Source organism: Stenotrophomonas sp. LST15-1-1.1, from assembly GCF_040815575.1.
Lineage (GTDB): Bacteria > Pseudomonadota > Gammaproteobacteria > Xanthomonadales > Xanthomonadaceae > Stenotrophomonas > Stenotrophomonas lactitubi_B.
This window is the reverse complement of record NZ_JBFPNJ010000001.1, coordinates 1,353,507-1,410,127: the sequence shown is the minus strand read 5'-3', so window position 1 is coordinate 1,410,127 and position 56,621 is coordinate 1,353,507. Positions and strand designations below refer to the sequence as shown.

The window sequence follows — 56,621 nt, the reverse complement described above, 5'->3', positions numbered from 1 at the left end:
GGCAGGCGCAGCGTGGTCGGCATCAGATCCAGCGCCTGCAGGGGCATGGGCAGCAGTGCCAGCAACAGGGGCAGCAGCCGGTGCATCAGTAGTAGGTGGTGGGCGGTTCGGATGTCGCACGCCCTTGCTCGTCCTGCGCTGGCGGGGCCAGCTCACGGACTTGTGGCGGCAGGTATGGGGCGTCGCTGTGCTGCCGCGGCACCGGGCAACGCGGTCCGCCTTCCGTACCGGCGCAGCCTTCAACCACGGTCAGGCGGATCTGCAGCGGCGCGGGTGCCGGATCGGCCCACGCTGTCGTGCTGGCGATGGACATCGCTGTGATCAGTACTGCGCGAACCACCTGCCATCCACCCTGTTGTCGATCTGATGCGCGGTATCGGCCGACATGGGCGATTCTGTAGTGCGGGGCGTCCTTCAGTAGGTGATCGTCACCTGTACCAGGTCGTTGTAGGTGCCGGCCGGCGGTTGGCCACTCACCGGCGGTACCCGGCCGTAGATGGTCAACGGTTGCGCGCTGCCGGTGCCGACGCCGCTGAAGGTGTCCACGTTGAGCGTATTGCCCCAGCGCTGGCTGCGCGCAGCATCCCGGTACAGCTCATAGGCCAGGTAGTAGTTGTTGCTGCCGATGGTGGTGCGCATGCGCCGGGTGCTGCTCAGGGCAGGGTTGTTCTGGCCGTTGTCGAGGCTGACCTGGAACGCGGTGCGCTTGAGGCAGGTCAGGGTGAGGGTCGCGGTCTGGTCGATATTGGCGGGAATGCCTCCGGTGACGTTGCCGAAATTCATGGTGGTGGTGAGGTAGCTGCCGCATTGCGGCAGCACGGTGGCAGTGGCATTGAAGCTGAAGGCACTGCTGGCGGTGTTGGTGCCGGTAGCACCGCCATTGCAGGTGGCCGGTACGGTGGCGTTCCCCAGCAGCACCTCGTTCCAGGCCCAGGTCAGCACCACGTTGGCGCCGCTGAAGGTGCTGCTGTAACTGCCCGATGCCAGCACCTGGTTGGCCGGGATCTGCGCGAACAACTGCACGCTCTGCGCGCCGCTGCCGCCGGTCAGCAGGGGCACGTTGTAGGTCATGGTCAGCTCCTGCGCCGGCGGTACGCCGCGCGGGGTCAGGCCGGTCACCTGGCTGTAGTTGGAAGTGTTGTAGAGCTGGAAGTTGAGTGTGTCGCCGCTGCCGTTGACCATCGTTCGCCACGGCGTGGTGGTGCTGCCGCCAGTGCCGCTGCCGATGCCCACGCAGACGCGCACGCCGGTGGTGGCGAGCAGGCTCAGTGCGGCGGTGGTGCAGGTCACGGTGATGTTCAGGGTGCCCGAGGTCGGGCCGGCGGCGCCGCTGTTGACGTTGCCGAACGGCAGCAGGACGTCTGCGGTTGCCGTGCATACGGCAGCGGCGCGGGCCGGCGTGCTGGGTAGCAGGCATGCAAGCAGCAGCAGGCCAAGCAGCAGCAGGCGCAGGCTCATGGCGCCACCTCCGGCACGCATTGCAGCGGGGCCGGGCGCGGCCGTGCTCCCGTAGCGACCACCTGTGGCGACGCCGGTACCCGCGCACGGCACTGCCCCCTGCTGGTGGTGATGTACAGCACGGTGCCAGCGGCCACGTCTTCCAGATACAGCAGTCCGTCGTAACCGACCGAGGCCTGGCGGCCATCCGCCAGCTGCACCTCGCTGCCCGCTTCCAGCGGCTGCCCCGCCATGTCCTGCACGGTGAGGGTCAGCGAAGGCCGTGAGCGCAGGTTGAAGGTCAGCCCGGTGCCGGCACGCTGGCGTGGTGTTACCCAGTCCTCGATGCGATCAGCGCGCATGTCCGCCGGCAGGTCCAGGGTATCGATGGAGACGCGGTTGCGCTGCCAGGACAGCAGCGGGCTGATCAGCAGCAGGCCACGATCGTCGGTGACACCGATCAGGCGGTTCTCAAGCCGCACCGGTACACCGCCCACGCCATTGGTGCTGACCACAGCGAACGCATCGGCGACTTCGCGGGCGGCGAAGGTGTGCCCGGCCATCCACACCAGGCTGCCGCTGGCGCTGCCATAGGCGTAGTTGAGGCCGGACTGGCGCGAGGCACCCAAGGCATAGCGGCCGACATCGTTGAGGATGCCGACTTCGGCCAGGCCGCCGCTGCCGCCGTCGCCATGGCGGACCTGTGCGCGCCAACCGATACCGCCGGCACTGCCGTCGCCCGGTACCGGCTGGGTGACATCGGCGACCCAGCTCTGGCTGTCGCCGTTGCGCTGGCTGGACAGGCTGGCCTGGCGGTTGTTGCCCAGGCTTGCGGTCAGCGACAGGTAGACACTGCGGTCATCGCTGTTGTCCAGGTTCTGGTTGACCGACAGGTAGGCCGACCAGCGCTGGCTCCAGCTGCGTGACCAGAACAGGCTGGCATAGCGGTTGTCCTCGCCATCGGGATAGCGCAGGCGCAGGTAGCTGGCGCTCAGGGTGCCCAGGCGCAGCAGGTCCAGGCCGACCGTGGCCTGCTCGCTGATGCTCGGCGGCAGGTTGGCCTGCAGCGCGCCCAGGTCGCGGTAGTCGCCGTGGCTGCGCACACTGCGCAGATTGACGTTGAAACGACGGTTGTTCCAGCTGTATCCCAGCGCCCACTGGCCGCCTTGCAGGCCTTGGTAGCGGCTGTGGGCATAGGCGGCATTGAACACGCCCGCACCGCCCAGCAGCCACCAGCCGCCCGCGCCGGCCTGTGCCAGGCCGCCGCCGCCTTCGGCGTGTGCTTCGCCGGTGAACGTGTCGCTGACGCCGCCGCGCCAGCTGGCGCTTGCCACGGTACGGTCGTCGTAGGCGAAGGAGCGCTCGCCGAACTGCTCGCGGAGCTGGCCGACGCCGAGCGACCAGTCCGACAGGCCCTTGGCCAGCAGCTGCTGGGTGCCGTAGAAGCTGAAATCCAGGGTCTGCATGCGGCCGAAGGCGTCGGTGACCACGACCTGCGCGCTGCCGTTGCCGCTGATGCCCGGTTGCGCGGCCAGCTGGAATGGTCCGACCGGCACCTGGCCGCTGTACTGGCGCAGGCCATCGACATACAGCTCGACCGTGGATGGCACCACCGCCTGGCCGAGGAAGGCCGGCGTCGGGGTAAGCACACGGTACGGCTGCAATCCGTAATTGCGGCCGATCTGCAGGCCGCCCAGGCGTACCGGGCGGCTCCAGTCGACGAAGCCGCTGTAGAAGTCGCCCACCTCCAGAGTCAGCGCCCTGTCCGGGAAATCCAGGGTCCAGCGCGTGTCCAGGCGTACGCTGTCGCTGCGCCAGTGGCGGTCTCCGGTCTGGTAGCGACGGCTGACCGCGGTGTTCTCGAAGGTGCCGGCACCCACGCCGAACACCCGCAGTTCAGAGCTCAGGGTCAGATTGCCGAGGCGGTCGACGCGGCTGCCATACAGGTCGTAATTGAGCAGGACGCCGGGCGAGGCGCTGCTGCGCGGCGCGCGCGCCTGCGGGCGGCTGAGCACGGTCGTGGGGAGGGTCAACTGGTCCAGTGGCACGTCCAGCGCGAGGGTTTGCAGGTGGGCGTCATAACGCACCACCGCGCCGCTGATCTGGTCCAGATACACGGGAGCATCGCCACTGGCATTGAAACCGAGCTGGCGCAGGATCTCGGGGCTGGCCTGCAGGCGGCCGCGATTGTCGGTGAAGGGCAGCAGGCCGCGTGGCGTGCTGTTAAGGGTCACGTCCAGGTACAGCGTCTGGTTGGCCGTGAGTGGGGTCGGTGGCGGCAGCAGGGCATCGGCGGAGACCCCGGAGACATCGGCTGCATGGGCCGCCGGGGACAGGGCCGCACCGAGCGCTGCGCTCATCAGCGCCTCAGCGAGCCGGTGGTGGCGGCAGCGACGTCTGTTCCGACTCGCCATTGAGCTTGGCCGTGATCTGGTCGTTGTCGCGGTCGATCGCCGTGCGCTCCAGCGGCCAGCGCATGACCTGGCCGGGCAGCACGTAGCCCAGCAGGCCGGGATGGACGATGCGCGGCCGTTCCGGGCTGCCCAGGGCAAGGTCGGCGATCTGCGCGTAGCTGTCGCCCGTGTTGCCTATTTCCACGCCATTGCGGCCGTCCTCCAGCCGCACCAGGCGGGCATGCAGCCGCGGTGCGAGCCGGCTGCCGGCGCCGGGTTGCACGAACACCGGGATGGAATAGCGCAGTACGAACTGCATGCCTTCGGTGCGCGTGGCCAGATCGGGCACCTCATCGACGATCAGCCGGTAGTACTGCTGCGCAGCCGGTGCGTCGGCAACGGCGCGCATGACCCGCACCAGCTGCTGCTGGCCCGCTGCCAGTTCCTGCATTGGTGGCGTAGCCAGCAGATCTTCGGTGGGCAGCAGCTGTTCCTTCCCGTCCTGCTGTATCCAACGGAACACCCGCACCTGCAGCTTCACCGGCGAGGTGCCGCTGTTGGTCAGCCACAGTTCGCCAGCGCGCTGGCGCGCCTCCAGCTGCAGGCTGGTGGGGGCGACCTGCAGGCTGGTCGCCGAGACCTCGTTGACCCCAAGCAGGCTGAAGAAGACGAGCAGCGCCACGCCGGTGGCGCGCCACGGGCGGGATCCGGCCATGCAGGCGTGCTCCATCAATAGGTGATCGTGGCGGTAACGGTATCCAGGTAGTTGCCGGTAGCAGCGTTGGCCGTGCTCAGGTTGAGGATCTGGCCGTAGACGATGTAGGGCACCGCCAGCCCGGTGCCGATGCCGGCCTGGGTGTTGGTGCCGGTGGTGGCGCCCCAGACCAGGGTATGTGCGGCATCCTGGTAGAGCTGGTAGCCCACGTAGTTGTTCGCGGTCACTGCGGCGTTGGTGTTCTTCATCCGCCGCGTGGTGACGTCATTGGCCGTGCCGGCATTGGCACCTGCATTCAGCGAGATGGTGTACGGGGTCAGCGCCGAACACTGCGCGGTCACGGTGCCCTGGCCCAGGGTGGGGGTGGCGGTGGTGGAGGCGGCGGTACCGAAGTCGACGTTGGTGGCCGCAGCGGCAGTGATGGTGCAGGCCTTGGTGACCACCAGGGTGACGTTGAACGTGGTGGTGTCGGCGGCGGCCGCCGGGCCGGCCAGCAGCAGGGCCAGGGCCCAGGCCAAAGGGGAACGAGCTGCGGATCGCATGGACAACCTCCCTGACCCGAAGGTCCGTTGAACAGGGCGAAAACGGCACGTTCGGCGCCGTTTTGACGACAGTGGGGCCAGCGTAGGCACCGCAAGTGTCTGTATTGCGTGAGAATCAGGGATTCGAAAGGGTGTGGGTCATCACGCTTTCACATTCCTTGCCGGATCCGTGCATGGCCCGGATCGCCAGTTGGGTGGCGTTCGTTCAGATTGCGGCTGGATCGGCGATAATGGGTGCCATGAGCGTGAATATCAAAACCCCGCAGGAAATCGAGATGATGCGCATCGCCGGCCGCCTGGCCAGCGAAGTGCTCGACATCGTCACCCCCCACGTCAAGCCCGGTGTCACGACCGAGGAACTGGACCGCATCTGCCACGACCACATCGTGAACGTGCAGGGCGCCATTCCGGCCAACGTCGGCTACCGCGGCTTCCCCAAGACCGTCTGCACCTCGGTCAACAATGTCATCTGCCACGGCATTCCCAGCGAAGGGAAGGTCCTCAAGGATGGCGACATCATCAATATCGACGTCACCGTCATCAAGGACGGCTGGCATGGCGACACCAGCCGCATGTATTTCGTCGGCACCCCGTCGGTGATGGCCAAGCGCCTGGTCGACGCCACCTACGAAGCCATGTGGCGCGGCATCCGCGCGGTGCGTCCGGGCGCAACCCTGGGCGATGTCGGCCATGCGATCCAGAGCTATGCCGAAGGCGAGCGTTTCAGCGTGGTGCGCGAGTATTGCGGCCACGGCATCGGCAAGGTCTACCACGATGAACCGCAGGTGGTGCATTACGGTCGCCCGGGCCAGGGCCTGGTGCTGCAGCCGGGCATGACCTTCACCATCGAGCCGATGATCAACGAGGGCACCCGCTACAACAAGGTGCTGCCCGATGGCTGGACCGTGGTGACCAAGGACCGCAAGCTGTCGGCGCAGTGGGAGCACATGATCGCGGTCACCGAGACCGGCGTGGACGTGCTGACCCTGTCGCCGGGCGAGTCGCAGGTCTCCTGAGGATGCTGCCGGCGAGTTCGCTGCTGGACACGCCGGCCGCGTCGCTCAACGACCCGGACTGGGCTGCTGCCGCGCGCGATGCGCTGCAGCAGGCCGATACGCGCCTGTACCGCCGCTTCGACCAGGGCGACAACATCGAGCGCCTGCTGGCGTTGCGCGCGCGCGCGGCCGATCACCTGATCCGCCATGCATGGCAGCGCTGCCTGCCGGCCGACAGTGGCCTGTCGCTGTTCGCCGTGGGTGGCTATGGGCGTGGTGAGCTGTTTCCGCGCTCGGACATCGACCTGCTGGTGTTCGGTGATCCGCAGGCGCAGCTGGCCCACGAGGAGGCGCTCGCGCGCCTGTTCGCGCTGCTGTGGGATTGCGGCCTGGCGGTCAGCCATGCGGTGCGTTCGGCCGCTCAATGCAGCGAGGCCGCGGCCGACCAGACCGTGCTGACGGCGTTGATCGAAGCGCGCCCGCTGATGGCCGATGAGGCAGCACGGCGCGCGCTGCGTGCGGCGGTGGATGACCGCGAACTGTGGCCACCGCGTGCGTTTTTCCTGGCCAAGCTCGAGGAACTTCGCAACCGTCACCAGCGCTTCGGTGACACTGCCGACAACCTGGAGCCGGACCTGAAGGATGGCCCCGGTGGCCTGCGCGATCTCAACACGCTGGGCTGGATGGCGCTGCGTGCGTTTGGTGTGCGCGATCTGGAAGCGTTGGTCGGCCTGGGCCACCTGGGCGCAGACGAGGCCGCTGCGCTGAAGCGCGAACGCGCGGTGCTGGCACGACTTCGCTTCGGCCTGCATCTGGTGGCGCGACGCCCGGAAGAGCGCCTTCGCTTCGATTACCAGAAAACCCTGGCCGCGCGCCTGGGCTTTGAAGACGACGCCGAAAGCCTGGGCGTCGAGAAGATGATGCAGGGCTTCTACCGCGCCGCTTCAGTGGTGCGGCGGATCAGCGATCGCCTGCTGCAGCGGTTCGAGGAACAGTTCGATGGCGAGGCACAGCCCGAGCCGCTGACCGTGGGGTTCGCCCTGCGCCGTGGCTATCTGGCGGCCAACGATGCCGACTGGCCGAACGCGGACATCGGCCAGGTCTTCGCGCTGTTCGCCAGCTGGGCGAACAATCCGCAGATCCGTGGCCTGCATTCTTTGACCGCGCGCGCGCTGGCCGAATCGCTGCCGCTGCTGCCTGCCTATGACCAGGCGGACCCGGACGCGCGCGAACAGTTCATGGCCCTGCTGCGTGGCCAGCGCCCGGTCGATACGCTATCGCGCATGGCGCGGCTGGGCGTGCTGGGGCAGTGGATTCCCGCGTTCGCCCAGGTCAGCGGGCGCATGCAGTTCGACCTGTTCCATGTCTACACCGTCGATCAGCACACGCTGATGGTCCTGCGCAACATGGGGCTGTTCGCCAGCAGTCGCGCCGACGAACGTTTCTCGATCGCCCACGAAGTCTGGCCGCGCCTGCGCAAGCCTGAACTGCTGCTGCTGGCCGGCCTGTTCCACGACATCGCCAAGGGCCGTGGCGGCGATCATTCCGAACTGGGCGCGGTCGATGCACGGGCGTTCTGCCACGCGCAGGGGCTGAGTGGTTCGGATACCGAACTGGTTGCCTGGCTGGTCGAACAGCACCTGCGGATGTCGGTGACCGCGCAGAAGCAGGACATCGCCGATGCGGACGTGATCCATCGTTTCGCGACCCTGGTCGGCAGCCGCGACCGCCTGGATTACCTCTACCTGCTGACCTGCGCCGACATCGCCGGCACCAGCCCGAAGCTGTGGAACGCGTGGAAGGACCGGCTGCTGGCCGATCTGTACTTCGCGACCCGGCGCGCGCTGCGCGAAGGCCTGGAGCATCCGGTGCCGGCTGCCGAGCGCGTGGCCGAAGCACGCGACAGTGTGCGTGGGCTGGTGCGCGAGCAGGGCTACGACGATGCCACCATCGACCGCCAGTTCGCGGTGATGCCCGACGAAGGCTTCATCCGCCTGCGCCCGGAACAGCTGGCCTGGCAGGCCGCTGCGCTGGTGCCGATCAAGCAGGGCCAGACGCTGGTGAAGGTTCGCCGGATCAGCGTCGACGACCCGGCATTGGAAGTGTTCGTGCACTCGCCGGACCGTGATGGCCTGTTCGCCGCGATCGTGATGACGTTGGACCGCAAGGGCTACGGTATCCACCGCGCCCGCGTGCTGGATGGTCCGGCCAACACGATTTTCGATAACTTTGAAGTGAGCCCGGCCGATACGTTTGCCGATGGCAGCAGCGCTAACCTGGAGGCTGCCCTGCGCGAGGCGCTCAGTGGCGACCTGACGCGGCTGCGCCCCTCGCGCCGGGTGGTGCCACGCCAGCTGCGCCACTTCCGTTTCGCCCCGCGCATCGAGTTCCGCGATGAACCCGGCGCAACCCGTTTCGCCCTGGTGGCACCCGACCGCCCCGGCCTGCTGGCCGACGTGGCGTTCGTGCTGCGCAACCAGGGACTGCGCGTGCAGGACGCGCGCATTGCCACATTCGGCGAACGCGCCGAAGACACCTTCGTGATCAGTGACGAACACGACCTCCCCCTGACTGAATCCGCCCGGCAGCAGCTGCATGACGCAATGCTGGCCTGCCTGGACCCCGATCGAAACGCCGGAGACCCCGCCTGATGGCCACCAAGCCTGCAAAGAAGACTGCCGCGACCGCCAAGAGCGCAGCAGCCAGAAAGACCACTGCCGCTGAGCCGGTTGCGAAGAAGACTGCCGCGCCGAAGAAGGCTGCGGTGAAGAAGGCCCCGGCGAAGAAGGCCCCGGCCAAGACCGCCGAAGCCGCGCGCGCCGAGAACATTGCACGCAAGTCGCTGCGCAAGCCGGCCGGCCCGGGCGTGGAAGAACTGAAGTTCGGCATCGAAAGCGCCTTCGAGCGCCGCGCCACGCTGACCCTGCACGAACTGGAAGGCTCGACCCGGCCGCTGGTCAACCGCGTGATCGACGGCCTGGAAAGCGGCGAATTCCGCGTCGCCGAGCCGGACGGCCATGGTGGCTGGAAGGTCAACGAATGGCTGAAGAAGGCGGTGCTGCTGTATTTCCGCGTCAACGACATGGCCGTGGTCGATGCACGCCCGGCACCGTTCTGGGACAAGGTCGAATCGCGCTTTGCCGGCTATGACGAGGCGAAGTTCCGCCGTGGCGGCGTGCGCGTTGTGCCGGGTGCGATCGCCCGTCGCGGCACGTATTTCGGCAAGGACGTGGTGCTGATGCCGAGCTTCACCAACATCGGTGCGTACGTCGGCGAAGGCACCATGGTCGATACCTGGGCCACCGTCGGTTCCTGCGCGCAGATCGGCCAGCATTGCCACCTGTCCGGTGGTGCCGGCATCGGCGGCGTGCTCGAGCCGCTGCAGGCCAGCCCGACCATCATCGAAGACCATTGCTTCATCGGTGCGCGTTCGGAAGTGGTGGAAGGCGTGGTCGTCGGCCATCACAGCGTGATCGGCATGGGCGTGTTCCTCAGCCAGAGCACCCGCATCTACAACCGCGCCACCGGCGAAATCAGTTACGGCTACATCCCGCCGTACAGCGTGGTGGTGTCCGGCTCGCTGCCGAGCAAGGACGGTACCCACTCGCTGTACTGCGCGGTGATCGTCAAGCAGGTCGATGCGCGCACCCGCAGCAAGACCAGCGTCAACGACCTGCTGCGCGGCCTGGCCGACTGACGGAGCCGCACGCATGAGCACCACCGTCTACGGTCTGAAGAACTGCGATACCTGCAAGAAGGCGAGCAAGTGGCTGGACCGCTTCGGCGTGCCGTACACCTTCGTCGACTACCGCGACCACAAACCCAGCCCGGAAACGCTGCTGGAATGGGCCGCCCAGCTGGGTGGCCTGGCGGCGATGGTCAACCGGTCCTCCACCACCTGGCGGCAGCTGCCGGACAACCGCAAGGCCGCCGATTCGGAGGCGGAGTGGAAGCTGCTGCTGCGCGAGTACCCGCAGCTGATCAAGCGTCCGCTGGTGGTGACCGCCGACGGCAAGGTCAGCCAGGGTTTCAGCGATAACGGCTTCAAGGCGCGCTTCGGCGTGGGCGGCGCGTGAGCCCCGTCCTCGACCTGGCCTGCGATCTGATTGCACGGCCGTCGGTTACCCCGGACGATGCCGGTTGCCAGGCGCTGATCGGTGAACGGCTGCAGGCAGCCGGTTTCACCTGTGAGCACCTGCGGCTGGGCGAGGTCGACAACCTGTGGGCCACCCACGGCAGCGGCGCACCAGTGCTGGTCCTGCTGGGCCACACAGACGTGGTGCCGCCGGGCCCGCGGGAGGCATGGCAGAGCGATCCGTTCGCACCGCAGATCCGCGATGGCGTGCTGTACGGTCGCGGCACCGCGGACATGAAGGGCAGCGTGGCCGCGTTCGTGATCGCTGCCGAACAGTTCGTCGCGGCCCATCCGCAGCACACCGGCACGCTGGCGGTGCTGTTGACCAGTGACGAAGAAGGCGATGCCATCGACGGCGTGCGCCATGTCGCGCGGCTGTTCGCCGAGCGCGGCCAGCGCATCGACTGGTGCATCACCGGCGAGCCGTCGTCCACCGCCACGCTGGGTGACCTGCTGCGCGTGGGACGACGTGGCAGCCTGTCGGCCAAGCTGCGCGTGCAGGGCGTGCAGGGCCACGTGGCCTATCCGGACAAGGCGCGCAATCCGATCCATCTTGCCGCGCCGATGCTGGCCGAACTGAGCGCACGGCGCTGGGACGAGGGCTATGAGAGCTTCCCATCGACCAGCCTGCAGATCTCCAACATCCATGCCGGTACCGGCGCCAACAACGTGATTCCCGGTGAGCTGGAGGTGGATTTCAACATCCGCTACAACCCGCATTGGGATGCAGCGAAGCTGGAAGCGGAGATCACCGCGCTGCTGGACCGTCATGGCCTGCAGTACACGCTGAAGTGGCACCGCAGCGGCGAGCCGTTCTACACCCCGGAAGGGACATTGCGCGCAGCGGCGCGCGCGGTGCTGGCCGAGCACACCGGACGCGCGCCGGAAGAGAGCACCGGGGGTGGCACCTCCGATGCGCGCTTCATCGCACCGCTGGGTGCGCAATGCATCGAAGTCGGCCCGGTCAACGCCAGCATCCACCAGGTGGATGAGAACGTGCGCGTGGACGAGCTGGAAGCGCTGCCGGGGCTGTACCAGCGACTGGTTGAACGCCTGCTGGTGTAGCACCCGTTTGCCGGGTTTCCGTGGATGCGCCGGGCATGGCCCGGCGCTACTCCGAGAACTGGAAGAACGGCGGTTTGATCGCTTCGCGCCAATACGACTCGTCGGCCATGTAGAAGTCCTGCGCGTGGGCCTTGGCGAACCACGCCGCCGCCGCATCCACGTTCTTCTGCAGGCCATCGCCGCCGCGGCCGAGTGCCAGCCCGGCCAGGTACTGGCCATACACGTTGCCCTGTGCAGCGGCACGCTCATACCAGCGCAGCGCTTCGGTTTTGTCCTGCACCACGCCGATGCCGGCCTCGTACAGCGTGCCCAGGTCCACCTGCGCTTCGGCATCGCCGCGCGCGGCGCGGCGCTGGATGCGCGCGATCACCGGGTTCGGTGAGGCATCAGCACTGAGCGGAGTGCCGGGTTTCGCGGACCCACTGGTGGCATCGCGCAACGGCTGCAGCTTGTACAGGTGGCGCAGGTAGACCGCGCGGCGCAGGCGCCAACGCAGTGCGCCCTCCATGTCGCCACGTCGCTCATACCACGTCTCCAGGTCGCTCATCGCATACGGCGAGCCGTGATAGGCGGCTCTGTGGTACCAGCGGTAGGCCTTGCGCGCGGAGGGTTTGAGCACCACCGCGTCGGGCTTCTGCGGGGTATCAGCACTGTCCAGCCGGCCGCGTTCCAGGATCGTGCCCAGCTGTTCCTCGGCGCTTGTGGTGCGGTGCGTGCGCGGCGTGGTGGCAGCGGCGCGCGCGTACCAGTCCAGCGCACGCACGTCGTTGCGGTACTGGTACAGCTTGGCCACGCGCAACGCCGAATCGAACTGACCATCGGCAGCTGCCGCCAAGGCGTCGCGTTCGCTGTCATCGACCGGGCGGGTGGACGTGGTCGCGCAGCCGGCCAGGGCGATCAGGGCCAGGAGGGGCAGCAGGCGACGGCAGGAAGGGTTCATCCATGAGTTCCGGAAAGCGGGCAGGGGATTATCCGGGTCGCAACCGGCGTGGCCGCTGAATCGGTTGCCATCGCAACTGTTGCGCCGCACCGGAAACCCGGTTACGGTCGGATCCATGTCGCTCCGCCTGGCCACCGCCGTCAACAACACCAACCGCAATAATCTGCGTGCGAATAATCGCGCGCGGCCGATGCGGGACTGCGCCCTGGGTAGATAGACAGCAACATACGCCCGGACACCAGAAAACCCGCATCGGCCGATGCGGGTTTTTTTGTGCCCGGGCGCAGGCCTACCCGGGCCTGGATGGCCGGTCGAACACCTTCCCCCCGTGTACTTCCCCACAACAGGAGCTCCACCCATGTGTTCGATCTTCGGTATTTTCGGCCTGCAGGCCGGTGACGATCTTCCTTCCCTGCGCCGCCATGCGCTGGAGCTGTCGCAGCGCCAGCGCCATCGCGGCCCGGACTGGAGCGGCGTGTACCTGGACGACGGCGCGCTGCTGGTCCACGAGCGCCTGGCCATCGTCGATCCGGCCGGCGGCTCGCAGCCGCTGCTGTCCGCAGACGGGCAGCTGGCGCTGGCGGTCAACGGCGAGATCTACAACCACCAGCAGCTCAAGGCCGGCCTCGTCGAAGCCTATGCCTTCCAGACCGGCTCGGACTGCGAGGTGATCAACGCGCTGTACCGCCAGGGTGGATCGCCGGCGCAGTGGCTGGAACAGCTGAACGGCATCTTCGCCTTCGCCCTGCGGGACCGTGCAGCCGGCCGTGTGCTGGTGGCGCGCGATCCGGTCGGCGTGGTGCCGCTGTACTGGGGCCACGATGCGCAGGGGCGGCTGCGGGTCGCTTCTGAAATGAAGGCGCTGGTCGACACCTGCGCCGACGTTGCCCAGTTCCCGCCGGGCCATTACTACGACAGTGCCAGCGGCGAACTGGTGCGCTACTACCAGCAGCCGTGGCGCGAGTACGACGACGTGCAGGGCCGCCAGGCCGATCTCGCCGAGCTGCGCCAGGCCTTTGAACATGCGGTCGAACGCCAGCTGATGAGTGACGTGCCGTATGGCGTGCTGCTGTCGGGCGGGCTGGATTCGTCGCTGGTGGCCGCCGTGGCAGCACGTTATGCGCGCCGTCGCATTGAAGATGGCGGCCAGAGCGAAGCCTGGTGGCCGCGCCTGCATTCGTTCGCCATCGGCCTGAAGGGTTCGCCGGATCTGGCCGCTGCTGCGGTGGCCGCCGAAGCGCTGGGCACCGTGCACCACGGCTTCGAATACACCTTCGAAGAAGGCCTGGACGTGCTGCCGGAGGTGATCCGCCACATCGAAACCTACGACGTCACCACCATCCGCGCGTCCACGCCGATGTTCCTGCTGGCGCGCCGGATCAAGGCGATGGGCGTGAAAATGGTGCTGTCCGGTGAGGGCAGCGACGAGATCTTCGGCGGCTATCTGTACTTCCACAAGGCACCGGATGCGCGCGAGTTCCACCAGGAACTGGTGCGCAAGCTCGATGCCCTGCACAACTACGATTGCCTGCGCGCCAACAAGTCGATGATGGCCTGGGGCGTGGAGCCGCGCGTGCCGTTCCTGGACCGCGAGTTCCTCGACGTGGCGATGCGTTTCGATGCCGCGCACAAGATGGTCGGCGCCGGTTTAGGTGGTCGCCGCATCGAGAAGGCAGTGCTGCGCGAGGCCTTCCAGGGCTACCTGCCGGACAGCATCCTGTGGCGGCAGAAGGAGCAGTTCAGCGATGGCGTCGGCTACGGTTGGATCGACGGTCTGAAGGCGCACGCCGAAGCGCAGGTCAGCGACCGCGTGCTGGCCGCGGCCGACAAGCGTTTCCCGCACAACCCGCCGCAGACCAAGGAGGCGTACTACTACCGCCACCTGTTCGAGCAGTTCTTCCCCAGCCACGCGGCGGCTGAAACCGTGCCGGGTGGCAAGTCGATCGCCTGTTCCTCGCCGGCAGCCATTGCCTGGGATGCCAGCTTCGCCGCCGCCGCTGATCCGTCGGGCCGCGCCATCGCCGGCGTGCACGAGCAGGCGTTGGCCTGACCGGCAGTGCCCGGTCGCCTGACAAGGGTAGCGCCGGGCCATGCCCGGCGAGCGCACAGCGCCGGAGCAGGCAAGGACGTATCATCGGCGCCCTGCACATTGGGGAATGTTCATGGACGTACAGACCGGAGGTCCCGTGCGGCCGACGAAGTGGGCGTGGCGGTACCTGGTATGGGCTGGCGTGCCGTTGCTGGTCGGCCTGCTGCTGGCCCGCTATGCCGGGCCCGGGCTGCCGACGGTGGCCAGCAAGGCCGAGGCCGTGGTCGGCAGCGATTGGGCGCATCACCTGGCCTCGCCGCTGGGCCTGTTCCTGCTGCAGCTGCTGGTGCTGTTGCTGGTCGCCAAAGGCGCGGGCGGACTATTGAAGCGTTTCGGACAGCCGGCGGTGATCGGCGAGATGGCCGCTGGCCTGATGATGGGGCCGCTGTTGCTGGGCAGTCTGCTGCCACAGGTGCACGGCGCGCTGTTCCCGGCAGCTTCGTTGGGGCCGCTGGGCATGCTCAGCCAGCTGGGCGTGCTGATGTTCCTGCTGGTGGCCGGCGCCGAGCTGGATCTGGGCGCGCTGCGTGGGCGTCGCCGATTCGCCTTCACTGTCAGCCACGCCGGCATCGCGGTGCCGTTCGTGCTCGGCGTGGTCCTGGCGATCTGGCTGTATCCGCAGCACGGTCCGCAGGGCGTGGGTTTCACCGCGTTCGCGCTGTTCGTCGGCATCTCGATGAGCATCACCGCTTTCCCGGTGCTGCTGCGCATCCTCGCTGATCGCGGTATCACCCATACATCGCTGGGGCAGACCGCCATCGCCTGCGCTGCGCTGGGCGATGCGACCGCGTGGTGCCTGCTGGCGCTGATCGTGGCGGCTGCGCAGGCCACTGGCTGGTTGCCGGCCAGCCTCAACCTGCTGTGCGTGGTGGCGTTCATCGCGCTGATGCTGGGGCTGGTGAAGCCATGGTTTGCCCGCCAGACCATCGCGCCGGGTCGCGAAGGGCGCTGGCTGCTGGGCATCCTGCTGCTGTCGCTGGCCAGTGCGCTGGTTACCGAAGTGCTCGGCATCCACGCGCTGTTCGGCGCATTCGCTGCGGGTGTGGCGGTGTCGTCCAACGCGCAGCTGCGGCAGCTGCTGGTGACCAAGGTCGAACCGTTCGCGGTGACCCTGCTGCTGCCGCTGTTCTTCGCCATGACCGGCCTGCGCATGCGTGCTGATGCGCTGCACAGCAGCGACATCCTGTTGTGCGTGGTGGTGATCGCCGTGGCCACGGTGGGCAAGCTGCTGGGCACCTGGAGCGCGGCGCGCAGTACCGGCATGGCCTCGCGCGAAGCGTGGCGACTGGGGGCGCTGATGAATACCCGCGGGTTGATGGAACTGATCGTGCTCAACCTGGGCTACGAACTGGGCCTGCTCGGCGACCGCCTGTTCGCGGTGCTGGTGATCATGGCGCTGGTGACCACCGCGATGACCGGGCCGCTGTTGAACCTGATCGAGCGCCGCAGGGCCTGACCCTGTCGCGCGGGCGGGCATTTTGTAGAGCCGGGCCCATGCTCGGCTCCGCACCAGAAGCAGCCGAGCATGGGCTCGGCACTACAGCGTGCAGCGCAGTGGGGGCCGCCGTCAGTGCACCGGTACCAGCGTCATCGTGTGCTGCGCCTTGCCGGGCAGGAACGGGGTGGGGCGACCATGCACCCAATCCTCGTGTCCCGCGCCCCAGTAAGGCGACAGCGGATGGCCGCTCTGCCCACCCGGCATGTGCACGATGCCGTCGGCTTCGTGGCCGGGCGAGACCACCATCCGCTGCGAGGCACCGAAGGACGGCGTCTGTACACGCGGCATGTCACGGTCGCCGGGCAGCGGATCGGCCGGCATGCACAACCAGCGACTGGCGAAGGCGGGCAGGGCGCGCGCGACCGGATGGCAGATCGCTGCGGTATTGCGCTCGCCCCAGCTGCGGTGTGCCAGCGGACCCTGCGTGGACAGCTCCGCTTCGGTGCGACGTGCAGCATCGGCCAGCAGCGCATCCCAGCTGGTGTACGCGGGCGGCAGCAGGTTGGCGGGCCGCTGTTCCAGCATCGGCCAGGCTACGCCTTCCAGCTGCGCCAGGCGCGGTGCCAGGAAATCCTCGCCCAGCTGCGCCCGGGCCGGTGCCAGCAGCGCATCGGTCAGCGTGTCGAGCACCTGTGTACGGAACTCGCGCACCGCCCGGTAGCTGGTCGAATGGATCGCGGCGCGTCCTTCCCAATGCGCGCTCGCAGCACCCAATCGCTTCAGTGCCGGATCGTCGCTGTGCTCGATCACCTCCTGCAGCAGCACCCACCAGCGCTGCAGGAACACCGCGCGCTCGTCCAGCTGGATTGCCAGGAGGTCGTGCTCGTCGAAGCGTTCCTGTGTGGCCAGCAGATCGCGGATCTGCCGACCGCGTGCGCCGAGGTCGTAGCCGCCGTTGCCGACGGTGGCCAAGGTCGCCTCGTCCACCACGCGGCTGTTGGCGGTCCACAGCCGATGGCTGGGCGGATCGATCAGGCTCGGCGCGGCGTCGCTGCGGATCGGCCAGGGCGCGCAGCCCTGGTTGCCCTGATTTTCATTGAAACCCAGTGGCGCGCAGCCCGGGCCACGGTCAGGCCGCGCGCCGATCAGTCGCCACGCTATGCGCCCGCTGCGGTCGCCGACCACCAGGTTCTGCGCGGGAATTCCGGCGTGGTCGGCAATCTGCAGGGCCTGGTGCAGATCGGCGGCGCGTGCCATGTCGGCGAAGTCCATGCGCACCGCACCCGGCAACTGCGCGACCCAGCGCAGAGCGTCGCCGCTGCCATCGGCGTGGGTGTGCAGGATCGGCCCCCACGCGGTTTCGCGCACCGGGAATTGCACGTCGGTGCCGCCGGCCACGACGATCCGCTCCTCATGCACGGTCACCGTGGCGCCGGCGGGCTCGCTGCGGAAGTCGGCGGTGTCGATGTAGCTGTTGGTGAAGCCCCAGGCCACATGGCCGTTGCTGCCGACGATCACCGCGGGCACGCCCGGCAGCGAGAAGCCGCTGACGTCGACCTGGCCACCTGCGGCCTGCGGATCGGGGTAGCGCAGGCGCACACGGAACCACAGGCTGGGCGCGCGCAGGCCCAGGTGCATGTCGTCGGCGACGATCGCACGGCCATCGGCGGTCAGCGCACCGGCAACGGCGAAATTGTTGCTGCCGACTGCGTCGGCATCTTCGGCATCTTCGGCAGCTGCGCCGGTCGAGGCCTTCAGCGTGCGCAGGTCCAGCTGGCTGGCGTCGGGCAGGGCGGCGTTGCCGCGCGGAGTGCCGGCCAGCGGCGCGTCCCATTCGCTGCCGTCATGCGCCAGCAGGGCGTACAGGGCAGGCGGCACCACCGCGCGGATGCGCTGCAGAGCCAGTTCGGACTGGTTGCCGGGGTCCTGCAGGTCGGCGTACATGGCCAAGCCTGCCAGCACGCTGTCGCTGGCCTGCCACGGTTGCGGTGCCTGCCGCAGCAGCAGGTAGGCCCACGGCCGCACCGCCAGGCTGCCCAGACCCTGGTTGACCCCGTCCACATAGGCGCGCACGGCCGCAGGGTCGCTGCCCAGCGCATCCTGCAGATGGGCCTCGGTGCGCGCGCGCAGGCGGTGTACGCGCATGCGCTTGTCGGCTTCGATCGCCTTTGCCCCGAACAGCGCGGACAGTTCACCTGCGGCACTGCGCCGCATCAGGTCCATTTCAAAATAACGTTCCTGCGCGTGAATACGGCCGAGCGCCCGCAGCGCATCGGCCTTGTTGCCAGCGGTGATGGTGACCACCCCCAGCGCATCGCGCTCCACGGTGACCTTGCCGGCCAGCCCGGGCAAAGGGCGCTCGCCGTCCAGCTCGGCCAGGCTGCCGCGCAGCAGCAACCACAGGACCAGTACCGCGAGCAGCACGATCACGACCAGCGCACCCAGAATCCACCGCCATGTACGACGCATTGCAGGTCCTTCCCGAGCATGTCGACCGATTGTAGCCGCAGGCGCAACTGCGACTGATTCCGATTAGATCACCGTATTTGCAGATGGGGCACCATGGGCGCCATCGATTCACAGGAGCTCCCCCCATGAAAGGCAACCCGGACGTCATCGCCTGCCTGAAGGAACTGCTGCGCGGCGAACTCGCCGCCCGCGACCAGTACTTCATCCACTCCCGCCGCTACGAGGACCAGGGCCTGTTCGCGCTGTACGAACGCCTGAACCACGAGATGGAAGAAGAGACCCAGCATGCCGACGCGCTGCTGCGCCGGATCCTGTTCCTGGGCGGCGACCCGGACATGCGCCCGCATGCGACCGAGCCGGGCAAGACCGTGGAGGAGATGCTGCGCAAGGACCTGGATACCGAATACGCCGTTCGCAACAACCTCGCCGCCGGCATGAAGCTGTGCGAGGAGAAGGGTGACTACGTGAGCCGTGACATGCTGCTGGCGCAGTTGAAGGACACCGAGGAAGACCACGCCTGGTGGCTGGAGCAGCAGCTGGGCCTGATCAAGCGCATCGGCCTGGAGCTGTACCAGCTGAGCAAGATCGACGGCAGCGGCGCCCCGGCGCACTGACCGACGCCGCTTTCGGTAGAGCCGAGCCATGCTCGGCTGCTTTCCGCAGAAGCACAACGTCCTGTCGCCCGCCAGCACCGGAGCACCGCCAGCCAGCCCTCGCCAGCCAGCTGCTCCACCGCCCGCCAGCCGACAAACAAGGAAGCCGGGGAATGCCCCGGCTTTTTTGTGTCTGACGTCCGGGGTCGGATCCGTTTTCGAAGAAAACGGCTCTGACCCCATCGGGTGAGGCGTGCCAACCAAGGTTGGCATCTACCAGAGGCGTTGCATGGGGTCGGAGCCCTTTCCGCTGGAAAGGGATCCGACCCCGCGCGTCATTCGACCGACAACCCTTCCACCTTCTGCCAGCCGCGCGGCAGCAGGTGGCCACGGGTGGCGCGGGCGCCCAGATAGGCCTCGAGCTCGTTGAACTTCAGGCCCATCGTGCGCTGGCCGCTGCGTACCTGCAGGGTCTGCCCCGGGCTGATCGCCACGATTGCCACCACGCGCTCGGTGGCGAGCTTGGCCTTGGGGATCTCGATGATCTTGTTGCCCTTGCCCTTGTCCAGTTCCGGCAGGTCGTTGGCGGCGATCGCCAGCAGGTTGCCCGAACTGGTCACCGCGACGATGCGGTCGGTGGCGACGTTGGCCACCACCGACGGCGTAAGCACCGACGAGCCCGCCGACAGGTTCAGCATCGCCTTGCCGGCCTTGTTGCGGCCGATCAGGTTCTCGAAGCGGGTGACGAAACCATAACCGTGGGTCGAGGCCAGCACGAAGCGGGTATCCGGTTCGGCGCTGGCCAGGGTCACGAAGCTGGTGCCGGCGGCCGGCGAGAAGCGGCCGGTCAGCGGTTCACCGTTGCCGCGCGCCGAGGGCAGGGTATGCACGGGCGTGGAGTAGGCGCGGCCTTCGCTGTCGAGGAACGCGACCTGCTGGGTGCTGCGTGCACGCACCGCGCCCTGCAGGGCATCGCCATCGCGATAGGACAGGGTCGAGGCATCGATGTCGTGGCCCTTTGCGGCACGGATCCAGCCCTTCTCGGACATCACCACCGTCATCGGTTCGCTCGGCACCAGCTCGGTCTCGTCGATGGCCTGCGCCGCCTGGCGCTGCACCAGCGGCGAACGGCGCTCGTCACCGAACTTCTTGGCATCGGCCTGCAGCTCGTCGCGGATCAGCTTCTTCAGCTTGGCCTTGCTGTCGAGGATGCTCAGGATCTTGTCGCGTTCCTTGGCCAGCTCGTCCTGCTCGCCGCGGATCTTCATCTCTTCCAGGCGGGCCAGCTGCTTCAGCTTGGTTTCCAGGATGTACTCGGCCTGGTCCTCGGACAGGCCGAAGCGCGCGATCAGCGCCGCCTTCGGTTCGTCCTCGGTACGGATGATGTGGATCACCTCGTCCAGGTTGAGGAACGCCACCAGCAGGCCTTCCAACAGGTGCAGGCGACGCTCCACCTTCTGCAGGCGGTGCTGCAGGCGGCGGGTGACGGTGCTGCTGCGGAACGCCAGCCATTCGCTGAGCAGCGTCTTCAGGTTCTTCACCTGCGGACGGCCGTCCAGCCCGATCACGTTGAGGTTGACGCGGTAGCTGCGCTCCATGTCCGTGGTCGCGAACAGGTGGCCCATCAGCTGCTCGGCGTCGACGCGGTTCGAGCGCGGCACCAGCACCACGCGCACCGGGTTGGCGTGGTCGGACTCATCGCGGATGTCTTCCAGCCACGGCAGCTTCTTGGCACGCATCTGCGCGGCGATCTGCTCGATCACCTTCGACGGCGACACCTGGAACGGCAACGCGGTGACCACCACGTTGTGCGCTTCCTTGATGTAGGTCGCACGCGCACGCACGCTGCCGTTGCCGGTCTCGTACATGTTCCGCAGGTCGTTGGCCGGGGTGATGATCTCGGCGTTGGACGGGTAGTCGGGGCCCTTCACGTGCTCGCACAGGTCGCGCACGCTGGCGTCCGGATCGTCCAACAGATGCAGCAACGCACTGACGATCTCGTTGAGGTTGTGCGGCGGCACATCGGTGGCCATGCCCACGGCGATGCCGGTGGTGCCGTTCAGCAGCAGATGCGGCAGGCGTGCCGGCATCCAGGTCGGTTCCTGCAGGGTGCCGTCGAAGTTCGGCGCCCAGTCGGTGGTGCCCTGGCCCAGTTCGCCCAGCAGCACTTCGGCGATCGGTGTCAGCTTGGATTCGGTGTAACGCATCGCCGCGAACGACTTCGGGTCGTCGCTGGAACCGAAGTTGCCCTGGCCTTCGATCAGCGGATAGCGGTACGAGAATGGCTGCGCCATCAGCACCAGCGCTTCGTAGCACGCGCTGTCGCCATGCGGGTGGTACTTACCGATGACGTCACCGACGGTACGCGCGGACTTCTTCGGCTTGGACGCGGCATTCAGGCCCAGCTCGCTCATCGCATAGATGATGCGGCGCTGCACCGGCTTCAGGCCGTCGCCGAGGAACGGCAGGGCGCGATCCAGGACCACGTACATCGAGTAGTCGAGGTAGGCGCGTTCGGCGTACTCGCGCAGCGGCAGTTGTTCGAAACCGTGGAACACGGGGCGGGCAAGATCGGTCATGCGGCGTTGTTACCTATGTCGGGAGGCGGTGACGGCGGTCGCCGCTCTCAATCCAGTGATTATCCGGATGCGGCGGGGGATGCCAAGCCGCGTGCAGGGTCAAGGCCCGGTTCCAGGCCGTGGCCGGCCCGTGCCAGGTAGCGTCCGGGCGGCAACCCGAAGTGTCGCCGGAACACGGTGACGAAGGCGCTGGCGCTGCTGAAGCCCAGTGCGTGGGCGATATCGGCCACGCTGCGGCCCTCGCTGAGCTGCCGCAGCGCTTCGGCCAGCCGCGCCTGCTGGCGCCACTGGGCGAAACTGAGGGTGGTCTCGTCGCGGAAATGGCGGGTCAGGCTGCGCGGCGACAGGCCAGCCCAATGCGCCCACTGCGCAAGGCCGCGCTCGTCGGCCGGGTCAGCCAGCAACTGTGAGGCGATCTTCAGCAGGCGCCGGTCGCGCGGCATCGGCAGATGCATGCGCTGGCGCGGCGCGGTGCGGATCTCGTCCAGCAGCACGTTGATGATGTGCTGCCGCTCGGTGGTGCTCTCGTAGTCCTGTGGCCAGTCGCAGATGCGTTCGGCCACCGCCTGCGCCAGCCGCGAGATGCCCAGCACGCACGGATCGGCCGGCAGTTCGGCGCACAGCGGTGCGGCCAGCACCATGCCCCAGCCGCGCAGGGGGCCATCGATGTGGACCGTATGCGGTTCGGCCGGTGGCATCCAGCCCGCCGAGCCGGGCGCCAGCGACCAGGTGCCATGCGAGGTGCGGGTGGTCAGCAGGCCACGTTCAACGCAGATGAGCTGCGCGCGGACGTGGTGATGCCAGTCCACTTCGCGCGCCAGGCCCTGCGGGCTGTCGAAGCGGAAGGCGATGACCGGCGGGCCGTCATTGCGCTCGAACCAGTCCAGCGCTTCTTCACGCAGCAGGGTGGCAGGGCCGGGTTCGCCCGCCTTCACATGGGCTGGGGGTGGCTTGAATGTGACATTCATTGGCTGGATTGTACTACCGGGCCAGTTGGGAGCGCCATTAAGGTGGCGCCTTCACCTGATCCAGCCCATTGCTGCAACACAGCATTCGATGCCAGATCGAATATTTCCATTGAGAAATATTTTTTTTGGAAGAGAATGCTCCCCCATGATCTGTCCTGCAACCACTCCCCCCAGCTTCGGCCTGCTGCTGCGCCAGGTGCGCGACGGCCTGGTCCGCCAGCTCGACGCGTCCATGGCCGAAGAAGACCTCGGCATCGGCTTCACCCACTACATCGGGCTGAAGGTGCTCTCGAACATGGCGCCGTGCACGGCCAACGAACTGGCCCAGGCCATCGACCAGGTGCCCAGCGCGGTCACCCGCCTGCTGGACAAGCTGGAAGCGCTCGGTTGCGTGCGCCGCGAGCCGCATGCCCAGGACCGGCGTGCGCTGCAGATCGTATTGACCGATGAAGGCCGCGCGCTGTGGGCGCGGTTGAAGCTGCGCGGCGACGCGGTGATGGATTACGCCCTGCGTGATCTGTCCGCCGACGAACGCACCCAGCTGCTGTCCCTCCTGACCCGAATCCGCGATTCCCTGACGACCCCATGAACCCGATCCCGCATCCCACTCTCCGCCGGTCCGGACGCGCGCTGCTGGTTTCAGCGCTGGCCCTGGCCCTGGCCGCCTGCGCCAGCAGCCGTGGCCTCACCCCGCAGGGCCACGTGCTCGACGTGGACAGCCTGCACAGCGAACGCACCCTGGCTGACAGCGACCTGAGCGCTGCCGGTTTTCCCGCCCAGGACTGGTGGAAGGCACTGGGCGATACGCAGCTGGATGCGTTGATCGCCGAAGGCCTCGCCGGCCATCCGAGCCTGGACGCCGCCGACGCCCGCCTGCGCCAGGCACAGTCGCAGGTCGGCACCGCGCGCGCCGATCGCCTGCCCAGCCTGTCCGTGTCCGGTGGCTACACCGGCCTGCGCCTGCCCGAATCGATGGCCGGCGATGAGATCGGTGGTCATTACGCCGGCAGCAGCCAGGTTGCCTTCGATTTCAGCTACGGCATCGACCTGTGGGGCGGCAAGCGCGCCGCCTGGGAAGCTGCCGTGGACGGCGCCCATGCCGCTACCGTCGAGGCCCAGGCCGCACGCCTGAACCTGTCCACCGGCATCGCCCAGGCCTATACCGACCTGGCTTATGCCTGGCAGCTCAATGACGTAGCCGAAGAAGAACTGGCGCGCTCGCAGAAGTCGCTGGAACTGACCCGTCAGCGTCGTAGCGCCGGCATCGACAGCGACCTGCAGGTGCGCCAGGCCGAAGCCCGCGTACCGGCCGCACAGCAGCAGTTGCTGGCGGCACAGCAGCGCATCGACGCGGGCCGCACCGCGTTGGCCGCGCTGGTCGGCAAGGGCCCGGACCGTGGTCTGTCGATCGAACGCCCGCGCGCGATGAACCCGTTGGCCCTGCAGCTGCCGGGCGTGGTGCCCAGTGAGCTGCTCGGTCGCCGCCCCGACATCGTCGCCGCGCGCTGGCGGGTGGAAGCGGCCGACAAGCAGATCAAGGTCGCCAAGACCAAGTTCTACCCGAGCCTCAACCTGACCGCGCTGGCCGGCGTGGTCGCACCGAATGTCGGCGACCTGCTGCAGAGCAGCTCCAGCTTCGCCTACATCGGCCCGGCGCTGAGCATGCCGATCTTCGAAGGCGGCAAGCTGCGCGCCAACCTGGCCAACACCGATGCGCAGTACGACCTGGCCGTAGCGAACTACAACCAGGCGGTGCTCGATGCACTGCGCGACGTCGCCGACCAGGTCAACGCAGTGCGCTCACTGGCGCAGCAGGCGCAGTCGCAGCAGCAGGCGGTGGATACCGCACGCGCCGCATTCGACCTGGCCCAGCAGCGCTATCGCGCCGGCATCGGCAGCTACCTGGACGTGCTGACCGCGCAGTCCACCCTGCTGCAATCGCAGCAGCAGCTGGCCGGCCTGCAGTCGCAGCAGCTGCAGACCTCGGTGCGCCTGAGCAAGGCCCTCGGCGGTGGTTTCCAGCCCAGTGACGCCGACGCCGCACCGCTTGCCTCCCATTCCGATTCCTCGCATTCCTGAAGACGCCTGCCATGAGCCAGACCCAAGACACTGCGGCCCCTGCCGCCCCCAACCGTCGCGGCAAGCTGCTGCGCGGCCTGTTCGTGATCGTCGTGCTGCTGCTGGCGGCACTGGCGCTGTGGTACTTCATGTTCGGCCGTTGGTTCGAAGAGACCGACGACGCCTACGTGCAGGGCAACCAGGTGCAGATCACCCCGTTGGTGGCCGGTACCGTGGTCGCCATCAACGCCGATGACGGCATGCGCGTGGAGCGCGGCCAGCTGCTGGTGCAGCTGGACCCGGCCGATACCTCGGTGGCCCTGCAGCAGGCCGAAGCCAACCTGGCCAAGACCGTGCGCCAGACCCGCGGCCTGTACCGCAGCGTCGAAGGCGCGCAGGCAGAGCTGAACGCGCGTCAGGTGACCCTGAAGCGCGTGCGCGACGACTTCGCACGCCGCAAGGGCCTGGCCGCCACCGGCGCCATTTCCAACGAAGAACTGGCCCACGCCCGCGATGAGCTGGCGGCTGCCGAAGCGGCCGTGGCCGGTTCGCGCGAGACCGTCGAGCGCAACCGTGCACTGGTCGATGACACCGTGATCGCCACCCAGCCGGACGTGCAGGCGGCCGCCGCGCAGCTGCGCCAGGCCTTCCTCAACAATGCGCGTTCGGGCATCGTCGCGCCGGTCACCGGCTATGTTGCCCGTCGTTCGGTGCAGGTCGGTCAGCGCGTGCAGCCGGGCAATGCCCTGATGGCGGTGGTGCCGACCGAGCAGATGTGGGTCGAAGCCAACTTCAAGGAAACCCAGCTGCGCCACATGCGCCTGGGGCAGGAAGTGGAGCTGAAGTCCGACCTGTACGCCGGTGACGTCAAGTACAAGGGCCGCATCGACAGCCTCGGCCTGGGCACCGGTTCGGCGTTCTCGCTGCTGCCGGCGCAGAACGCCAGCGGCAACTGGATCAAGATCGTGCAGCGCGTGCCGGTGCGCATCGCCATCGATGCCAAGCAGCTGGCCGAACACCCGCTGCGCATCGGCCTGTCGATGAAGGCCGAAGTGAGCCTGCGCGACCAGAAGGGCGAAGTGCTGCCGAGCGCGGCCGCCAAGGGCACGGTGTTCGACACCGACGTGTACGCCAAGCAGCTGCACGATGCCGATGAGGTGATCCACACGATCATCCAGGGCAACCTGCCGCAGCAGGGCAAGGCGAGCTGAGGTCGGCCATGTCCGCACAAGCTCCAGCTGCGCCCGTCTCTCCGGGCGCACCGGCGGCGCCGGGTGCGGCCGCCGGCTTCCTGCCACCCAGTGTGGCCCTGTGCACCGTGGGCCTGGCAATGGCCTCGTTCATGCAGGTGCTCGACACCACCATCGCCAACGTCTCGTTGCCGACCATCGCCGGTAATCTTGGCGCCAGTTCGCAGCAGGCGACGTGGGTCATCACTTCGTTCGCGGTCAGTACCGCCATCGCGCTGCCGCTGACCGGCTGGCTCAGCCGCCGCTTCGGCGAGCGCAAGCTGTTCGTGTGGGCCACGCTGGCCTTCGTGATCACCTCGCTGCTGTGCGGCCTGGCCCAGAGCATGGGCATGCTGGTGCTGTCACGGGCGCTGCAGGGCTTCGTCGCCGGCCCGATGTACCCCATCACCCAGTCGCTGCTGGTCTCGATCTATCCAAGAGAGAAACGCGGACAGGCGCTGGCGCTGCTGGCGATGATCACCGTGGTGGCGCCGATCTGCGGGCCGATCCTCGGTGGCTGGATCACCGACAACTACAGCTGGGAATGGATCTTCCTGATCAACGTGCCGCTGGGCATCTTCGCTGCGCTGGTGGTGGGTAATCAGTTGAAGGGGCGCCCGGAACACGTCGAAAAGCCGAAGATGGACTACGTTGGCCTGGTCACTCTGGTGATCGGCGTAGGCGCATTGCAGCTGGTGCTCGACCTGGGCAACGACGAGGACTGGTTCTCGTCGATGAAGATCGTGGTGCTGGCCTGCGTGGCCGTGGTGGCGCTGACCGTGTTCCTGATATGGGAACTGACCGACAAGGATCCGATCGTCGACCTGAAGCTGTTCCGGCACCGCAATTTCCGCGCCGGTACGCTGGCGATGGTGGTGGCCTACGCCGCGTTCTTCAGCGTGGCCCTGCTGATTCCGCAGTGGCTGCAGCGCGACATGGGCTACACCGCGATCTGGGCGGGCCTGGCGACGGCGCCGATCGGCATCCTGCCGGTGATCATGACCCCGTTCGTGGGCAAGTACGCATCGCGCTTCGACATGCGCATGCTGGCCACGATCGCGTTCGTGGTGCTGTCGATGACCAGCTTCCTGCGGTCGGGGTTCAACCTGCAGGTGGACTTCCAGCACGTGGCCGGCGTGCAGCTGATCATGGGCATTGGTGTCGCGCTGTTCTTCATGCCGGTGCTGCAGATCCTGCTGTCGGACCTGGATGGTCGTGAGATCGCGGCTGGCTCGGGCCTGGCCACGTTCCTGCGTACGCTCGGCGGCAGCTTCGCCGCGTCGCTGACCACCTGGCTGTGGGCGCGTCGTACGCAGGTGCATCACGCGGACCTGACCGAGCACATCTCGGTGTATCAGCCGGGCATGCAGGACCAGGTGGCGGCGATGGGGCAGGGCGACCTGCAACATGGTGCGGCGGTGCTGAACAACATGATCAACCACCAGGCGTCGCAGATGGGCTTCAACGACATCTTCTTCCTGCTGGGCTGGATCTTCCTGGCGATCATCACCTTCCTGTGGCTGGCCAAGCCACCGTTCGGTGCAGGCGCCGGTGCCGCCGCCGGTGGCGGGCACTGATCGATCGTTGTTGTTGAAACGCACAAACCCCGCCGCAAGGCGGGGTTTTTTGTTTGCAGTAGATCCACGCCATGCGTGGATGCACCCCGCGATAACGATCGCGTTTCAAAATCCGGACATGAAAAAACCCGCTTGCGCGGGTTTGATCATTGTCTGAGTCATGGTGCCCAGGAGAGGACTCGAACCTCCACGAAGTTGCCCCCGCTAGCACCTGAAGCTAGTGCGTCTACCAATTCCGCCACCTGGGCGACTCAGGAGGAGAATTTTGCAGGAAGGCCGGATATGTGTCAACACCATTTCACACATTTTTTTCTGCACCGGCTTCCGCGTCCACGTCCAGATGCAGCAGCAGGCTGCGCATCGGCGGCGAGAGCGTTTTCCAGTCGGCAAACGCGGCGCACAGTCGGCGTTGTGCCCACGCGTTGCCGAGTGCAACGGCGACGATGCCGGTGGCCCGTCGGTGTTGCCGTGCGATCGTGCGCGGCGCGATGCCGACGCCGATGCCATGGCCTACCATCATGCATAGGCCTTCGAAGGTCTTCATGCGGATGCGTACGTCGAGCGCGCGTCCGGCCTCTGCCGCCAGTTCTTCGATATAGGTCTGCAGTGCATTGCCGTCGGCCAGTGCGACGAAGGTTTCGCCCAGCACGTCGCTGAAGTCGAGCGAGCGCCGCGCGGCGAAGCGATGGCCAGCCGGCAGCAGCATCATCAGCGGGTCTTCCGCAACCACGTGGCGGCGCAACCCGTCGGCGGGGACGGCGTCACTGATGATGCCGGCCTCTGCCTGGCCGGCACGGATCGCACGCACGACTTCAGTGCTGGTGCGTTCGTGCAGTTCGACGCGCAGGCGAGGGCGTTCGGCCAGCCATGGCGCCAGTCGCGCGGGCAGATAGTTGGTCAATGCCGCAGTGTTGGCATACAGGTGCAGGGTGCCGCGCGCGCCGTGGGCGAACGCCTGCAGTTCGCCGCGCAGCTGCGCCTGCTGTTGCAGGATCAGGCGCGCGTGATGGGTCAGTGCGGCGCCCGCTTCGGTGAGGCTGACGCCGCGCGGGTGCCGGGTCAGCAGCGCGGTGCCGGCGTCGGTTTCGATGGCGCGCAGGCGTTCGCTGGCCGATCCCAGTGCCAGATTCGCCTCTATGGCGCCGGCGGTGATGCTGCCGGCGTCGGCCACCGCCAGGAACAGGCGCAGATCGGCAATGTCCAGGCGCATGTCGTGACCTCGCAAAGTGGCCGTTGCCTTCGGAGTAGCCGAAGGGTGGGGCGGGAATGCCGCATTGTGCGCTGAAGTGCCGCCCGCTCCAATGAAGGCATGAACGAAACGATCTACTTCTATGTGTTGCTGGTGGTTGTGTTCCTGTTGGCCGGGGTGGTCAAGGGGGTGACCGGCATGGGCCTGCCGACCGTGGCGATGGGGCTGCTGGGTGGCGCGTTGTCGCCGGTTGCGGCGGCCTCGATGCTGTTCATTCCCACCTTTGTCACCAATGCCTGGCAGCTGCTGTCCGGGCCATCAGTGGGGCAGATCGTGCGGCGGCTGTGGCCGATGATGCTGGCGGTGGTGATCGCCACGCTCGGTGCCGCCGCGCTGCTGGTGCGGGTGGATCGTGATGTGTCACGGGCCGCGCTGGGCGTTGCGCTGGTGGTCTACGCCGGGTACGCGTTGCTGGCGCCGGTGTTGCGGGTACCGGCTCGGCGCGAGCGCTGGCTGGGGCCGCTGGTCGGCGCGATGTCCGGTGTGGTGACCGGCGCAACCGGCGTATTCGTGATGCCAGCGGTGCCTTATCTGCAGTCGCTGGGGTTGCAGCGCGACGAGCTGGTGCAGGCGCTGGGCCTGGCATTCACGGTGTCCACGATTTCGCTGACCACGGGCCTGGTGCTGCACGGTGCGTTCGGTGTGCAGCAGCTCGGCCTCAGCGCGTTGGCGGTGGTGCCGTCGCTGGCCGGCATGTGGCTGGGGCAGGTGATCCGCCAGCGCATCAGTGCGCGGGTATTCCGTGCCTGCTTCCTCGGCTTCCTGTTGTTGCTGGGCCTGGAGCTGGTGCTGCGTTCGTGGTGGTGATGCTGGCCGGACGCCAGACAAGAAAAAACCCGCTTTCGCGGGTTGTTTTCATTCTCGACATGGTGCCCAGGAGAGGACTCGAACCTCCACGAAGTTGCCCCCGCTAGCACCTGAAGCTAGTGCGTCTACCAATTCCGCCACCTGGGCGTCGAGGAGGAGAATTATGCGGTGCCGTGACGGAGGTGTCAACACCTTGGTGGATCCGGGGTCTCGCGCTGGGGTCAGAGCCCTTTCCTGTTGAAAGGGATCCGACCCTACTGCCGGCCGTCCCCGGATTACAGACAAAAAAAATCCCCGCCGAAGCGAGGAGTTTTTTCGTTGGTGCCCAGAAGAGGACTCGAACCTCCACGGTTTTACCCGCTAGTACCTGAAACTAGTGCGTCTACCAATTCCGCCATCTGGGCGTTCCAGAGGCGCAATTGTGAAGATGAACCGGGGACCTGTCAACGATTTCCCGAAAATTCTTAATGGGGATGCGTCAACCGGTCTGCTGACCCGTTCTGCACGCCCGCAACGGCTACCATGGAGGGCGATGACTACCAAAAAACCAAGCAAGGGCGGGAGCAAGTCCCGCAGTGAAGCCCCCAACAAGGGCACCAAGCCGGGCGCTGCCCGCAACAACAAGCCGGGCAAGCCGTTGCCGGGCTGGCTCCCCGCACTGGCCGAAGGCGGTGCACCGCCTCCAGCGCGTGGCCGCCGCAACGCAGAGGCACCTGGCCCTGCGCCGGGCCGCAAGCTGCCGCCGACGGGCAAGGTGATCGACGATCCCTATGCGTCCCGCGAAGCAGAAAAGTACGAACAACCCATCGCCAGCCGCGAGGCCATCCTGGCCCTGCTGGAACGCTGCGAAGGGCCGCAGACGGCTGAAGAACTCGGCGCGCGCCTGGGCCTGACCGCACCGGATCGTGCCGAAGCGCTGTCGCGCCGGCTCGGTGCCATGGTCCGCGATGGCCAGCTGGTGCAGAACCGCCGCGGCGGCTTCGCGCCCATCCAGACGTTGAACCTGGTCACCGGCGTGGTGATTGCCAATCCGGAAGGGTTCGGGTTCCTGCGCCCGGTCGAGGGCGGTGACGATCTGTTCCTGCCGCCGTATGAAATGCGCAAGGTAATGCACGGCGACAAGGTGCTGGCCCGTGTCACCGGCATTGATCACCGCGGCCGTCGCGAAGGCAGCATCGCCCGTGTGCTCGAGCGCGGCATGACGCGCCTGATCGGCCGCTTCAGCGTCGAGATGGGCATCAACTACGTGGTGCCCGATGACAAGCGCATCCAGCGCAACGTGCAGGTGCCGCCGGACCAGACCGGCGACGCGCGCGACGGCCAGCTGGTCGTCTGCGAACTGACCCAGGCACCGGACAGCCGCCGTCCGCCGATCGGCCGCATCATTGCCGTGCTCGGCGACAAGTTGACCGCCTCGCTGGTGGTGGAGACTGCGATTCACGGCCACGAACTGCCGTTCGAGTTCCCGCAGGAGGTGCTGGACGAAGCCGCCTCGGTGCCGCTGGTGGTCGAGCCGGCGATGATCGGTGACCGCGTCGACCTGCGCAGCACGCCGCTGGTCACCATCGATGGCGAGGACGCCAAGGACTTCGACGACGCGGTGTACTGCGAGCCGAACGCCGACGGCTTCCGCCTGGTGGTGGCCATTGCCGATGTCTCCAACTACGTTCGTCCCGGTACGCCGTTGGATGATGAAGCACAGAAGCGCGCGACCTCGGTGTACTTCCCGGGTTTCGTGGTGCCGATGCTGCCGGAGACGCTGTCCAACGGCATCTGTTCGTTGATGCCGAAGGTCGACCGCATGTGCTTTGTCTGCGACATGCAGATCGACCGCGAAGGCGTCGTCACCCACTCTCGCTTCTACGAAGCGGTGATGAATTCGCATGCGCGCCTGACCTACACGCAGGTGTGGCAGGCGGTGGGCGAGGACGATGCCGGTGCCAAGGCCTTCATCGGCGACCTGCTGCCGCAGGTGCAGCGCCTGCACCAGCTGTACAAGGTGCTGTCCAAGGCGCGCAGCAAGCGTGGCGCAATCGAGTTCGAAAGCAGCGAAGTCCGCTTCGTGCTCGACAACCGCGGCGAAGTCACCCAGGCCGGCATGCTGGTGCGCAACGACGCGCACAAGCTGATCGAGGAATGCATGATCGCGGCCAATGTGGAGGCGGCGAAGTATCTGTTGTCGCGCCATGTGCCGGCGCCTTACCGCGTGCACGAGAAGCCGCCGGAGACCAAGTACGCCGACCTGCTGGAATTCCTCAAGGAGTTCAAGCTGAGCCTGCCGCCGTGGTCGAAGGTGCGCCCGGGCGACTACACCAAGCTGCTGAAGAAGATCCGCGACCGTCCCGATGCCACGCTGCTGGAATCGGTGCTGCTGCGCAGCCAGAGCCTGGCCGTGTACAGCCCCGACAACAACGGCCACTTCGGCCTGGCGCTGGAGGCGTACGCGCACTTCACCTCGCCGATCCGTCGTTACCCGGATCTGCTGGTGCACCGTGCGATCAAGCATGCGCTGTCGGGCAAGCCGCTGGACAAGTTCACCTACAACGCCCGCGAGATGGCCGCACTGGCACTACAGTGCTCCGAGCGTGAGCGCCGTGCCGATGAGGCCGAGCGCGAAGTCGATGAGCGTTACCGCGCCGCATGGATGGAGAAGCACGTCGGTGGCCAGTTCGACGGCGTGATCAGCGGCGTGACCAGCTTCGGCCTGTTCGTGGAACTGGCCGACTCGAAGGTGCAGGGCCTGGTGCACGTGACCCAGCTGCCGCAGGACTATTACAAGTTCGACGCGACCCGCAAGACGTTGACCGGTGAGCGCCGTGGCAGCAGTTACCGCCTGGGCGACCAGGTGCGCATCCTGGTGCTGAAGGCCAGCATGGAAGAGCGCAAGATCGACTTCCGCCTGGTCGAGCACAAGGGCGAGGAAGAAGAGGCAAGCCCGGCTCCGCTGCCCGAGCGCGGCAAGCCGGCCAAGCGTACGAAGAAGAAGTATTGAAAGGTGTGCCGACCAACGGTCGGCACCCACCTCGCCCGGTAGGTGCCGACCAACGGTCGGCACCCGCCTCGCCCGGTAGGTGCCAACCGTTGGTTGGCACGATGTTTCGGAGGAAAGCAGCAATGCAGGGCCAACCCGAATACAGCGGCGGCTGCCAGTGCGGTGCAATCCGCTTCCAGGCACGGGGCGAGCTGACCGACAGTTCGATCTGCCACTGCCGGATGTGCCAGAAGGCCTTCGGCGCGTACTACGCGCCGCTGGTCTCGGTGCGCGGCGTGCAGTTCAGCTGGACCCGCGGCCAACCGCGTTACTTCCAGTCGTCCAACGTCGTGCGGCGCGGGTTCTGCGCCGACTGCGGCACGCCATTGACCTATGAAGCCCCCGATGGCGTGGCGGTGGCCGCCGGTGCCTTCGACCAGCCTGAGCGCCTGCCGCCGACCATCCAGTATGGCGTCGAGCGCAAGCTGCCCTTCGTCGACGCGCTGGGCAGGTTGCCGGCGCGCCGCACCGAAGAGGATGTCGCCGCGCTGGAGTTCCTGGCCACGATCGTGTCCCACCAGCACCCCGACCACGACACCCCGCACTGGCCGCCGCGCAGCCGTTCGGCCGAAGGGTGAACGGCGGATAGCGCCGGGCCATGCCCGGCGAGCGCGAAGCGCGGCCGCCCCTGATGCTCTACCATAGCCACCCCCTTTCCGGTCCTGCCCGCATGAGCAAGAACAGCCAGTGGATCGTCGGCGTCAACGCCGTCGCCTCCTCCATCGAGAACGACGCCGAGAACGTCCGCGAAGTGCTGGTCGAGGCCGGTGCGAAGAACCCGCGCCTGACCGAGATCGAGGAAAACGCCCGCCGCAAGGGCATCGACGTGCGCAAGGTCAACAGCCAGGCGCTGGACGGCGTGGGCGGTTCGGTGCGCCACCAGGGCGTGGCCGCGCGTTATGCCGCCGCCCGCACCTACAACGAGAACGAGCTGGAAGGCCTGGTCACTGCTGCGGAAGGCAAGGCCCTGCTGCTGGTGCTGGACGAGGTGCAGGACCCGCACAACCTCGGTGCCTGCCTGCGCTCGGCCGCTGCGGCCGGTGCCACCGCCGTGATCATCCCCAAGGACAAGTCGGCCACGGTCAATGCCACCGTGCGCAAGACCTCGGCCGGTGCTGCCGACCGCATTCCCGTGGTTGCGGTGACCAACCTGTCGCGCTGCCTGAAGGACCTGCAGAAGCAGGGCGTGTGGATCTACGGACTGGCCGGTGAGGCTACTGCGTCGCTGTACCAGCTGGACCTGAAGGGCAACATCGCCCTGGTGCTGGGCGGCGAAGCCGATGGCCTGCGCCGTCTGACCCGCGAGAACTGCGATGGTCTGGTCAAGATTCCGATGCCGGGCGAGATCGAGAGCCTGAACGTCTCGGTCGCTGCCGGCGTCAGCCTGTTCGAGGTCGTGCGCCAGCGCGGTTGATCGGGCAACCGTCCCTGTAGAGCCGAGCCCACGCTCGGCTGCCGCGCACCGCGCACCGCGCGGCACCGGCATCGAGACGAAAAGCAGCCGAGCGTGGGCTCGGCTCTACAGAAGACGTCACCCCGCGCTACCGCCCAGTGCCTTGAACAGCGTCACGTCGTTGTTCAACTGGCTCTGCCGCACCCGTGCCAGTGACAGTTCCGCGTCGCGCCGGGTCTGCTGCGCTTCCAGCCAGGTGCGCAGGTCGGTGGCGCCCACGCGATAGCGCACTTCCTGCGCGCGCTCCACTTCCACCGCTTCGTCATAAGACGCCTGCGACGCCGTCACCTGGCGCAGCAGCTGCTCACGTGCGGACAGGGCGTTGTCCACCTCCGACAGCGCGGTGTACAGCGTCTTGCGGAAGGTGGTGGCTGCGATCTGGTAGTTGGTACCGGCCACGTCCGTATCCAGCTGCGCACGCTGCAGGTTGAGGAAGGGCAGCGACAGGCCAGCCCCCAGCGTCGCCACCGGATTGCGCAGTACATCGCCCAGCGAGGTCGCGCTGGAACCCAGGCTGCCGGTCAGGCTCAATGCCGGGTAGTACTGGGTGGCGGTCACCCGGATCGTCTTCAGGCTGTTGCGCAACCGCAGCTCGGCCGCGCGCAGGTCGGGCCGGCGGCCGAGCAGGTCTGCCGGCAGGCCTTCGGCAATGGTCGGGCTCTGCGCCTCCAGCAGGTTCTGCGGCTCGTCCTGCTGCGGCCATGGCGTGCCATCCAGCAGCACGGTCAGCGCATTGCGCACTTCCACCCGCTGCTGTTCCAGCGCGCTCTGCGCTGAACGCTGCGACTGCAGGTTCTGCAGTGCCTGGCGGACTTCCAGCCGCGATACCGCACCGGCATCGAAGCGTGCCTGCACCAGTTCATGCGTGCGTTGCAGACGTTCGAGGTTGGCCTGGCCGGTGGCGATGGACTGGTTGAGGTAGGCCAGTGCCCAGTACTGGTTGATGACATCGCCGATCACCAGCAGGGCGGTGTTCTGCCGGTCTTCTTCGCTGGCGTCTGCCTCCCAGCGGGCGATGTCGCGCTGGGTGCGCAGGCGGCCCCACAGGTCGATTTCCCACCCCAGCGACACTCCGGTGGAATAGCTGCGGCGCCAGTCGTCAGCCTGGTCGGTGGCACGGCTGCCACTGCCGCTCACGCCGGACGACGAAGGCTGCGGCCACAGTGCGTTGCTGGCCAGCCCGGCCTGCAGGCGCGCACGCTGCACGGCCAGGCCGGCGGCACCGAGGTCGCTGTTGGCAGTCAGCGCCTGCGCCACCAGGCGGTCCAGGCGCGCATCGCCGAAGCCGGTCCACCAGCGGTCCTGGCGGATGTCGCGCGCCGGGGTGTCCAGGCCGCTGCGCGGGTCGTCGGCCGGTGCGTTGAGGGTCGCATCGCCACGGCCGTAAGTGGCGGCAACGCTGGGGTCTGCGACCGGATAGCGGCCTACCGAAGCGCAGGCGGAGAGTGCAAGCAGCACGGCGCCGGCCAGCAGCAGGCGCGAGGGAGCCGGGAAGGGCAGTCGGGTCATCATCTTCATTCGCGGGCCAGGGCCTCCACCGGGTCGAGCTGGGCGGCACTGCGTGCCGGCAGGAAGCCGAACGCCACACCGATCAGCGTTGAACAGGCGAAGGCGGCAATGATGGAAGCGGTGGAGAACAGCACCTGGAAATCGCTGGCGAAACGGCCGATCAATACGCCCATCAACAATGCCAGGCCGATGCCGAGCAGGCCGCCGAGCAGGCACACCAGCACCGCTTCGATCAGGAACTGCTGGCGGATATCGCTCTGCCGCGCACCTACCGCCATGCGCACGCCGATCTCGCGGGTGCGCTCGGTCACCGAGACCAGCATGATGTTCATCACGCCGATGCCACCGACCAGCAGCGCGATGGCGGCGATGGCGCCGATCAGCAGGGTCATCGTGCGCGTGGTCTGCTCGATGGTGTCGCGGATCTCGGCGCTGTTGCTGAGGAAGAAGTCCTCGGTGCCGTGGCGCATGGTCAGCAGCCGGGTGATCGCTTCCTGCGCCGCATCCATCGGCGTTTCGTCGTTCACCCGCACGGTGATGCTGGAAACGTGGCTCTGCCCGAGCATGCGCGACATCACCGTGGTGTAGGGCACGAACACGCTCAGGCTGGTGCTGCCGCCGAAACCGAAGCTCTGCTTCTTGGCCACGCCGACCACGCGCACCGGCACGTTGCCGAGCAGGATCACCTGGCCGATCGGGTCGCTGTCCGGGAAGAACTGGGTGCGCGTGTTCTCATCGATCACCGCTACCTGGCCGAGTCCCTTCACCGCATCGGTGTCGAAGAAGCTGCCGCTGAGCAGGCTCACGCCCTTCACCCGGAAGTACTGCTCACCAACGCCGCTGATCTGCGCGGTGGCCGACTGGTTGCGGTAGCGCGCGGTGACCGAACTGGACACGCTGGGGGTGGCGCTGTCGACGTAGCTCTGCCGTGACAGGGCATCGGCATCGCTGGCCTTGAGGGTCTGCACCCGCGCCGACCGCATGTCGCCGAACCCGCGACCGGGGTAGACGTCGATGGTGTTGGTACCCAGTGCGCTGATGTTCTGCAGGATCTGCTGCTGCGAGCCGTTGCCCAGTGCCACCACCGATACCACCGAAGCGATGCCGATGATGATGCCGAGCATGGTCAGGAAGGTGCGCAGACGATGCGCGTTCATCGCCAGCAGGGCCATCCGGAACGCTTCGGTGAAGCGGTCGCGGGCAGCCTGCCAGCTGCTGCCATGGGCGACGCCTGCGCTTGGTTCGCGCTGCGCACGGTAGCTGGGCGCGGCCGGATTGGCGCGGTCGGCGATGATCTCGCCGTCGCGGATCTCGATGATGCGCTGTGCGTGCTCGGCCACGCTCATGTCGTGGGTGACGATGATGATGGTATGGCCTTCGGCATGCAGCTCGCCGAGGATGGCCATCACCTCTTCGCCGGATTTCGTATCGAGGGCGCCGGTCGGTTCGTCGGCCAGGATCACCTCGCCACCGTTCATCAACGCACGCGCGATCGACACGCGCTGCTGCTGGCCACCGGACAGCTGCCCGGGCTTGTGGTGCATGCGGTCGGCCAGGCCGAGGCGCTGCAGCAGCTGCTCGGCACGCGCGGTGCGCACCGGGCCGGGGCTGCCGGCATAGACCGCAGGTACGGCCACATTGCCGCGTGCATCGAGATCGCCCAGCAGGTGGTAGCGCTGGAAGATGAAACCGAAGTGCTCGCGACGCAGCTCGGCCAACTCGTCGGGCGCCATTTTCCCGGTTTCGCGGCCCGCCACCTGGTAGCTGCCACGAGTCGGGCGGTCCAGGCAGCCGAGGATGTTCATCAGCGTGGACTTGCCCGAACCGGACTGGCCGACGATGGCCACCATCTCACCGGCATGGATGTCCAGGTTGACGTCGCGCAACACGGCGATGACGTCTTCGCCGGCAGGGAACTCGCGTCGCAGGTCGCGCAGGCGCAGCAGCGGCGCCGTCGTGCTCATCGGCGCCCCATGCCCGGGCCGCCGACCCGCATCTGCATGCCGCCACGGTTGCCGCCGCCTGCGGCTGCCGCAGCGCCGCCTTCGCCGACCACCACACGCTCGCCTTCCTTCAGGCCGGACAGGACCTCGACGTTGGCGCCGTTGTTGATGCCGACCTTGATCTTGCGCGGCTGCGGCTGGCCCTTGTCATCGACCACCCGCACGATGCGCTCGCCGTCGCGCGACTTCGGGCCCAGTGCAACGGCCGGCACCATCAGCACGCCCTTGGCCTGCTTCAGCAGCACCGAGACCTGTGCGGTCATGTCGATGCGCAGGGTGCCATCGGGATTTTCGACGTCGAACAACGCGTTGTAGTAGACCGCGCTGCTGGAGCTGGAACTGGACGAGCTGCTGGAACTGGACGAGCTCTCGTTGGCGATCGATGCCGGCGCCGGATTGATCTGCCGCAGCGTGGCGTGGTACTTGCGGTCCGGGTCGCCCAGCGTGGTGAAGTACACCGGCATGCCGGCCTTGATCTTCACTACGTCGGCCTCGGAGACCTCGGCATTGACGGTCACCACGTCCAGCCGCGCCAGCATCACGATGGTCGGCGCGGTCTGGTTGGCGTTCACCGTGCGGCCTTCCTCAGCCACCACCGCCACCACGGTGCCGTCCATCGGCGCGACGATGCGGGTGTAGGCGAGGTTGGCACGGGCGGTGCCCAGTTCGGTTTCGCGGCCCTTGATCTGCGCCTCGTAGGACTGCAGCTGCGCACGCGCGGTCTTCAGCTGGGCCTCGGCGGCATCGTATTCCTGGCGTGACGTGGCTTCGGCAGCCAGCATCTGCTGCTGGCGTGCGAACTCCAGTTCGGCCTGGCGCAGGGTGGCCTGCTGCACCGCGCGCTGCGCGGTCACCTGGTCCAGCGAGGCCTGTGCGTTGAGCACCTGGTTCTGCTGGGTGGTGGCGTCGATCTCCGCGATCAGGTCGCCTTCCTTCACCGTATCGCCCAGCTGCACCTTCAGCGACTTGATCTGACCGGATGCCTGCGCACCGACGCTGACCAGCTTGTAGGCGTCGATCACGCCGGTCGCTTCCACCGTCTGCTCGATGTCGCCGCGGCTGACCGGGGTGGTCGCCAGGGCCGGTGCGGCCGGCTTGCGCAGCAGCCACCAGGCGGAAACGGCGGCGATCAGGACAAGCAGGGCGATCAACATCAGGCGACCCTTGCGGGTCGCGGGCAACAGGCGGGAGATCACGTGGCGGCTTCACTCTGGGGGCCGCAGTGGCGGCGTTGGTGGGCATTGTGAAGATCGAGCGATGCTGTGCTCAATCCTCGGGGTGTGTCTCTATGTAACACTGTCGCCGAGACTGCGTATCAGCAGGTATCCCGCACTGCAGGGGATACAGTGGTACGTATTGGCCTGGATGCGGTTCAGCTGCCGACACGGGATGATTCGCGACATGGAGACTGAAAACCCGATGCACCGTTTGCTGATCGTCGATGACGACAACGATATCCGCACGCTGCTGGCCGAGCAGCTCGGCCGCGCTGGCTACCAGGTCAGCACCGCCGCCGATGGCACCAGCATGCGCCAGCTGCTGGAACGCGAACACGTGGACCTGATCGTGCTCGACCTCAACCTGCCACGCGAAGATGGCCTGACCCTGTGCCGCGACCTTCGCGCGCGCTCGAACACGCCGGTGATCATGCTCACCGCGCGCGCCGAGCCGATCGACCGTGTGCTCGGCCTGGAAATGGGTGCAGACGACTACCTGGCCAAGCCGTTCGAACCGCGCGAACTGCTGGCACGCATCCGCAACGTGCTGCGCCGTACCGAAGCGCTGCCGGCCAACCTGGAACCGCTGGCGGTGCGCCGTGCGCGTTTCTCGCGCTGGATCTTCGACCTGGAGCACCGCCACCTGGTCGATCCGGACGGGCGCGTGGTGGTGCTGTCCGGCGCCGAGTTCCGCCTGCTGCGGGTGTTCATCGCCCATGCCAACAAGGTGCTCTCGCGCGAGCAGCTGGTGGCCCTCAGCAGCGGCCGCAACTATGAAGCGCAGGACCGGGCGATCGACCTGCAGGTCAGCCGGCTGCGCAACAAGCTGGCCGACGATGGTGGCCCCGACGGCCTGATCAAGACCGTGCGCAACGAAGGCTACGTGCTGGCCTCGGCCGTCAACCTGGAATAAGCCGCGATGAAGCGCCTGCGCCACTTCCTGTCCTCGATGGTCGGACGGCTGTTCGTGATCCTGCTGCTGGGCATGAGCGTGGCTGCGATCGGCGCGACCATGCTGGCCAGTTCCAAGCGGCAGCAGGAGTTCGAGCGGCAGAACCTGAACCGCATCGCCGATCGCCTGCAGGGCTACATCAATTTGCTCGACGGCAACCCGGAACTGCGCGAGCGGCTGCTGGAGATCGGTGGCCCCAGCGTGCGCGCACTGCAGCCCGGCGCGCGCATCGGGCGGGCCGACAAGGCGCTGATGGAAGTGCTGGAGGACCGCCCCGGCCCGGTGTCGCGCGCACATGTGCACTTCGCCTCGTTCCGTTCGTGCATTCCCAAGCTGCAGGACCTGCTGCCGCCGCCGCCGCCGGGCCACCACAAGCCGCCGCGCGAACGCGATCCCACCTTCATCCCGCCCAAGTGCCGGGCGGTGGACGTGGTGCTCAACGACGGCACGTTGCTGAAGCTCGCCCTGGATTCGCCAGCGATCGCGCACAACGGCATCCTCGCCGTGGACCCGCTGTTCCTGACCCTGCTGGTGCTGGCCATCGCCGTGCTGGCGTACGTGGTCGCACGCATGGCCAGTGCGCCGCTGCAGGAGCTGGCGGCCGCTGCCGAGGACCTGGGCGATGACCTGCAGCGAGCGCCATTGCCGCTGCGTGGGCCACGCGAAGTGCAGCGCGCCGCCGAGGCCTTCAATGCCATGCAGCATCGGCTGCAGCGCCACTTGGCCGAACGCACGCAGATGCTGGCGGCGATCACCCACGACCTGCAGACGCCGCTGACCCGGCTGCGCCTGCGCCTGGAAAACGTGACCGACGAGACGCTGCGCGAGCGCCTGATTGGCGATCTGGCCGCGATGCAGGCACTGGTCCGCGAGGGCCTGGAACTGGCCCGGAGTGCGGAGAGTGCCGAACAGCGCGCCGCGCTGGACCTGGATTCGTTGCTGGAGAGCATCGTCGAGGACACTGTCGAGGACGGCGCCGACGTCGTCTTCGAAGGCCGCAGCGGCGCAGTACTGATGCTGCGCCCGCTGGCGATGCATCGCCTGTTCTCCAACCTGGTGGACAACGCGGTGATGTACGCGCAACGCGCCCGGGTGCGTGTCGAGCGCGGCGAAGGCACGATCACGGTGGTCATCGCCGATGATGGCCCGGGGCTGGCGGATGACCAGCTGGAAGCGGTGTTCGACCCGTTCGTGCGGGTGGAGACCTCACGTTCGCGCGAGACCGGCGGTGCCGGCCTGGGCCTGACCATCGCCCGCGCGCTGGCCGAGAAGGACGGCGGCCGGTTGTGGCTGCGCAACCGCCCTGAAGGGGGCCTGGAAGCAGTGGTGCAGTGGTCGACCAGCGCCGAGGCCCGCTAGCAGCGACAATCCCGGTGCAGGCCCGATTGCGTTGGGCTGCCCCGGTCGCGGTGACGCCAGCGGTGGGGTTTGCCCTATCATCTGCGTACTTCCCCATTCTTCGTCCGATGAGCCTGCCTGTTCCTGCCGGCATGCCGCCCTGCGCGGTGCGGCTGTCCCCGTTCGCGTCTGCTGCCGCCACCGGCATCCGCAGCTGGCCGCCGCCGCTGCGCTGATGGGCGGGCAGGGGGCGGGCAGGCGCCGGGCGGGGCGCCACGCGGAGAGCATCGGTCGCCTGCTGCGACGGGGCGTGCTGTGGCTGCTGCTGCTGGTTGCCGCGCCGCTGGCCGCGCAGAGTGGCGCGCCGCCCCTGCGCGACTACGCCATCGATGTGTGGACCTCGCGCAATGGTCTTCCGCACAACTCGCTGCGCGACATCGCGCAGACCCCGGAAGGCCACCTGTGGTTCGCCACGTGGGAAGGCCTGGTGCGCTACAACGGCCTGGATTTCACCGTGTTCGACCGCAGCACCCGGCCGGGGCTGCGCGACAACGGCATCGGTGCGCTGCTGGTCGACACGCAGGGCGGGCTGTGGATCAGCGACTCGCGCGGCAATGTCAGCCACCGCGGCAATGATGGCCAGTGGCGGGTCTGGGAGCATCAACCGGATACGCCGCAGGTGCTGATCCAGTCCATGCAGATGGACAGCCAGGGGCGCCTGTGGCTGCTGTATGAAGGCAAGGGCATCGCCTATCTGACCCCGGACAAGGGCATCGTCTACCAGCGTCCACCGCCGGACCTGCCGCTGGCGATGAGCTTCACCAAGATGGCGGTCGATGCGCAGGACCGGGTCTGGATCGGCACCCTCGACGGCCTGGTGCTGCGTGACAACGACGGCGTGCTGCAGCGCGCGCCGGCGGCTTGGGGCGTGGACAAGGGGCTGTCGTGGCCCTACCGCGCACCCGATGGTGCGCTCTGGATCGTCGCGGGCGAGCGCCTGTACCGGGTGGAGGATGATCGCCTGGTGCTGGTGCACCGGCTGCCCGGCCAGCTGCACTTGACCGCGATGCTGCAGGACCGTCATGGCGACCTGTGGCTGGGTACCGAGAACCAGGGCCTGCTGCGCATTTCGGCGCATGGCCTGGAGCGCCTGCCGGCCGGTCTGAACCTGCCCGGCGGGCGTGTGGTCAGCCTGCGCGAGGATGCCGAGGGCAGCATCTGGGTGGGTGCCAACGGCGGCCTGTATCGCCTGCGCGAAACCCTGTTCAGCAGCTACACCGAACGCGACGGCCTCAGCGGCGACTACGTGCGCACGGTGCTCGAAGACCGTGATCGCCGTCTGTGGGTGGGCAGTGCCAGCGGCCTGGACCTGCAGACCGCCGACGGTCGATTCCGCGCGATGCCGCTGCACAACCGCGGTGGCAAGGCGCCCTCGGTACTGAGCCTGGCCCAGGATGCCGGCGGCGATCTGTGGGTGGGTACCTTCGGCGATGGCATCTACCGGCTGCACGCCGATGGACGCCTTCGCCACAACTACGCGGCGGCCGATGGCCTGCCCGGCGGCAACATCCGTGCGATCAGCATCGCGCCTGACGGCGTGGTCTGGGCGGGGACGCAGAAGGGCGTGGTCCGTATCGAGGGTGACCAGGTAAGCGTGCCCACGATCCCTGGCATGCCGGCGGGCCTGACCACGGCGCTGGAACACGATCACCAGGGAAATCTGTGGATCGGCACCATCGAAGGCATCCGCGTGCTGCGCGGCAATCGGGTGCAGCCGATCGACCTGGCGCCGCTGGGTGGGGGCCGCAGCGTGTTCGGCTTCCACCAGATCGGCGATGCGATGTGGATCAGCAGCGACCGTGGGCTCTACCGCTGGCAGCGCGGCACCTTGGCACGCGTTGGCCTGGAGCAGGGCATGCCGGTGGATGCGGTGTTCCAGCTGGTGCCCGACCGGCTGGGCAATGTGTGGATCAGCAGCAACCGCGGTGTGCTGCGTACCGATATGGCCACGCTCAACGCCGTGGCCGACGGACGCGCGCCGCGGGTCACGGTGGAGCGTTACAACGAAATCGACGGCATGGCCAATGCACAGGCCAACGGCAGTTCCGGCCCCTCGGCGATCCTGCGCCAGGACGGCACGTTCTGGGTGGTGACCGCCGGTGGCCTTAGCACGGTCGATCCGCAGCGGTTGCAGCGTTTCCGCGAGCGTCCGGCGCCACCTGCGGCGATCGAGAACGTGCAGGTTGACGGTGCGCCGGTGCACTGGGAAGGCCCCGAGCGCAACCTGATTCCCGGTGGTCGACGGCTTGCGGTGAGCTACGTGGGCCTGAGCTACCTGATGTCCGACCGCATCCGCTACCGCACGCGGCTGGAGGGGCTGGACAACGGCTGGGTGGAGCGTGGCCCGCAGCGCAGCGTGGAGTTCGTCGGCCTGCCGCCTGGTGATTACACGCTGCATGTGGCCGCCTCGCACCCGGGCGGCAGCTGGGGCCATCAGGAAGCGGTGTGGAGCTTCACCGTCGAGCCGTTCTGGTGGCAGCGACACAGCGTGCAGGCACTGATCGCGCTGGTGCTGCTGGCCGCGCTGGTGGCGCTGTACCGCTTCCTGCTGCAGCAGTACAAGGCCAGCAACCTGCGCCTGGCACGGCGCGTGGATGAGGCGACCTTCGACCTGCAGGCGCAGACCGTGCACCTGCAGGCGCTGAACCAGGAGAAGACCGAGCTGGCCGAGCGCCTGGCGCGGCAGGCCGAGGCATTCGAACGACAGGCCCGCGAGGACGCGCTGACCCGGCTGGCCAACCGTCGTGGTTTCGACGAGGCGCTGGCCCGCGACTTCGCCCGCGCCCAGCGCAGCGGTCATCCGCTGTGCCTGGTGGTGCTGGACATCGACCACTTCAAGGATGTCAACGATCAGCACAGCCACAGCATCGGTGATGCGGTACTGGTGGAAGTAGCCCAGGTGATCGCAGCGGCCAGCCGCGATTCGGACCTGCCGGCACGCACCGGCGGCGAAGAATTCGCGCTGCTGCTCAACGACACGCGGCTGGAGGAGGCGGCGCAACTGTGCGCGCGCCTGCGTGGCCTGTTCCATGATCATCCGGACTGGGCCGGCATACCGGGCCTGCGGGTGACCTTCAGTGCGGGCCTGGTGGAGCTGGATGGAGACGACCGCACCCCGGCGCTGCTGTACCAGCGTGCCGACCGCGCGTTGTACCGCGCGAAGAGCGACGGCCGCGATCGTACGAGTATCGGTTGATCCAGCGCGAAGCATCCACGCATGGCGTGGATCTACTGGAGGGCCGACCAACGGTCGGCACCCACCAAAGAAGTGACTCACCACAGCAGCAGCCGGCGCCACCCATCGAGCGCAGCGACCCGCTGTTGCCCCCGCTTTTCTGATCTTTCCGTGGCGCCCAGCAACGTGTCCGTGGCTGGGCGGGTGGGCTGCGCAGGGGCGTGAGCCGCATGGATGCGGCGACCGAGCTTACAGGGACGTACTTGCAGCGTCCCCTGCGCAGTCCACCCGCCCGGCCTTACCCCGAATCGCTATCAGCCCGCCACGAGGGGCTCCGCCGTTGGCCGCCTTACCGCGGCCAGGCATTGGCGATCGTGCAGAACAACCGCGCCGTCTGTTCGGTGTCATACACCGCGCTGTGCGCCTCGTTGGCATCCCAGCCCAGCCCGGCCGCCGTGGCCGCGCGCGCCAGCACGGTCTGACCGTAGGCGATACCCGCCAGGGTGACCGTATCGAACACGCTGAACGGATGGAACGGATTGCGCTTGTGCCCGGTACGGGCGACGGCCGCGTTGACGAAGCCGAGGTCGAAATGGGCGTTGTGGCCGACCAGGATCGCGCGCTGGCAGCCGTACTTCTTCATCGCAGCACGCACCGGAGTGAAGACGTGATCGAGCGCGGCCTTCTCTTCCTTGGCCAGGCGGAACGGATGGTCGAGGATGATGCCGGTTACTTCCAGCGACTTCGGATCGATCTCAAGACCCTCGGCAGGCACCACATGGGCGCTGGCGGTCTGGCCGGGGTAGAGCAGGCCGTTCTCGTCCATCTCGATCGGCACGGCAGCGATTTCCAGCAGCGCGTTGCGCTGGCTGTCAAAGCCGCCGGTTTCAACATCCACCACCACCGGCAGGAAGCCGCGGAAGCGTTGTGACATCGCGCGCTGCGCCTGGGGTACGTCGGAAACAGGGGCGGCGGCAGGTGCGGAAGTGGGGTCAGTCATGTACGGATTCTAGCAGAGCGACCCTGAGCGCCCGGGATCCGGGCAGGTGCCAACCTTGGTTGGCACACTGCGCGCCGACCAAGGTCGGCATCTACCGGAGCGCGGGCTGCGCCGTGGGGCCCGACGGATACCACCGCGCCAGCACTGCATCCACGCTCAGTTTCCCCGCGCCGGTGAACAGCAGCGGCAGCAGCATCGCCATGAACAGCAGCGGCAGTTTGAAGTTGCCAAAGCCCTGGTCGCTGATGGCATAGCCCATCGCCAGGTCGCCCAGCGAGCCCCATTCGGCGGGCAGGTGCACCGCGTACGTTGCCACGACCGTCAGCACCAGCAGGGTGGCAGCGGCGAGACGGGTACCGAAGCCGAACAGCAGGCATGCCGCGCCCACGAGCTCAAACCAGGTGGCCAACTGCCAGTTCAGCGCGGCGGGAAGCTGGTCGAAGGGGAAGGGGAATGCGTCCTGCAGGTCGGCGAACCAGTTCTCGCCGTGCAGTTTCTCGCGCCCGGATTCAAAAAATTCCCAGGCCAGCAGTATGCGCAGGCCAAGCGGGGCCAACCACGGGGCGAAACGGTCCAGCTGGCCGCGGGCTGCGGCCAGGATCGGGGTCTTCATGGGTGAATCTCCTGGAAGGGGCGTCAGGGTGAAGCGGGGAGCGGACCGATCACGCCGGCACGCAGGAACTGCAGCAGCAGTTGCGCACCTGGGGCGGCCAGGGTCTCGGGATCGAGGTGGTGCAGGGCGGCCAGTTGCTGCAGCTGGTGTTGGCCGGTGGCCCCGGGCGCCTCGCCGATCAGGGTCAGCAGATGCACCGTCAGGCTGCTCAGGGTGGAAAAACGCACTGCGCCATCGGCATCGCGCCGTACCAGCAGGCCGGTGGGTTCTGTCGGCGGTTGCAGCGGTGCATCCTCACTGCCCAATTGATGCACCGGCCAGCGATACAGCAGCGGCCAGGCCAGCGCCGAGCGCTGCAACGACACCTGCAACGGGTCGATGTCGCCAGGTTCCGGCAGCGGTTCAGCCTGCAGCTGGTACAGCGCAGTCTCCACCCACTCGTAGTGGGCCAGCTCAGCCAGCGCCGGGTGCGGCAGCTCCGGTTGCACCTGCAGCCACTGCACGAACTCGGCGGCCAGCTCGGTGAACAACGGCGCTTGGCAATGGTGGCTGGCGAAATAGTGGCGCACCAGCGCACTCCAGGCCGGTTCGCCCAGCAGGCGCACGCATACCGGGAAGCCGTTGCTCAACAATCCCAGCAGGTTGTTGAACAGCAGGCGTTCGTACACCGCTACCCGGCGCGGGTCCATGCCGGGCGGCGCCGGCACCTGCTTTGGATCGCGCAGGTGTGCGGTGAACGCGTGCTGCTGGGCGCGCAGTCGTTCGGGGGCGTCAGCCATGGGCGGCTCCGGCATGCGCGGCCTGCAGGCGGTGGATGGTCTGCAGCTCGCCCCGCAGCTCGGCATACGGCGGGAAATTGAAGTCGCGTTCGAGCAGGGTAGGGCGTGGGCCGATGCGGGCGTAGGTGCGCGCCAGCAGATCCCAAACCGGGTCGATCACCGCGCTGCCGTGGGTGTCGATCTTCAGGTCCGGAGCGTCGTCCAGGTGCCCGGCGACGTGCAGGCAGACGATGCGCTGCGCAGGCAGGCCGCCGATGAAGGCATCAGCGTCGTAGCCATGGTTGCAGGCATTGACGTAGACATTGTTGACGTCCAGCAGCAGATCACAGTCGGCCTCGGCCAGCACCGCATTGGTGAAGGCCAGTTCGTCCATCATTGGTTCCGGGGCCAGGTAGTACGACACGTTTTCCACGGCGATGCGGCGGCCGAGGATGTCCTGCACGCGGGCGATGCGTGCAGCGGTGTGGCGTACTGCTTCATCGGTGAATGGAATCGGCAGCAGGTCGTACAGATGGCCCTCGTCGCTGCAGTAGCTGAGGTGTTCGCTGTACAGCGGCACCCGGTGTTGCTCAAGAAAGGCACCCACCTGGGCCAGCAGCTGGGTATCCAGCGCTGCGCTGCCGCCCAGTGACAGCGACAGGCCATGGCAGCTCAGTGGATGGCGCGTGGCCAGTTCGGCCAGTGCATCACCGGCGGGGCCGCCGACACCGATCCAGTTCTCCGGTGCGCACTCGAGGAAATCGAAATCGCCGGCCGGTGCGTCGCGCAGGTCCTGCAGCAGGGCGCGGCGCAGGCCCAGGCCCACGGCCGCCGCGGGAAGCGGCGACCGCGGGTGGACGACGCCGGCGCGGACGTCAGTGCTTGCCACCGCACTTGCCTTCGCCGCACTTGCCTTCGGCCGACTTCTTGTCGCCGCCGGTCTTGGCCTTGGCATCGCCAGCCTTGCCCTTGTCGGCGCCACACTTGCCTTCACCACACTTGCCTTCGGCGGTTTTGCCTGCCGCGGCATGATCGCCGGTCTTGCCCTTGTCGGCGCCACACTTGCCTTCACCACATTTGCCTTCGGCGGTCTTGCCGGCCGCCTGGCCAGCCACCAGGTAACCCTGGGCGAGGTCGCTCATGCTCAGCGCCGAGGCGCTGGAAGCCATGCCCAGGCCAGCGGCCAGGGCGGTAGCGGTCAGCAGGGACAGGGTCTTGTTGGAACTGCTCATCGGTCGAACTCCTTGGGTGGTGGGCGGGGTGCCCGGGGGTGAACTGATGGTGCAGCGATCCTACTCAACGAATCCTCGCCGGTAATTCAAATTTTCGTGAGAAGTATTACAGCGCCAACAAAAAGGCCGCTGTCGCGAGGACAGCGGCCACCCTGGAGTCGAATCCGGTGTTGCAGTGCAGTATCAGATATCGCCGGCGCTGGAGGTCTCGTCGCGCTTCTGGCGCGGCGGCAGTGGCTGCTCGCCGTGCACCAGGAACCACACGTTCTCGGCGATGTTGGTGGCATGGTCACCCACGCGCTCAAGGTTCTTGGCCATGAACAGCAGATGAGTGCACGGGGTGATGTTGCGCGGGTCTTCCATCATGTAGGTCAGCAGCTCGCGGAACAGCGCGGTGTACTGCGCATCCAGGCGGGCATCGTCCTCGCGCAGTTCCAGTGCGGCATCGGCATCGTTGTCACGATAGGCGGCGATGGCGCGGCGGACCTGCTGGGCAGCAAGGCGGCCGAGGGCGCGCAGGCCCTGGATCTGCGGCAGCGGCGGTACCTTGCCCAGCGCGATGGAGCGCTTGGCGACGTTGGCCGCGTAGTCACCGATGCGTTCGATATCGGCCGGAATGCGCAGGCCGGCAAGGATCTCGCGCAGGTCGCGTGCCATCGGGCCACGCAGCGCCAGGCGCATCACATCGTGGCTGATCTGCTGTTCCAGCGAATCGATCGCTTCATCGTTGGCGATGATGCGATGAGCGGCGTTCTCGTCGCGCTTCTCGATGACGTCCATCGACGCCTCCAGCTGGGCGACGGCCATCTCGCCCATGCGCACGATTTCGGCCACCAGGCGCTGCTGCTCTTCGTCGTAGCTTTTGACGATGTGGTCGTTGGGAAGGTTCATGTTCTGCAATCCAGGTAGAGCCAGGCCGCGCCTGGCTGGGACATGTGGCGAAGCGTCAGCGCCGATCAGCCAAAGCGACCGGTGATGTAATCCTCGGTCTGCTGCTTGGACGGCTGCGAGAAGATCACTTCGGTGCGGTCGTGCTCGATCAGGTCGCCCAGGTACATGAAGGCGGTGTAATCGGACACGCGTGCGGCCTGCTGCATGTTGTGGGTGACGATCACGATGGTGTACTCGTGCTTCAGTTCTTCCACCAGCTGCTCGATGCGGCTGGTGGAGATCGGATCCAGCGCCGAGGTCGGCTCGTCCAGCAGCAGCACCGACGGGCGCAGGGCCACGGCACGGGCGATGCACAGACGCTGCTGCTGGCCACCGGACAGGCCCAGCGCGCTCTGGTTGAGCTTGTCCTTTACTTCGTCCCACAGCGCGCCCTGGCGTAGCGCGTGCTCGACACGGTCGGCCATGTCCGCCTTGGACAGCTTCTCGTGGTGGCGGATGCCGTAGGCCACGTTCTCGAAGATGGTCATCGGGAACGGCACCGGCTTCTGGAACACCATGCCGACCTTGCTGCGCAGGCGGTTCATCGGGTACTTCGGCGACAGGATGTTCTCGCCGTCGAGGATCACCTCACCGCGCGCTTCCAGCTTCGGGTACAGCGCGTAGATGCGGTTGAAGATGCGCAGCAGGGTCGACTTGCCACAACCGGAGGGACCGATCAGCGCGGTCACGCGCTTTTCCGGGATCTCCAGGTTGATGCCCTTCAGGGCGTGGAACTTGTCGTAGTAGAAGTCCAGTCCACGCGCGGCGAGCTTGACCGGTGCCGGAGCGTGCAGGTTCTCGTGCGAGGCCGGCACCACGATGCGCTGCATCGGCACGGCGTTGGAAAGGTCGTTCATGGCGGTATCCACGGAAAGGTCAGTCATGGGAGATACGGTTGCGCAGCAGGATGCCGCGCGCAGAGAGGCTGACCAGCAGCACGAACACGGTCAGCACCAGCGCGCCGGCCCAGGCCAGCACCTGCCAGGATTCATACGGGCTGCCGGCAAACTGGTTCATCACCACCGGTACCGAGGCCATCGGCTGGAACACGTTGCTGTTCCAGTACTGGTTGCCGAAGGCGGTGAACAGCAGCGGTGCGGTCTCGCCGGAAATGCGCGCCAGTGCCAGCAGGATGCCGGTGATGATGCCGGCCGAGGCACTGCGGTACAGCACCTGCACGATCACCTTCCACTGCGGGATGCCCAGCGACAGGGCGGCTTCGCGCATCTGCGAAGGCACCAGGCGCAGCATCTCGTCGGTGGTACGCACCACCACCGGCAGCACGATGAAGGCCAGCGACAGTGCACCTGCGAAGGCGGAGAAGCTGCCGCCGGTCTGCATCACGTACAGGGTGTAGACGAACAGGCCCAGCACGATGGACGGCGCCGACAGCAGGATGTCGTTGACGAAGCGGACCACGGTGCCGGCCTTGCGGGCGTTGCCGTACTCGGCCAGCCAGGTGCCGGCGAGCACACCCAGCGGGGTGCCGATGCCGATCGCCAGCGCACACATCACTGCGCTGCCGAAGAAGGCGTTGGCCAGACCGCCTTCCTGCATCGGCGGCGGTGTCATCTTGGTGAACAGATCCAGGTTGATGCCGGCCAGGCCCTTGGAGGCCAGGGTGAACAGGATCCAGCCGAGGAAGAACAGGCCGAACAGCGCGGTGGCGCAGGACATCGCGATGGCGATGACATTGCCGATGCGGCGGCGCAGGTACAGGGAGTCAGCGGTGCTGGACATCAGTTGCCCTCCTTGCGGGACAGGCGCATCAGCATCAGGCGGGCGATGGCGAGCACCACGAAGGTGACGATGAAGAGGACGAAGCCGAGCAGCAGCAACGCCGAGCGGTAGGTTTCAGTGGCTTCGCCGAAGTCGTTGGCGATCAGTGCGGCGATGGTGGTGCCCGGTTCCAGCAGCGACGGCGACAGGCGCACGCTGTTGCCGATCACGAAGGCCACGGCCATCGTCTCGCCCAGTGCGCGGCCGAGGCCGAGGAACACGCCACCGATCACCGCCGAGCGGGTGTAGGGCAGCACGATGTCCCAGCTCACTTCCCACTTGGTGGAACCCAGCGCGTAGGCCGATTCCTTCAGGCGGGTCGGCACGGTCAGGAACACTTCGCGCATCACCGAGGAGATGAAGGGGATGACCATGATCGCCAGCACGAAACCAGCTGTGAGCATGCCGATGCCCAGCGGCGGGCCCTGGAACACCGGGCCGATGATCGGCCATTCGCCCAGGGTTTCGTTGAGGAACGGGGTGACGTACTCGGTCATCACCGGCACCAGCACGAACAGGCCCCACATGCCGTAGATGATCGACGGAATGCCCGCCAGCAGTTCGATGGCGGTGCCGACCGGGCCACGCAGCCAGCGCGGTGCCACTTCGGTGAGGAAGAAGGCGATGCCGAAGCTGACCGGCACGGCGATGACCATCGCGATCAGCGCGGTGACCAAAGTGCCGTAGATCGGGGCGAGGGCGCCGAACTTGTTTTCGACCGGATTCCAGTCGGAAGAGAAGAAGAAGCTCAGGCCCTGCATCTGCAGGGCGTGGCGACCACCCCACAGCATCGACAGTGCAGCGCAGGCCAGTGCGATCAGGACGAAGATGACGGTGCCGACCAGCACCCATCGGAACAGTTTGTCGTTGCGGGCATCACGCGTATCACGCGTGGACGGGGCGGCTACAGGCTGGGCGATGGCATTCATGGGGACGGCAGGGCCAGGAAGGGGCGGGGCAGCACGATGTTCAGGAGGCGGTGCCCGCACGTGGCGGGCACCGTCGGGTCCATCACTTCAGTTCGGTCGCCCAGTAGGCTTCGATCTGCTTGACCAGCTCGGCCGGCAGCGGCACGTAGTGCAGTTCGTTGGCCTGGGTCTGGCCGCTTTCGAAAGCCCACTTGAAGAAGGCCAGTGCATCCTGGTTGCGCTTGGCATCCTTCGGCTTCTTCTGCATCAGCATGAAGTTGGTGGCGGTGATCGGCCAGGCCTGCTCACCCGGAGCGTTGGTGATGACCAGGTTGAAGTCCTTGGCGCTGGCCCAGTCGGCGCTGGCGGCAGCGGCGGCGAAGGTCTCAGCGTTCGGCTGCACCCAGGTGCCGGCCGCGTTCTGCAGCGAGGTGTAGGGCATCGCGTTCTGCAGGGCGTAGGCCAGTTCGACGTAGCCGATCGAGCCCTTGATCTGCTTCACATACGAAGCGACGCCTTCATTGCCCTTGCCACCCACGCCGTCCGGCCACTGCACCGAGGTGCCTTCGCCGACCTTGCTCTTCCACTCCGGGTTGACCTTGGACAGGTAGTTGGAGAAGTTGAAGGTGGTGCCCGAACCATCCGAACGGTGGACGATGGTGATCTTGCCGTCCGGCAGGGTCACGCCCGGGTTGGCGGCGACGATGGCCGGGTCGTTCCAGGTCTTGACCTTGCCCAGGAAGATGTCGGCGAGCAGGGCGCCACTGAGGCGCAGCTTGCCGGCTTCCAGGCCGTCGATGTTGACCACGGGCACCACGCCGCCGATGGCCGACGGGAACTGGGCCAGGCCGGCCTGGGCCAGCTCGTCGCTGCTCAGCGGCTTGTCGGAGGAACCGAAATCAACGGTACCGGCCTTGATCTGGGCGATGCCACCGCCGGAACCGATCGACTGGTAGTTGATCTTGGCGCCGGTGGCGGTGTTGTAGTCGGCCGACCACTTGGACACCAGCGGGAAGATGAAGGAGGCGCCAGCACCGGAGACCTCAGCGGTCACCTTGTCGCCGGCAGCGGCCGGAGCAGCGGCGCCGTCAGCGGCCGGCTGCTGTGCGGCCTGCTTGTCGCCACCGCAGGCAGACAAGCCCAGGGCGATGGCCAGGGAAAGGGCGGCAAGGCTGGCCGAGTGCAGTTTCATGGTCACTCCATAGCGGGGTAGAGCCGACGGTGTCGGCGGATGCGGCTATGAAATGATGTTTTTGTTACAGCCGTATGACGTCCATGACAGAGGTGTCCTGGATCACGTTCTGGCAAGGGTTTCACAGAGTTGGCCGGCCCCCGGAGAGGTCCCGGAGACCACGGATCTGCGCACCGATATGGGGGTGGAGGCAGGGTAGAGCCGAGCCCGTGCTCGGGTGCCCGCGAGGCCAGGCCAGAAGCAGCCGAGCATGGGCTCGGCTCTACAGATGCTCCTGCACGACCCCATCGCCGCAATAACAGATCAACGAAAGCGCAGCGCTCTTCACGACCAGCCCAACAAACCAACCGCACAAAAAAGAAGAGCGCCGGACCCCGAAGGATCCAGCGCCCGGTGGGGCCGGCGGGGGAGAGAGGACCCGCCGACCCCGTTCCTGCGGGGGAACGCCTTGCAACGAACTCAGTACTTCAGGTTCTGCGTCCAGTAGGTCTCGATCTGGCGCACCAGCGCGTCCGGCAGCGGCACGTAGTCCAGCTGCTTGGCCTGCGCATCGCCATTCTTGTAGACCCAGCGGAAGAACTCCTGGGTGGCCTTGGCGCCCGCCACGTTCTTCGGCTGCTTGCGCACCAGGATGAAGTTGGTGGCGGTGATCGGCCATGCGTCAGCGCCCGGGGCGTTGGTCATCACCAGGTAGAAGTCACGGGCGTTGGCCCAGTCGGCGCTGGCTGCGGCGGCCGAGAACGAGGCGTCCGACGGCTGCACGATCTTGCCGGCTGCGTTCTTCATCGCCGCGTAGGACATCTTGTTCTGCAGCGCGTAGGACAGTTCGACGTAGCCGATGCCGCCCTTGATCTGCTTCACGTAGGCAGCAACGCCTTCGTTGCCCTTGCCGCCGATGCCGGCCGGCCACTGCACCGAGGTGCCTTCACCGACCTTGCTCTTCCACTCCGGGCTGACCTTGGACAGGTAGTTGACGAAGTTGAAGGTGGTGCCCGAGCCGTCCGAACGATGGACGATGGTGATCTTGCCGCTGGGCAGGGTCAGGCCGCTGTTCAGGGCGGCAATGGCCGGGTCGTTCCAGGTGGTGATCTTGCCCAGGAAGATGTTGGCCAGGGTCGGACCGTCCAGCTTCAGCGCGCCCGGGGCGACGCCAGCGACGTTGATCACCGGCACCACGCCGCCGATCACCGACGGGAACTGGGCCAGGCCAGCCGCAGCCAGCTCTTCCGGCTTCAGCGGCGCGTCGGACGAGCCGAAGTCCACGGTCGCAGCCTTGATCTGGGCGATACCACCGCCGGAACCGATCGACTGGTAGTTGACCTTCTTGCCGGTGGCGGTGCTGTAGTCGGCCGACCACTTGGACATCACCGGGTAGATGAACGAGGCGCCCGCGCCGGTGACATCGGCGGCGTTGGCGGCGAACACGGACGACGCGGCCAGAATGGCGACGGCGGCGCGCGACTTGAAGGCGTGGATCACGGGAGAGACTCCTGGGGTGGTCGAGGGGCGGCTGCCCGACGTTTCGGTGCACATTCCATAACGGTTCCATGACACGCCCGCGTCTGTCATATGACGCGAACGTGACAGCCGTCATGGCGCTGCCGACGCCTCCCTTTCAGAGCCCGCGCAACGCCTCCGGAACGGCATAGCGACCGTCGCTGGGCAGCAGTGTCCAGCGCTGCGCAGGTGCCGTCGTGTCGGTTGCATGGCAGTCGTCACCCACGGCAACGCTGATCGTATCGGTGCGCTTTTCGCGCACCACGATCGGTGCCAGACCCGCAGGAGTGCTACTGCCCATTTCCAGCGTGCGCTCGAAGCGGCTGAACTCGCCGGCGCAGCGCGTATCCCATTCGCCGCGACTGCCGCTGACGGCCAGCGGCGCCAGCACCCGGCGCAGCTGTCGGCCATCGCGCACGAACAACTGCAGTTCGGTCTGCGCGAACGGGTTGGGTCCAGAGCTGCCGCTGTAGTCCATGCGCACGCCAAACGCGCGGGTGGAAGGGTCCAGCTGCCAGCGTGCCGTGTCCAGGCGGAGCCCGGTGAAGCGCAGCGCATCACTGCTGACCGCATCGGCGACGCGCGTCCAGGCCAGTGGCCGGCTACTGGCGGTGTCGATCAGCAGCAGGTCCAGGTCGCCGCCGCGCACGTCTTCCGAAGCGGGCTCTGTCCATTGCGCGACGGCCAGCAGGGTCGTGCCGGGCTGCGCAGGCCACGCACGGCAGGCGGTGCTGTCGGCATCGGTGAAACGTGCCGTTACTGGCAACGCGCCAGCCGGCAGCTGTCGATACGCGGCCTCGCGCACGGCTTCTGCATCGTCACAGGCAAGCGCGGTGACGGGCAGCGCGGTGAGCAGGACAGCGCACAGCAGGCGGCGCAGGCGGAGGGAAGGGGGCATCCCGAAGGTCCATGTCGACAGGGCAGGGCATCATCGCGCGCCTACCGCCTGCCCACAACGACGAAGGCACGGCCGGAGCCGTGCCTTCGTTCGAACGCGTGCTTCCGGTCTTACCAGAAGAACTGCGCGCGGGCTTCCAGGATGTTCGGATCGTCGTTGACGAAGCCACGGGCGGTCGAGCTGTACTTCTTGCTGTCGACCATCACGTAGTTGAGCATCAGCTTGAAGTTCGAGCGCCAGTACCAGTTGGCGCCGACGGTCCAGATGTCCATCTTGCCGCCGAGCACGCCATCGACGATCGGCGGACGGCCGGCCACCGGGTTGGCGGCGAGGTTGCCGTCGTTCAGATCCATGTGGTCATAGCGCACGCCCAGCTGCCACTGGCCACCGGCCGGGTTGTTCGGCAGGCCGGTGCCCGGGGTGCCGCCCTTGTAGCTCCAGGTCTCGCCGGTGACGTTCCACACGCCGCTGACGTAGTAGCCGTCACTGGTGTAGTTGTCGTTGGCCATGCGCTTGGCCTTGCTGGTGTAGTACTCGGCCTGGGCCTTGAACGGACCCTGGAAGTACATCGCTTCGGCACCGATGGTGCTGACCCGGTCGGTGTCGACCAGGTTGCCGCTGTCGACCAGGCGCGCGGTGGCCAGGTCAGCGTTCGGGCGGGCACGCACGCGCAGGGTGTCTGCGTCGGTGTCGTAGTTCACGTAGCTCAGGCCGAAGTGCAGGACCTGGCCCTTCTCGTTGATCGGGGCCCAGGTACCACGTGCGCCGTAGCCGCTGCCGTGGGCCAGGTTGCGGGTCAGCTCGCGGCCGAAGGCGCTGGCGGTGACCGACCAGTTGTCCTGGCCGTAGCTGTAGGCACCGCCGAGGCGACGGGCGACGGCATAGGTGTTGGTGACCGCAGCCTTGGAGATGAAGTCGTTGTTCTTGGTGCTGGACAGCTCTTCCAGGCTGTTGGGCTGCTTGAACTGGCCGACCTGGATGAAGTGGTTGGCGTTGCCCAGCAGCTTGTACTTCACGTTGGTGTCGAGGAACTTGTCGGCCTTGGCGTCGTAGCCGACGACCCATTCCACGTTGCCCGGGCCCTTGCCCTTCAGCACCAGCTCGGCGCGACGCAGTTCGAATTCGCTGTTCTTGCCGTTGCCGGCGTCACCGCCGTTGAGGTCCACGACGTCATTGTCGTACCAGTTGCCGTCGGCCTGGACCAGGCCTTCGAAGGTGATTTCCGAACCGCCGATCACATCGATGGCGACTTCGGCGTGAGCGGCCGGCACGTACAGCGCAGCAGCCACGGCGATCGTCAGGAGCTGGTGATGCAGTTTCATGGAGAGGAGCCTTGCAGGCAGGTGGGAAGATGCGCGCAGGCTAAAACGTGAAGATTGCGTAAATGTGACAGTTCGCGCACGGCCGCGCTCCGCCGCAGGCCCCGTCACGGCTGGGCCTGCCATTGAAACCGGTTACGTATGACGCCCCGATTGCGTCCCGGTTGCAGTAGATCCACGCCCTGCGTGGATGGTTTTCCGTGCATCCACGTCATGCGCGGATGCCGCCCTTACTCGGCGAGGGTCTTGTCCTTGAACCGGCAGAGATCGGCAATCACGCACCCGGGGCAATCCGGTTTGCGCGCTTTGCACACGTACCGTCCGTGCAGGATCAGCCAGTGATGCGCGTCCAGCAGGAACTCGGCGGGAATCGCTTTGACCAATCGGTCTTCGACCTCGCGCACGTTCTTTCCTGGCGCAAGTCCGGTGCGGTTGGCGACGCGGAAGATATGCGTGTCCACCGCCATCACCGGTTCGCC

Annotated in this window: 47 protein-coding genes and 3 tRNA genes (2 of these 50 cut by a window edge); 19 read left to right on the top strand and 31 right to left on the bottom strand. The window is 67.1% G+C overall.

Annotation, left to right across the window (positions count from 1 at the left end; genetic code table 11):
• The 6 genes from MRBLST15_RS06550 to MRBLST15_RS06525 form a co-directional block, all read right to left on the bottom strand.
• Positions 1-86, bottom strand: partial view of a fimbrial biogenesis chaperone gene (locus MRBLST15_RS06550; RefSeq protein ID WP_312705016.1) — the 5' portion only. Its footprint begins 613 nt before the window's first position; 86 of the gene's 699 nt are visible here — the first part of the coding sequence; it begins with the start codon at positions 84-86; its stop codon lies off the left edge, out of view.
• Entirely contained in the window at positions 86-313 is a 228-nt protein-coding gene (locus tag MRBLST15_RS06545; RefSeq protein WP_367785502.1) for a hypothetical protein, read from the bottom strand. The genes MRBLST15_RS06550 and MRBLST15_RS06545 overlap by 1 nt, the downstream gene beginning before the upstream one ends.
• 101 nt (positions 314-414) lie before the next feature.
• On the bottom strand, positions 415-1,452 hold the full coding sequence (locus MRBLST15_RS06540; protein WP_367785537.1) for a Csu type fimbrial protein: 1,038 nt from the start codon (positions 1,450-1,452) through the stop codon (positions 415-417).
• A 2-nt stretch (positions 1,453-1,454) separates the two neighbouring features.
• Positions 1,455-3,797, bottom strand: coding sequence for a fimbria/pilus outer membrane usher protein (locus MRBLST15_RS06535; protein ID WP_367785501.1), 2,343 nt, complete (start codon positions 3,795-3,797; stop codon positions 1,455-1,457).
• A 7-nt stretch (positions 3,798-3,804) separates the two neighbouring features.
• Positions 3,805-4,560, bottom strand: a complete 756-nt coding sequence (locus MRBLST15_RS06530; RefSeq protein WP_367785500.1) for a fimbrial biogenesis chaperone — start codon at positions 4,558-4,560, stop codon at positions 3,805-3,807.
• Positions 4,560-5,087: a Csu type fimbrial protein gene (locus MRBLST15_RS06525; protein WP_312705019.1), complete on the bottom strand. Its 528-nt coding sequence runs from the start codon at positions 5,085-5,087 to the stop codon at positions 4,560-4,562. Before MRBLST15_RS06525 ends, MRBLST15_RS06530 begins: the two co-directional genes overlap by 1 nt.
• 173 nt (positions 5,088-5,260) lie before the next feature.
• Here MRBLST15_RS06525 and map point away from each other — a divergent pair, with 173 nt between their 5' ends.
• From map to dapE, 5 genes are read left to right on the top strand one after another with little or no spacing between them, the layout of a single operon-like run.
• A complete protein-coding gene (gene map / locus MRBLST15_RS06520) occupies positions 5,261-6,103 on the top strand; it encodes a type I methionyl aminopeptidase (protein ID WP_100464301.1) in 843 nt (280 codons plus the stop codon).
• A 2-nt stretch (positions 6,104-6,105) separates the two neighbouring features.
• Positions 6,106-8,733, top strand: a complete 2,628-nt coding sequence (locus MRBLST15_RS06515; RefSeq protein ID WP_265956010.1) for a [protein-PII] uridylyltransferase — start codon at positions 6,106-6,108, stop codon at positions 8,731-8,733.
• The gene (dapD, locus tag MRBLST15_RS06510) at positions 8,733-9,779 is read left to right on the top strand and encodes a 2,3,4,5-tetrahydropyridine-2,6-dicarboxylate N-succinyltransferase (protein ID WP_367785499.1); all 1,047 of its coding nucleotides are present in this window, start codon (positions 8,733-8,735) and stop codon (positions 9,777-9,779) included. Before MRBLST15_RS06515 ends, dapD begins: the two co-directional genes overlap by 1 nt.
• Positions 9,780-9,792: 13 nt before the next feature.
• On the top strand, positions 9,793-10,158 hold the full coding sequence (locus MRBLST15_RS06505; RefSeq protein WP_265955871.1) for an arsenate reductase: 366 nt from the start codon (positions 9,793-9,795) through the stop codon (positions 10,156-10,158).
• Entirely contained in the window at positions 10,155-11,282 is a 1,128-nt protein-coding gene (dapE, locus tag MRBLST15_RS06500) for a succinyl-diaminopimelate desuccinylase (protein WP_312705021.1), read from the top strand. The genes MRBLST15_RS06505 and dapE overlap by 4 nt, the downstream gene beginning before the upstream one ends.
• A gap of 46 nt (positions 11,283-11,328) precedes the next feature.
• On the opposite strand, the gene MRBLST15_RS06495 is transcribed toward dapE, so the two are convergent.
• Complete coding sequence (locus tag MRBLST15_RS06495; RefSeq protein ID WP_367785498.1) at positions 11,329-12,222, bottom strand: tetratricopeptide repeat protein; 894 nt, start codon at positions 12,220-12,222, stop codon at positions 11,329-11,331.
• Between the two features lie 358 nt (positions 12,223-12,580).
• Here MRBLST15_RS06495 and asnB point away from each other — a divergent pair, with 358 nt between their 5' ends.
• Both asnB and MRBLST15_RS06485 read left to right on the top strand, forming a co-directional pair.
• Positions 12,581-14,272 carry an asparagine synthase B gene (gene asnB / locus MRBLST15_RS06490; protein ID WP_367785497.1) on the top strand — a complete coding sequence of 564 codons (1,692 nt, stop codon included), beginning with the start codon at positions 12,581-12,583 and terminating at the stop codon, positions 14,270-14,272.
• Positions 14,273-14,378: 106 nt separating this feature from the next.
• On the top strand, positions 14,379-15,767 hold the full coding sequence (locus tag MRBLST15_RS06485) for a cation:proton antiporter (RefSeq protein WP_367785496.1): 1,389 nt from the start codon (positions 14,379-14,381) through the stop codon (positions 15,765-15,767).
• Between the two features lie 111 nt (positions 15,768-15,878).
• Here the strand turns inward: MRBLST15_RS06485 and MRBLST15_RS06480 are convergent, their stop codons facing one another.
• Complete coding sequence (locus MRBLST15_RS06480) at positions 15,879-18,218, bottom strand: penicillin acylase family protein (RefSeq protein WP_367785495.1); 2,340 nt, start codon at positions 18,216-18,218, stop codon at positions 15,879-15,881.
• A 125-nt stretch (positions 18,219-18,343) separates the two neighbouring features.
• On the opposite strand from MRBLST15_RS06480, the gene bfr reads away from it, so the two are divergent.
• Complete coding sequence (gene bfr / locus MRBLST15_RS06475) at positions 18,344-18,832, top strand: bacterioferritin (RefSeq protein ID WP_025877631.1); 489 nt, start codon at positions 18,344-18,346, stop codon at positions 18,830-18,832.
• Positions 18,833-19,146: 314 nt separating this feature from the next.
• Here bfr and parC read toward each other — a convergent pair whose 3' ends face one another.
• Both parC and MRBLST15_RS06465 read right to left on the bottom strand, forming a co-directional pair.
• Entirely contained in the window at positions 19,147-21,390 is a 2,244-nt protein-coding gene (gene parC, locus MRBLST15_RS06470; protein WP_180164185.1) for a DNA topoisomerase IV subunit A, read from the bottom strand.
• A 59-nt stretch (positions 21,391-21,449) separates the two neighbouring features.
• Positions 21,450-22,358, bottom strand: a complete 909-nt coding sequence (locus MRBLST15_RS06465) for an AraC family transcriptional regulator (protein ID WP_089239882.1) — start codon at positions 22,356-22,358, stop codon at positions 21,450-21,452.
• A 145-nt stretch (positions 22,359-22,503) separates the two neighbouring features.
• Between MRBLST15_RS06465 and emrR the strand changes: the two genes are divergently transcribed.
• The 4 genes from emrR to emrB are packed head-to-tail and all read left to right on the top strand — an operon-like array spanning position 22,504 to position 27,222.
• Positions 22,504-22,947, top strand: a complete 444-nt coding sequence (emrR, locus tag MRBLST15_RS06460) for a multidrug efflux system transcriptional regulator EmrR (protein ID WP_025877626.1) — start codon at positions 22,504-22,506, stop codon at positions 22,945-22,947.
• Positions 22,944-24,437 (top strand): multidrug efflux transporter outer membrane subunit EmrC, encoded by a 1,494-nt coding sequence (gene emrC, locus MRBLST15_RS06455; RefSeq protein WP_089239886.1) that lies wholly within the window; start codon positions 22,944-22,946, stop codon positions 24,435-24,437. The genes emrR and emrC overlap by 4 nt, the downstream gene beginning before the upstream one ends.
• Before the next feature lie 11 nt (positions 24,438-24,448).
• Positions 24,449-25,627 (top strand): multidrug efflux MFS transporter periplasmic adaptor subunit EmrA, encoded by a 1,179-nt coding sequence (emrA, locus tag MRBLST15_RS06450; RefSeq protein WP_367785494.1) that lies wholly within the window; start codon positions 24,449-24,451, stop codon positions 25,625-25,627.
• Positions 25,628-25,635: 8 nt separating this feature from the next.
• Positions 25,636-27,222 carry a multidrug efflux MFS transporter permease subunit EmrB gene (gene emrB / locus MRBLST15_RS06445; RefSeq protein WP_367785493.1) on the top strand — a complete coding sequence of 529 codons (1,587 nt, stop codon included), beginning with the start codon at positions 25,636-25,638 and terminating at the stop codon, positions 27,220-27,222.
• Between the two features lie 161 nt (positions 27,223-27,383).
• Here the strand turns inward: emrB and MRBLST15_RS06440 are convergent.
• Both MRBLST15_RS06440 and MRBLST15_RS06435 read right to left on the bottom strand, forming a co-directional pair.
• Positions 27,384-27,470, bottom strand: a tRNA-Leu gene (locus tag MRBLST15_RS06440).
• A 50-nt stretch (positions 27,471-27,520) separates the two neighbouring features.
• On the bottom strand, positions 27,521-28,432 hold the full coding sequence (locus tag MRBLST15_RS06435; protein ID WP_367785492.1) for a LysR substrate-binding domain-containing protein: 912 nt from the start codon (positions 28,430-28,432) through the stop codon (positions 27,521-27,523).
• A 99-nt stretch (positions 28,433-28,531) separates the two neighbouring features.
• Here MRBLST15_RS06435 and MRBLST15_RS06430 point away from each other — a divergent pair, with 99 nt between their 5' ends.
• Complete coding sequence (locus MRBLST15_RS06430) at positions 28,532-29,278, top strand: sulfite exporter TauE/SafE family protein (RefSeq protein ID WP_099819971.1); 747 nt, start codon at positions 28,532-28,534, stop codon at positions 29,276-29,278.
• Positions 29,279-29,338: 60 nt separating this feature from the next.
• On the opposite strand, the gene MRBLST15_RS06425 is transcribed toward MRBLST15_RS06430, so the two are convergent.
• Together MRBLST15_RS06425 and MRBLST15_RS06420 are read right to left on the bottom strand one after the other, a co-directional pair.
• A tRNA-Leu gene (locus MRBLST15_RS06425) sits at positions 29,339-29,425 on the bottom strand.
• Between the two features lie 172 nt (positions 29,426-29,597).
• Positions 29,598-29,682, bottom strand: a tRNA-Leu gene (locus MRBLST15_RS06420).
• A gap of 128 nt (positions 29,683-29,810) precedes the next feature.
• Here MRBLST15_RS06420 and rnr point away from each other — a divergent pair.
• The 3 genes from rnr to rlmB all read left to right on the top strand — a co-directional run bounded on the left by rnr (position 29,811) and on the right by rlmB (position 33,723).
• On the top strand, positions 29,811-32,270 hold the full coding sequence (gene rnr / locus MRBLST15_RS06415) for a ribonuclease R (RefSeq protein ID WP_367785491.1): 2,460 nt from the start codon (positions 29,811-29,813) through the stop codon (positions 32,268-32,270).
• 122 nt (positions 32,271-32,392) lie between these two features.
• On the top strand, positions 32,393-32,887 hold the full coding sequence (locus tag MRBLST15_RS06410) for a GFA family protein (protein WP_265952841.1): 495 nt from the start codon (positions 32,393-32,395) through the stop codon (positions 32,885-32,887).
• 92 nt (positions 32,888-32,979) lie between these two features.
• Positions 32,980-33,723 (top strand): 23S rRNA (guanosine(2251)-2'-O)-methyltransferase RlmB, encoded by a 744-nt coding sequence (gene rlmB, locus MRBLST15_RS06405; protein ID WP_089239900.1) that lies wholly within the window; start codon positions 32,980-32,982, stop codon positions 33,721-33,723.
• 117 nt (positions 33,724-33,840) lie between these two features.
• Here rlmB and MRBLST15_RS06400 read toward each other — a convergent pair whose 3' ends face one another.
• Genes MRBLST15_RS06400 through MRBLST15_RS06390 form a run of 3 tightly spaced genes read right to left on the bottom strand, consistent with a single transcriptional unit; the run spans position 33,841 to position 38,470 of the window.
• Complete coding sequence (locus MRBLST15_RS06400; protein ID WP_367785490.1) at positions 33,841-35,280, bottom strand: efflux transporter outer membrane subunit; 1,440 nt, start codon at positions 35,278-35,280, stop codon at positions 33,841-33,843.
• The gene (locus MRBLST15_RS06395; RefSeq protein ID WP_100552038.1) at positions 35,277-37,235 is read right to left on the bottom strand and encodes a MacB family efflux pump subunit; all 1,959 of its coding nucleotides are present in this window, start codon (positions 37,233-37,235) and stop codon (positions 35,277-35,279) included. The genes MRBLST15_RS06400 and MRBLST15_RS06395 overlap by 4 nt, the downstream gene beginning before the upstream one ends.
• Complete coding sequence (locus tag MRBLST15_RS06390; protein ID WP_180164205.1) at positions 37,232-38,470, bottom strand: efflux RND transporter periplasmic adaptor subunit; 1,239 nt, start codon at positions 38,468-38,470, stop codon at positions 37,232-37,234. Before MRBLST15_RS06390 ends, MRBLST15_RS06395 begins: the two co-directional genes overlap by 4 nt.
• 205 nt (positions 38,471-38,675) lie before the next feature.
• Here MRBLST15_RS06390 and MRBLST15_RS06385 point away from each other — a divergent pair, with 205 nt between their 5' ends.
• The 3 genes from MRBLST15_RS06385 (at position 38,676) to MRBLST15_RS06375 (ending at position 44,037) form a co-directional block, all read left to right on the top strand.
• Positions 38,676-39,404, top strand: a complete 729-nt coding sequence (locus tag MRBLST15_RS06385; protein WP_025875399.1) for a response regulator — start codon at positions 38,676-38,678, stop codon at positions 39,402-39,404.
• 6 nt (positions 39,405-39,410) lie between these two features.
• The gene (locus MRBLST15_RS06380; RefSeq protein ID WP_367785489.1) at positions 39,411-40,802 is read left to right on the top strand and encodes an ATP-binding protein; all 1,392 of its coding nucleotides are present in this window, start codon (positions 39,411-39,413) and stop codon (positions 40,800-40,802) included.
• A 214-nt stretch (positions 40,803-41,016) separates the two neighbouring features.
• Positions 41,017-44,037, top strand: a complete 3,021-nt coding sequence (locus MRBLST15_RS06375) for a two-component regulator propeller domain-containing protein (RefSeq protein ID WP_367785488.1) — start codon at positions 41,017-41,019, stop codon at positions 44,035-44,037.
• Positions 44,038-44,365: 328 nt separating this feature from the next.
• Here the strand turns inward: MRBLST15_RS06375 and rnt are convergent, their stop codons facing one another.
• The 14 genes from rnt to nth all read right to left on the bottom strand — a co-directional run.
• The gene (gene rnt / locus MRBLST15_RS06370) at positions 44,366-44,950 is read right to left on the bottom strand and encodes a ribonuclease T (RefSeq protein ID WP_032951815.1); all 585 of its coding nucleotides are present in this window, start codon (positions 44,948-44,950) and stop codon (positions 44,366-44,368) included.
• 157 nt (positions 44,951-45,107) lie between these two features.
• The gene (locus MRBLST15_RS06365) at positions 45,108-45,629 is read right to left on the bottom strand and encodes a DoxX family protein (protein WP_367785487.1); all 522 of its coding nucleotides are present in this window, start codon (positions 45,627-45,629) and stop codon (positions 45,108-45,110) included.
• A 23-nt stretch (positions 45,630-45,652) separates the two neighbouring features.
• A complete protein-coding gene (locus MRBLST15_RS06360; protein WP_367785486.1) occupies positions 45,653-46,408 on the bottom strand; it encodes a DNA-binding domain-containing protein in 756 nt (251 codons plus the stop codon).
• Positions 46,401-47,276, bottom strand: coding sequence for a DUF692 domain-containing protein (locus MRBLST15_RS06355; protein ID WP_367785485.1), 876 nt, complete (start codon positions 47,274-47,276; stop codon positions 46,401-46,403). Before MRBLST15_RS06355 ends, MRBLST15_RS06360 begins: the two co-directional genes overlap by 8 nt.
• Complete coding sequence (locus MRBLST15_RS06350; RefSeq protein ID WP_367785484.1) at positions 47,263-47,619, bottom strand: hypothetical protein; 357 nt, start codon at positions 47,617-47,619, stop codon at positions 47,263-47,265. The genes MRBLST15_RS06355 and MRBLST15_RS06350 overlap by 14 nt, the downstream gene beginning before the upstream one ends.
• A 183-nt stretch (positions 47,620-47,802) precedes the next feature.
• Complete coding sequence (gene phoU, locus MRBLST15_RS06345; RefSeq protein ID WP_025875384.1) at positions 47,803-48,510, bottom strand: phosphate signaling complex protein PhoU; 708 nt, start codon at positions 48,508-48,510, stop codon at positions 47,803-47,805.
• A gap of 65 nt (positions 48,511-48,575) precedes the next feature.
• The gene (pstB, locus tag MRBLST15_RS06340) at positions 48,576-49,406 is read right to left on the bottom strand and encodes a phosphate ABC transporter ATP-binding protein PstB (RefSeq protein WP_025875381.1); all 831 of its coding nucleotides are present in this window, start codon (positions 49,404-49,406) and stop codon (positions 48,576-48,578) included.
• 19 nt (positions 49,407-49,425) lie between these two features.
• A complete protein-coding gene (gene pstA / locus MRBLST15_RS06335) occupies positions 49,426-50,289 on the bottom strand; it encodes a phosphate ABC transporter permease PstA (protein ID WP_032951813.1) in 864 nt (287 codons plus the stop codon).
• Positions 50,289-51,257: a phosphate ABC transporter permease subunit PstC gene (gene pstC, locus MRBLST15_RS06330; protein ID WP_025875378.1), complete on the bottom strand. Its 969-nt coding sequence runs from the start codon at positions 51,255-51,257 to the stop codon at positions 50,289-50,291. The genes pstA and pstC overlap by 1 nt, the downstream gene beginning before the upstream one ends.
• 82 nt (positions 51,258-51,339) lie before the next feature.
• Positions 51,340-52,428 (bottom strand): phosphate ABC transporter substrate-binding protein PstS, encoded by a 1,089-nt coding sequence (gene pstS / locus MRBLST15_RS06325; protein ID WP_251476249.1) that lies wholly within the window; start codon positions 52,426-52,428, stop codon positions 51,340-51,342.
• A 459-nt stretch (positions 52,429-52,887) separates the two neighbouring features.
• Positions 52,888-53,907: a phosphate ABC transporter substrate-binding protein PstS gene (gene pstS, locus MRBLST15_RS06320; RefSeq protein ID WP_025875374.1), complete on the bottom strand. Its 1,020-nt coding sequence runs from the start codon at positions 53,905-53,907 to the stop codon at positions 52,888-52,890.
• A 136-nt stretch (positions 53,908-54,043) separates the two neighbouring features.
• On the bottom strand, positions 54,044-54,823 hold the full coding sequence (locus MRBLST15_RS06315; protein WP_312705969.1) for a hypothetical protein: 780 nt from the start codon (positions 54,821-54,823) through the stop codon (positions 54,044-54,046).
• 110 nt (positions 54,824-54,933) lie between these two features.
• The gene (locus MRBLST15_RS06310; RefSeq protein ID WP_265953822.1) at positions 54,934-56,145 is read right to left on the bottom strand and encodes an OprO/OprP family phosphate-selective porin; all 1,212 of its coding nucleotides are present in this window, start codon (positions 56,143-56,145) and stop codon (positions 54,934-54,936) included.
• 227 nt (positions 56,146-56,372) lie between these two features.
• Positions 56,373-56,621: the end of an endonuclease III gene (nth, locus tag MRBLST15_RS06305; protein WP_099819987.1), read on the bottom strand. Its footprint extends 441 nt past the window's final position; 249 of the gene's 690 nt are visible here — the last part of the coding sequence; its start codon lies beyond the right edge, outside the window; its stop codon occupies positions 56,373-56,375.

Excerpts from the sequence above, each read along its gene's own strand:
- MRBLST15_RS06545 (WP_367785502.1), bottom strand. The coding sequence starts at position 313 with ATGTCCATCGCCAGCACGACAGCGTGGGCCGATCCGGCACCCGCGCCG.
- MRBLST15_RS06535 (WP_367785501.1), bottom strand. The coding sequence starts at position 3,797 with ATGAGCGCAGCGCTCGGTGCGGCCCTGTCCCCGGCGGCCCATGCAGCC.
- MRBLST15_RS06530 (WP_367785500.1), bottom strand. The coding sequence starts at position 4,560 with ATGGAGCACGCCTGCATGGCCGGATCCCGCCCGTGGCGCGCCACCGGC.
- MRBLST15_RS06525 (WP_312705019.1), bottom strand. The coding sequence starts at position 5,087 with ATGCGATCCGCAGCTCGTTCCCCTTTGGCCTGGGCCCTGGCCCTGCTG.
- map (WP_100464301.1), top strand. The coding sequence starts at position 5,261 with ATGGCCCGGATCGCCAGTTGGGTGGCGTTCGTTCAGATTGCGGCTGGA.
- MRBLST15_RS06515 (WP_265956010.1), top strand. The coding sequence starts at position 6,106 with ATGCTGCCGGCGAGTTCGCTGCTGGACACGCCGGCCGCGTCGCTCAAC.
- dapD (WP_367785499.1), top strand. The coding sequence starts at position 8,733 with ATGGCCACCAAGCCTGCAAAGAAGACTGCCGCGACCGCCAAGAGCGCA.
- MRBLST15_RS06505 (WP_265955871.1), top strand. The coding sequence starts at position 9,793 with ATGAGCACCACCGTCTACGGTCTGAAGAACTGCGATACCTGCAAGAAG.
- MRBLST15_RS06495 (WP_367785498.1), bottom strand. The coding sequence starts at position 12,222 with ATGAACCCTTCCTGCCGTCGCCTGCTGCCCCTCCTGGCCCTGATCGCC.
- asnB (WP_367785497.1), top strand. The coding sequence starts at position 12,581 with ATGTGTTCGATCTTCGGTATTTTCGGCCTGCAGGCCGGTGACGATCTT.
- MRBLST15_RS06485 (WP_367785496.1), top strand. The coding sequence starts at position 14,379 with ATGTTCATGGACGTACAGACCGGAGGTCCCGTGCGGCCGACGAAGTGG.
- MRBLST15_RS06480 (WP_367785495.1), bottom strand. The coding sequence starts at position 18,218 with ATGCGTCGTACATGGCGGTGGATTCTGGGTGCGCTGGTCGTGATCGTG.
- bfr (WP_025877631.1), top strand. The coding sequence starts at position 18,344 with ATGAAAGGCAACCCGGACGTCATCGCCTGCCTGAAGGAACTGCTGCGC.
- parC (WP_180164185.1), bottom strand. The coding sequence starts at position 21,390 with ATGACCGATCTTGCCCGCCCCGTGTTCCACGGTTTCGAACAACTGCCG.
- MRBLST15_RS06465 (WP_089239882.1), bottom strand. The coding sequence starts at position 22,358 with ATGAATGTCACATTCAAGCCACCCCCAGCCCATGTGAAGGCGGGCGAA.
- emrR (WP_025877626.1), top strand. The coding sequence starts at position 22,504 with ATGATCTGTCCTGCAACCACTCCCCCCAGCTTCGGCCTGCTGCTGCGC.
- emrC (WP_089239886.1), top strand. The coding sequence starts at position 22,944 with ATGAACCCGATCCCGCATCCCACTCTCCGCCGGTCCGGACGCGCGCTG.
- emrA (WP_367785494.1), top strand. The coding sequence starts at position 24,449 with ATGAGCCAGACCCAAGACACTGCGGCCCCTGCCGCCCCCAACCGTCGC.
- emrB (WP_367785493.1), top strand. The coding sequence starts at position 25,636 with ATGTCCGCACAAGCTCCAGCTGCGCCCGTCTCTCCGGGCGCACCGGCG.
- MRBLST15_RS06435 (WP_367785492.1), bottom strand. The coding sequence starts at position 28,432 with ATGCGCCTGGACATTGCCGATCTGCGCCTGTTCCTGGCGGTGGCCGAC.
- MRBLST15_RS06430 (WP_099819971.1), top strand. The coding sequence starts at position 28,532 with ATGAACGAAACGATCTACTTCTATGTGTTGCTGGTGGTTGTGTTCCTG.
- rnr (WP_367785491.1), top strand. The coding sequence starts at position 29,811 with ATGACTACCAAAAAACCAAGCAAGGGCGGGAGCAAGTCCCGCAGTGAA.
- MRBLST15_RS06410 (WP_265952841.1), top strand. The coding sequence starts at position 32,393 with ATGCAGGGCCAACCCGAATACAGCGGCGGCTGCCAGTGCGGTGCAATC.
- rlmB (WP_089239900.1), top strand. The coding sequence starts at position 32,980 with ATGAGCAAGAACAGCCAGTGGATCGTCGGCGTCAACGCCGTCGCCTCC.
- MRBLST15_RS06400 (WP_367785490.1), bottom strand. The coding sequence starts at position 35,280 with ATGAAGATGATGACCCGACTGCCCTTCCCGGCTCCCTCGCGCCTGCTG.
- MRBLST15_RS06395 (WP_100552038.1), bottom strand. The coding sequence starts at position 37,235 with ATGAGCACGACGGCGCCGCTGCTGCGCCTGCGCGACCTGCGACGCGAG.
- MRBLST15_RS06385 (WP_025875399.1), top strand. The coding sequence starts at position 38,676 with ATGGAGACTGAAAACCCGATGCACCGTTTGCTGATCGTCGATGACGAC.
- MRBLST15_RS06380 (WP_367785489.1), top strand. The coding sequence starts at position 39,411 with ATGAAGCGCCTGCGCCACTTCCTGTCCTCGATGGTCGGACGGCTGTTC.
- MRBLST15_RS06375 (WP_367785488.1), top strand. The coding sequence starts at position 41,017 with ATGGGCGGGCAGGGGGCGGGCAGGCGCCGGGCGGGGCGCCACGCGGAG.
- rnt (WP_032951815.1), bottom strand. The coding sequence starts at position 44,950 with ATGTCACAACGCTTCCGCGGCTTCCTGCCGGTGGTGGTGGATGTTGAA.
- MRBLST15_RS06365 (WP_367785487.1), bottom strand. The coding sequence starts at position 45,629 with ATGAAGACCCCGATCCTGGCCGCAGCCCGCGGCCAGCTGGACCGTTTC.
- MRBLST15_RS06360 (WP_367785486.1), bottom strand. The coding sequence starts at position 46,408 with ATGGCTGACGCCCCCGAACGACTGCGCGCCCAGCAGCACGCGTTCACC.
- MRBLST15_RS06350 (WP_367785484.1), bottom strand. The coding sequence starts at position 47,619 with ATGAGCAGTTCCAACAAGACCCTGTCCCTGCTGACCGCTACCGCCCTG.
- phoU (WP_025875384.1), bottom strand. The coding sequence starts at position 48,510 with ATGAACCTTCCCAACGACCACATCGTCAAAAGCTACGACGAAGAGCAG.
- pstB (WP_025875381.1), bottom strand. The coding sequence starts at position 49,406 with ATGAACGACCTTTCCAACGCCGTGCCGATGCAGCGCATCGTGGTGCCG.
- pstA (WP_032951813.1), bottom strand. The coding sequence starts at position 50,289 with ATGTCCAGCACCGCTGACTCCCTGTACCTGCGCCGCCGCATCGGCAAT.
- pstC (WP_025875378.1), bottom strand. The coding sequence starts at position 51,257 with ATGAATGCCATCGCCCAGCCTGTAGCCGCCCCGTCCACGCGTGATACG.
- pstS (WP_251476249.1), bottom strand. The coding sequence starts at position 52,428 with ATGAAACTGCACTCGGCCAGCCTTGCCGCCCTTTCCCTGGCCATCGCC.
- MRBLST15_RS06315 (WP_312705969.1), bottom strand. The coding sequence starts at position 54,823 with ATGCCCCCTTCCCTCCGCCTGCGCCGCCTGCTGTGCGCTGTCCTGCTC.
- MRBLST15_RS06310 (WP_265953822.1), bottom strand. The coding sequence starts at position 56,145 with ATGAAACTGCATCACCAGCTCCTGACGATCGCCGTGGCTGCTGCGCTG.